Source organism: Leuconostoc sp. C5 (assembly GCF_056530425.1).
Window position 1 is genome coordinate 556,201 of the sequence record NZ_CP134351.1, and the last position, 57,671, is coordinate 613,871.

A 57,671-nucleotide genomic window follows, 5' to 3' on the forward strand; every position below is an offset into this window, starting at 1 on the left:
TCAGCTCTACATATTAGTTATTATATTTTTTGTTGTAGCTAATTTTGAAGTATGGTTTTTAAATTTTTGGCAAAACAAAGAAACAGCAGAATTAACAATTATGAAGAAAAGAATGATTGCTACTTCAGCTGGAGAAACACCACGGGGTGTTTTAGCAGAACCAACATCTCCATACTACGAATTATTAGAACAATTCAATGAATTACAAAGTTATGTTCGCCATTCGCAATATAGTGCCAATCGTGAAATAAATAATTATCAGACATTATTGGCCAGCTTACCAGTGGGTGTCATTAATGTTAGTCGTCATCATATGATAGATGTTTTCAATCAAACCGCTGCCGATATGCTTGGTGTAGAGATGCCAGAAGTACCAATTTTAGACAGTTTAGTGATTCGTCAGTTTACGTTGTCAGAAATCATTAATCATACCTTTAACACCAATCAAAGGCAGCACTCCATTTTGAACTTGATGATTGATGGCGAGGCACGACAATATGATGTTAGCACATTATTTCATCAATCTGGATCAAATGCAGAAGTGATGGTTATGTTGTATGATTTGACAGAGGTATTGAAATTAGAGCGCATGCAAGCCGATTTTTTGGCAAATGCTTCGCATGAGTTTAAAACACCGTTGACTGCAATTACAGGATTTGTTGAGACGTTACAGGGTGACGCAGGGGCGGACGAAGAAACGAGAACCCAATTTTTGCAAATTGTGGCGGATGAGGCAAAACGTTTGTCAGCACTGGTTAATGACATATTGTCTTTGTCACGTATGCAACACAAAGTGGATGAAAAAATATCTAATTTGGAAATTTCAGCCATTGTTGAACAACAATTAGAAAAAATTGATACTAAAACGGTTACGGTACACAATGATATTGCGCCGGACTTTAGTGTGTCAGGTATTGCTAGTGATGTGTCTACTATCGTCCAAAATTTATTAACTAATTCGGTTAAGTATAATAAAATAGACGGTGAAGTTTGGATATCAGCATATAAAGACACGCAACAATGGCAAATAAAAGTCAGTGATTCGGGTATTGGTATTCCGTTAAATCAGCAGTCTCGTATATTTGAGCGTTTCTATCGTGGTGACGAATCAAGACAACGTAAAATAGCAAGTGGTACTGGATTGGGGCTCGCTATTGTCAATGAGATTGTGAACCAACATAATGGGGAAATCAATATTAAATCACAGGTAGGTGTCGGTACAACAATCAGTGTTATTCTACCCTTGTAGAAACGCGTCAAAACATTAAAATTGATGTTTTTTGTATGAAAACATCATGCTCTTTACACAATCTTTACATAAAAGCGTTTTGACATTTACATAAGTTTAAGATAATAAATATGTAGTAGTAAATCTTGGGAGGCATTAACATGTCGAAATCATATCGCGGTTCAATCGTATTCACGATTGTAGCCGTGGCAGTTGCTGCAGCGCTTGGAACAGCGTATGCAATGCGCGATAAAAGTGCGTCAAATACGTCGATCACTGCAGTTGGGTCAACGGCTTTACAACCGCTGGTTGAAGCTGCTGGCGAGGAATACGCTAAAGACAATCTTGGTACCTTCATCAACGTTCAAGGCGGTGGAACAGGTACAGGGTTAAGTCAGGTGTCGCAAGGCGCTGTTGACATTGGTAATTCTGATGTATTTGCTGAAGAAAAAGACGGTATTGATGCCAAAGAGTTGGTAGATCATCAAGTCGCAGTTGTCGGCATTGCGCCACTATTGAACAAACACAATGGTGTCAAAAATTTGACAACTAAACAACTCATTGCTGTTTTTACTGGAAAGGTAACGAATTGGAAAGAGGTTGGTGGTAATGATCAAAAAATTGTCATCATTAACCGTGCGGCCGGATCAGGGACACGAGCCACTTTTGAACAGTGGGGATTGAATAGCGCACAAAGTACTGAGGCACAGGAACAGGATTCTTCAGGAATGGTTCGTTCAATTGTCAGCACGACACCGGGGGCTATCTCATATGCAGCCTTTGGTTATATTGATGACAGTGTGGTAGCGGCTAAAGTTAATGGTGTAAAACCTACTAAACAGAATGTCGTTTCTGGAAAATATGCTATTTGGTCATATGAACATGTTTACACCAAAGGAAAACCATCCGAACCCGTAGCTAAGTTTTTAAAGTATTTAACTTCCAAAAAGGTTCAATCAACACTTGTATCGAAACTAGGATACATATCAATTCATGACATGAAGATTAGTCGTGACGTAAATGGTCAAGTGACTAGAAAATAAACATATTTCTTGTTCGAAAATATCATATTTCGACATGCACCTTGGAGAAAAAATGGATAACATTACAAAAAAACTTATGCAGAGATCTGAATCCACGCATAAGGACACGTTTGGCCGTGCTGTTAGTTTAACGGCATTAGCCTTGATTGGTATTGTGGTCGTGGCAATTTTCGCCTTTGTTCTGAGTCGCGGACTTTCAACATTCTTTAGAGATGGCGTTAATGTTAAAGACTTTCTATTTGGAACAACTTGGAATCCGTCTGTAACCAACCCGGCAACAAAGCAGCCTTATATTGGTGCATTACCAATGATCATTGGTTCATTTTTAGTAACCTTTTTAGCTGCGGTAGTTGCTACGCCATTTGCGATTGGAACATCTTTGTTTATGACTGAAATAGCGCAAAAACGCGGGGCAAAAATTATGCAACCAATTATTGAATTGCTGGTTGGTATTCCCTCAGTTGTCTATGGGTTCATTGGTTTAACTGTCGTCGTTCCTTTTATACGAAATATAACTGGTGGCTCTGGTTTTGGTATTTTATCTGGAACAATAGTTTTGTTTGTTATGATATTACCAACTATCACCTCGATGACCGTGGACACATTAAAATCAGTTCCGCGTTATTACCGAGAATCTGCTTTAGCAATTGGTGCTACACGTTGGCAAATGATTTATAAAGTTGTTTTGCGTTCAGCAACACCTGGTATTATGACAGCGATTGTGTTTGGCATGGCACGTGCATTTGGTGAAGCGCTAGCTGTTCAAATGGTTATTGGTAATGCTGCATTAATGCCTACAGGCTTAACTACTCCAGCATCTACCTTAACGTCTGTTTTGACCATGGGTATCGGAAACACGGTTATGGGCTCACTACAAAATGATGTCTTGTGGACTCTGGCAATGATTCTGTTACTGATGTCATTGGTATTTAATTTGATTGTTCGTGCAATTGGACGTAGAGGAGCGATGAAATAATGAATGCAAAAACTGCTGATAAAATTGCAACAGGCGTTATTTACGCTATTTCTGGCATTGTCGCTTTAATTTTGTTTGCGATGCTAGCTTTTATTCTTGTACAAGGCGTACCACATTTATCATGGCACTTCTTAACTTCTCCAGCACGTGCATTTGAAGCAGGCGGTGGTATTGGAATACAACTTTTTAATTCTTTCTACTTGTTAATTTTAGCCATGTTGATTAGCTTTCCCATTGCGTTGGGTGCAGCAATTTATCTTAATGAATATGCGCAAAAAAATCATTTTACAGCAATTATACGTACAGCTATCGAAATATTAAGTTCTTTGCCTTCTGTTGTTGTTGGTTTGTTTGGATTCTTACTTTTTGTTGTACAATTTAAATTAGGTTTTTCTATTTTGTCTGGTGCAATTGCATTAACATTGTTTAATCTACCTCTTTTGACACGTTCAATCGAAACGAGTTTAGCACAAATTCCTGATTTACAGCGTGAAGCAGGTGCGGCACTTGGCTTGTCACGATGGGAAACGGTTTTGCATGTTATTTTGCCTGCAGCCGTTCCATCAATTGTGACGGGTGTTGTTCTATCGGCTGGACGAGTATTTGGTGAAGCTGCAGCCTTAATTTATACTGCAGGACAATCTGCTCCAGCTTTGAATTTTGCCGACTGGAATCCATTTAACATTTCGAGCCCTTTGAATCCAATGCGACCAGCAGAGACACTAGCTGTACATATTTGGAAAATTAATTCTGAAGGTATTATGCCTGATGTTAGTGCCGTGTCAGCAGGAGCTTCTGCTGTTTTGATTATTGTTGTGTTGCTATTCAACTTTAGCGCACGAAAATTAGGTATGAAGCTTTACAAGAAGTTAACGAGTGCGTGAGGCCATTATGATAAATTCAAATACAGATCTTAAACCAGCTAGTGAGTTCATTAGAGAAAATGCACCAGAGCGGTTTATTTATAAAATGGATACCGAAAAACATGAAATTGCTCTGTCCACACATGACTTGCAAGTGTTTTATGGTGATAATCTTGCCTTGAGCGAAGGCGACCTGCAGTTTGAGCGTTATAAAATTACGAGCTTGGTTGGCGCTTCAGGATCCGGGAAATCAACATTTTTACGTTCACTAAACCGTATGAATGATGGTGTTGCTACCGTTAATGGGAACATTATGTATCGCGGTTTGGACATTAATACCAAGAAAATTGATGTTTATGAAATGCGTCGACATATCGGCATGGTATTTCAACGTCCCAATCCTTTTGCTAAGTCAATTTATGACAATATAACTTTTGCACTAACTAGCCGAGGTAATTACACTAAGCAGCAACTAGATGAAGTAGTTGAAACCAGCTTGAAACAAGCTGCTTTATGGGATCAAGTTAAGGATGAACTAAATAAATCCGCATTAGCATTATCCGGTGGTCAAGCACAGCGATTGGTGATCGCTCGTGCGTTGGCATTGAAGCCTGATATTTTGTTGTTAGATGAGCCTTCGAGTGCGCTAGATCCTATATCATCCGCTCAGGTTGAAGACACGCTACTTAAATTAAAAGATCAATATACAATTATTATTGTTACTCACAACATGCAACAGGCAGCCCGAATTAGTGACTATACAGCATTCTTTCATATGGGCAAGGTCATTGAATACGATCTAACACGAAAAATATTTACGCGACCAAAAGTAGCACTTACAAACGATTACATATCAGGTAACTTTGGATGACAGATAATAAAGAAAAAACAATTTTATCAACCCGCGATGTACATCTTTGGTACGGTAAAAAAGAGGCGTTGCATGGTATTGACTTAGATTTTCCAGAGAAGGGCATTACTGCGTTAATCGGCCCTTCGGGATCAGGAAAGTCAACATACTTACGTGCAATTAATCGTATGCATGATTTAGAAGATAATGTGACGGTGACAGGGTCTTTCAAATTCAAAGATACGGATATTTATGCACCCACAACCGATACGGTTGACCTACGCAAACGTATTGGGATGGTCTTTCAACAGCCTAATCCATTTCCGTTTTCAACTTATGAAAATGTGGCATTTGGCTTGCGACTTGCTGGGGTCAAAGATAAAGCTGTTTTGGATGAAGCGGTAGAAAAAGCTTTGAAGCAATCTTCTGTTTGGGATGAAGTGAAAGATAATTTGCACAAGTCAGCTCTTGGATTATCCGGTGGTCAACAGCAACGTGTCTCCATTGCACGTGTTTTGGCTACATCCCCAGAACTTTTATTGTTAGACGAACCTACATCTGCGTTAGATCCAGTGTCTAGTCACAACATTGAAGAAACTTTGTTAAAATTGCGCGACGATTATGCAATGATTATTGTGACACATTCGATGTCACAAGCATCACGAATTTCTGATCGTACTGCATTTTTCTTGAGTGGTGACTTAATTGAAGTTGATGAGACAAAGCATATCTTCTTGGATCCAGCAAAAAAAGAAACACAAGATTACGTTTCAGGTCGTTTTGGCTAATTTACACAATTTGGATACAGAACAGTTATAATATAATAAAGTTAAAGGAGGTTTCACTATGCGTCGATTATTTGATGAAGAATTAGCAGATTTAGATAGCTCATTTACAGAAATGGGTATGCTGGTTTCACAAACTATTCAAAAAGCTGTGCAATCATTCGTGGACCACGATCGTGAAGGGGCTCGTAAGATCCTAGAAAACGACCACCAAATTAATGAGCGCGAGGCAGCTATTGAAAAGAAAACTTTCGAAATGATAGCTTTGTATCAGCCAGTAACCACTGATTTACGTGAAATTGTTACTATCTTAAAGGCTGTATCAGTGCTTGAACGTATGGGAGACCAAGCACGTAATATTGCAAATTCAACAATACGTGTTAAAGGCACGAAGCACATTGCTAGTGTTGAACAAGAACTGGGCGAAATGGGCGAGATGGTTGCTACTATGGTTTCAGAGGTCATGGATTACTATGTGAAAAATGATGCTCTTGGTGCTGAAGCGATTGCTGATAAAAACAGTGTGCTTACGCAAAGTGCTGCTAAAGTTCGAACAGATTCTGTTAATGGTATGAAAGAGGACGCCGAATTGGTAGACTCAGCAGCAGATTACTTAGTAATTGCAGGATACTTGAAGCGAATTGGTGATTACACGACAGATATTGCTGAGTGGATCGTGTACAAGAGAACAGGAAAAATTATTGAATTAAATCCTGGCTATAATTTCTTTATATAAAATTTGTTTAGTTAAAAGGCACGACAACTATGTCATGCCTTTTAATTTGCTATTAATTTGAGAAAAAAATAAAGTTTTGAATCATAGTTATAGCAAAACGATTCCCACCACAATGAATAGGACTAGAAAAATCATATTGAGTAGGGTAAAGGTTTTGAAGAATTGAAAGTTTGAACGATTTTGCGAATAGCCAGCGTATTGCCTTAAGGCCAGTAAGTTAGCTAAGGAGGCAATAATAGTGCCTAGACCACCAACGCTGACACCTAAAAATAATGCATAGACATGGTTTGTGAATTTGGATAATAATACAGCAGCAGGGACATTACTAATCAATTGACTTGTGACGATAGCCGATATAAAAGTTGATAAAGCATTATTTGTATGGTTAGTGATCAGCCCGCTAACAAAGTTAATACGACTAATCGCGCCAACAATTATGAAAAAATTAATGAACGTCAGTATGACTGCATAATCAACGCGTTTAAATATTTTTTTACTAAGCGTCAACCCACTTAGGAGGCTAATAAGCAGAGATATGATTACAGGAATGACTGATAGTATACCCAATAACACCACTATACTTGCTAGTAGTAGCCACACTGTTTTTGTTCGGTTTATGGATATTATATTTGAACTTTGTTTTTCAATCTGTTTATTTTTAATAAACAAAACAGAGAAAAGCAAAGTGATCAGTGAGATTAAACCAAAAGGAATGCTCATTCCTAAAAAATCAATGACACTTAACTTATAAAAAGAAACAATATATATGTTTTGTGGATTACCAAAAGGTGTGAATGAACTGCCAAGGTTAGCGTAGATGGTTAACAAGCTAATAGCGAATATTTTAGGAAATGGGATGCGTTTACTAATATTAAAGAAAATTGGGATAAGCGTCAGGATAGCTACATCGTTTGTAAATAACATCGAACCAAAGAACGAACAGAGTAAAAGTACTAGAAAAACTAAGCGTGTAGAATGGCACTTTGAAACGATGTAATTGGCAATAAATTTTAAAATTCCTAAATCTTGATAGATGGCAATAATAATTAACAAGGATGATAAGGAAATAATGGTTTTAAAGTCGATGTCTGTTGATTTCACCTGACCAAAGCATAAAGATAAGATGGACAATATGAGCGTTATGAAAAATGTTTTATCAGTTAAAATGCGTTTCAATGTGTTAATCATAGATTATTGTGCCCCGATGTAACAAGGGAATAAGTTAGTCGTTTCATAAGGAGTTCTCCGTATGCTTTCAAATGATGTCGTTATTTCATGCCACTGCTAGTTTTACGTCATCACAATATGATAGTCAAAAAGTGGATTGATAGCACGACTAATTACAATAGTACCAAATCTGCAAGAGCATAAACACAGTTAGGCTAAATTTAATTAAATACTAAGTATCACAGATGATTATTAGACAACAAAGTAAGTAAGTATTTTGGATAGTTACTTTCAAGTACATTTGACAAACTATCTAGGATATTTGTTATAATGGAATTATTGAAAGCTTACCATATCAATATGGTAAACGTTTTCAAAAATTATAAGTAATGGAGAATTTAATGCGATTTATTGTTCGTTTAGCGATAAACATGCTGACCTTTCTACTTTTATCAATGATTTTTCCATCAGGATTTAGAGTAGATAGCTGGGGTGCAGCTTTGTTGGCAGCATTTGTATTATCGATATTGAATGCTATCATTAAACCAATTTTAACAATTTTAACGTTACCATTAACGATTTTGACATTTGGCTTTTTTGCTATTGTTGTTAATGCAATGTTATTGGAAGTGACTGCTGATCTTGTTGGCGGATTTGAATTTTCAAGTTTTGGCTGGGCAATGATTATTGCACTTATTGTTTCCATTATTAACACGTTTTTGACAAAAGATTTGCATGTGCAAGTAGAAAGACATTAAAATGGCACAAAATTCAGTAACAGTAAAACAATTAGTAGAAAATACCCGACTAAAGATTGTTGCCGGTGAACAGTATCTAGACCGAGAAATTACTACTGCAGATATTTCTCGCCCTGGATTAGAAATGACAGGTTATTTCAATTACTATGCGCCAGAAAGAATTCAGTTGCTTGGTATTACTGAAACATCGTTTTCTGAGCGTATGAGTCATGATGAATTACTATTAGTATTTCGTCGCATGGCGGATGAAAAAACGCCGGCATTCGTTATTTCAACTGGATTACCAATAAGTGATGAATTAAATCAAGCAGCTGATGAAGCACATATTCCGATTTTGTCATCAACCTTAACATCCTCACGAATTTTATCCAACATGACATATTATTTGGGTGGTGAACTCGCGCCACGTAAAAATGTGCACGGTGTTTTGATTGATGTTCATGGATTAGGCGTTTTAATTACTGGCGACGCGGGAATTGGTAAGACAGAATCAGCCTTGGAATTAATTCAACAAGGGAAAGCACGTTTGGTCGCTGATGATCGTGTCGATATTTATCAAGAAGATGAAGAGAGGCTGATTGGAGAGCCAAACGGTGTATTACGTAATATGATGGAAGTGCGTGGTGTCGGAATAATTGATGTTCAGCAAGTTTATGGTGCTGTATCTGTTCGATCACATGCTACAATTGCGTTAAACATCCATTTATCTAATGGTAAAATTGGTGAAGCTAATTTTGACCGCTTAGGTGACGATAATGACTCCTTAGAAATTTTGGGTGTTAAGATTAAGCGAATGGTTGTGCCGGTGACGCCTGGTAGAAATACTGCAAGTGTGATTGATGCAGCCTCGGTCAAGTTCCGTACGGCGAATATGGGCATTGATGCGCTGAAAACATTGGAAGAGCGTATGACTGCTGAAATGGAAAAGAATGAAAAAATTGATGCAGGGGACGAAAAAAATGACTAAAATAGCCGTATTGGGCGGTGGCTCTTGGGGCACTGCGTTGGCAAACGTTGCTGCAGAAAATAATAATGATGTGCGTCTGTGGACACGTACTGCGACACAAGCGGATGAAATAAACAGTCAACATACCAATCAAAAGTATTTGCCAGACGCAAAGTTATCATCTGAGTTAATGGCAACCAGTAACATGGCCTTGGCAGTGATGGATGCTGAAATTGTTTTGACAGTTGTTCCTACTAAAGTTGTACGAGAAGTTGCACGTCAGCTAGCTGACGTTTTAAATAAGCAAGATCATCAGGTGATTTTGGCGCATGCTACTAAAGGACTAGAGCAAGTAACCTATAAGCGTGTGTCGGAAATGCTTGCCGAAGAAGTACCTGCAAAGTACCGTTCCACGTTGGCAATGATTTCTGGCCCATCGCATGCAGAAGATGTTATCAAGCATGACTTGACATCTGTATCGATTGCTTCTGAAAATGAAGAGGCTGCCAAATTACTACAGCAGGTATTTGCCAATAGTTCATTTAGACCTTATACGAATCATGATTTGTTAGGATCAGAACTGGCAGCGGCTTTAAAGAATATTATCGCCATCGGATCAGGTGCGTTAATAGGATTAGGTTATGGCGCTAATGCACAGGCTGCTTTGCTGACACGTGGTTTATCGGAAATGCGCGCCCTAGGTCAAGCAATGGGCGCCCAACCAGAAACGTTTTTAGGACTTGCAGGCATTGGTGATTTGATTGTTACTGGCATGTCACCAAACTCCAGAAATTACCGTGCTGGGAAACAGTTAGGTGAAGGAAAGAGTTTGCAAGAGATTCAAGATGACATGGGCATGGTTATTGAGGGTGTTAGCACTACAAAAGCAGTATATGAATTTTCGCAACATCATCATGTGGAAATGCCTATAACAGCCGGTATTTATCGCATATTATATGAAAATGAGCCATTACGCGATGTAATTAGCGACCTAATGAGTCGTCCGTTGCGCAGTGAAGATTAGAAAAAATAAAGAGGAAAAAATCATGAAACCAGTACGTAAAGCTATTATTCCAGCAGCAGGATTGGGCACACGTTTTTTGCCAGCAACTAAGGCATTAGCTAAAGAAATGTTGCCAATCGTTGACACACCAACGATTGAATACATCGTGCGTGAAGCGATTGAATCTGGCATTGAAGATATCGTTATTGTTGATGGTAAATCAAAGCGTTCCATCGAGGATCATTTTGATTCTAACCCAGAATTAGAGAATAATTTACGTGAAAAAGGAAAGGATGAATTATTAAAGCTTGTCGAGGAAACAACAGATATTAATATGTATTTCATCCGTCAATCACATCCCAAGGGTCTCGGTGATGCTGTACTGACTGCTAAAGCGTTTATCGGTGACGAACCGTTTGTTGTTTTGCTGGGTGATGACTTGATGCAAGATGAAGTACCGTTGACAAAACAATTGATCCAACGTTATGAGGAAACTGGTGAATCAACGTTAGCTGTTATGAAAGTACCTCACGATCAAGTATCAGAATACGGTGTAATAGATCCAGCCGCGCAAGTTGATAAAGGTGGACTATATCGTGTAAAGAGCTTCGTTGAAAAGCCAAAGCCTGAAGATGCACCTTCAGACCTAGCGATTATTGGCCGGTACCTTTTGACACCTGAAATTTTCGAGGAACTAGAAAATACAAAACCTGGTAAAGGAAATGAAATTCAATTGACTGATGCTATTGATTCATTGAACAACCGTCAACACGTATATGCTCATGAATTTAAGGGTAGCCGTTATGATATTGGTTCAAAAATTGGCTTCTTGGAAACAAACATTGAATTTGGTTTAAAGCATCCGCAAACAAAAGATGCATTACGTGCTTATATTAAAGAATTGGCATCAAAGTTGTAATTTAAAAACAGGAGAAATACTTCCTGTTTTTTAAATAAGATGGTTATGCTCGACAAGGGGTACATAATCGAGTACAATTAGTGTTAACAAAAAGTAAGTAAAGGGGTAAAATATGTCAGAAGAACTCAAGGAATATGATGTGGTCGTTATTGGGGCTGGACCAGCGGGAATGACTGCAGCCACATATGCTTCAAGAGCTAATTTATCAGTATTAATGTTGGATCGTGGTATTTATGGCGGCCAAATGAATAATACAGCTGAGGTGGAAAATTACCCTGGGTTTGATTCGATTTTGGGACCAGATTTAGCTGAAAAGATGTATTCTTCGTCAACACAATTTGGTGCTGAATATGGTTTTGGATCAGTAGAAAGTATTGAAGTTGAAGATTATAGAAAAATAATTCACACAGACATGGGGACTTATGCTGCTAAAGCGATAATTATCGCAACTGGGTCAGAGCATATCCACTTAGATGTAACGGGTGAAGATAAGTATCAGGGTCGTGGTGTAAGTTATTGTGCGGTGTGTGATGGTGCATTTTTCCGAGACGAGGATGTTCTGGTTATTGGTGGTGGTGATTCGGCTATTGAAGAAGGTTTATACCTAACTAATTTAGCAAAATCAGTGACAGTACTTCATCGTCGTGACAAATTGCGTGCACAACAAATTATCCAAAATCGTGCATTTGATAACTCTAAAATGAAATTTGAGTGGCATACCGAAGTGGTGGCGATTACTGGTGACGATGACAAAGTTACAGGTGTTGACGTTATCAATAACCAGACAAATGAAAAGCGTCATATTGATGCTTCAGGTGTGTTCATTTACGTAGGATTAAAGGCAAATACGCAAGGCTTTGAAAATCTCAATATTACTGATCCAGAAGGATGGATTGTAACAGACGATAAGATGCAAACGAGTATTCCCGGTGTTTTTGCTGTCGGCGATGTTCGTGTAAAAGATTTGAGGCAAATAACTACTGCTGTCGGTGATGGTAGTTTGGCTGGTCAGGGTGTATACGATTATATAAGCAGTTTGCCCGCTACTGAAAAGATTGCAGAATAAGCTAAAAAAAACGATGACTCTTGGTCATCGTTTTTTTTATTTTAATTATTTAACGATTTCACAGAATTCTACGATAACGCCATCAGGTCCTTGAAGATTAAAGAACTTGATTCCTTTATCCCAAAATGGTAAATGTTGTACTTCTGAATCAATCAGAGTGAAGCCTTCAGCCTTAGCGGCATCAAAAGCGGCATCAGCATCAGTAGTGTCCATTGAAATATGGTTAATAGCTCCTGGCTTACCAGCAACTTCGTCACCGCTCCATGTTTCGATCACTAGATTTTCACGTTGCATAAAGATGACATTTCCGGCAGGAAAATCACCAGTCTTTTTAAAACCTAATTTGGTCCAAAATGCTTCAGATTGTTCTAGTGAAGATGATGGAATACCAACGTGTTGTAAACCTGAGTAATAATCAGCAAAAGCCATAATTTTTTCCTCCAAAATTAATATTTTTCATACCAAACAATGAGTTTATCTTATTCACCAACATCAACAGCTTGGTGATCTAAATTACGAAATACTAGTTTGTCAGCAATTCCAGTTATTCCGCCTTGGAAAAGAAAGGCGAAGAGCGTTCCTAAGCCAAAATTATACAGATTTGGGAAAGTAATAATAAACGCAATAATGGCAAAAATTGTTGGTGGAATGTATGAGGCCCACATTGCTTTGAAAGCAGAACCCTTAAAATACTTAAAACGCAAAATTTGCATCAAATCATCTGCTGGATGCAAAACCAAATTCACACGTTGATATATTGAAATAGCAGTACCAATAAGGGCAACTCCTACGAAGTTAATCACGATGTACAAAATGACCATTGGCAATGACTTTGCATCAGGCATAATTTGATTAAAAATGTTTGAAAACCATTGAATGAAAATTGAAAAAGGTAGCATGAATATAAAGTTACCTAAAATTCTTTTCCAATCAAGCTTCTTCATCAAAAATGCATTTAAGAAGGAGATTAACATACCAAGAACTAGAAAAGCCCAGAATAATGCTAGAGAATTATTTCCTAGAATCGCGTGACCTAAGTTAGCTTCTGCTGCTGTCCAGTATGCAGAACCAAGAAAGGCAGGGTGAATATGATCAGAGGTAACTAATGTTAAGACATTACCCATGGCATTGATAACTAGCGAAATAGTAAAGTAGGTAATCGACAAACTCATTGAAATAGTTCTAGAGCTTTTCGTCTTTGTCTCGTTTTGAGTCATAATTATGCCTCTTCGCCGCCAACCTTCACAACAGCCTTAGATACGACACCTAACTTACCGTTAACAAAGTCGTCAACAGTCTTATAGTCTAATTCGTGTGACATCAATGCTTCAACATTCAACTTACCAGATGATAGCAGAGCCAGTGAATCTTCAAAGGCGTTAGGGTTGATAAATGAACCTTGAATAGTTAACTGCTTTTGGAATACTTCATAAGTGTTCATTTGGAACTTGGCGTCAGGACCACCAACACCAAACATCAATACTTGAGCGCCACGAGCTGATGCTTCAATAGCAGCTTCTTGTGTTTGTGGTAGACCAACGGCTTCAATAATGACATCATATTCACCTTCAGGGATCTTGTCACCCTTCATTGTGTTGTACGTGTTCTTTACGCCAAACTTTTCTTTGTTCATTGCCAACTTTTCGTCAACAATACCAGCTAAGTCAACTTGGTGAATACCATATGCTTGCAAGATTTGAACGAATAATTCGCCCATGAATCCATCACCAATTACCAAAGCCTTTTGGTAAGGGGTAACCTTCAACAATTGAATACCGTGAACGGCACATGAAATTGGTTCAACAACAGCAGCTGACTTTAATGAAACGTTATCAGGAATTGGATAAACAACAGATGCAGGTGCAGTGAAGAATTCTTCAAAGCCACCATCACGTGTCACACCAACAGCTGACAAGTTTTCGCATAATTCAGGGCGTGCAGTACGGCAGTACTTGCATTGTCCACAATAAATGTTAGGGTCAACAGTTACGCGGTCACCAACTTTAACGTTAGTAACAGCAGAACCGATTTCTGCAACAACACCTGAGTTCTCATGACCAAGAACGATTGGAGGAACAGCATCAGCTGAACCTGGCAAACCAGCGTATAGTGCGTGATCAGTTCCACAAATACCAGCAAACGCTGTGTGAATCAAAACTTCATTTGGCAAAACCTTTGGACGGTCAATGTCCTTTACTTCTAATTTCTTAGTTCCGGTTAGAACAAGTGCTTCCATGATTAATTCTCCTTTTTTGTGACAAAAGTAACTTACGGTGACTATGCTAAACCTTTGGCATTATAAAGTCAAGTCTCAGGCCAAATTAATTTTCGATTATAAGGCTGTTGGTGTGATAAAATAATATAAGACTATGGAGGTATGTAATGGTTGCAAAATTAAGTGATGTCGCAGCGCTAGCTGGTGTTTCTGTGACAACAGTATCACGTGTTATTAACAGCTATGGTTCTTTGAGCCAAAAAACAATTGATAAGGTCCATGCTGCAATGCGTGAACTACATTATCAACCAAATGCAATGGCACGTTCATTACAAGGTAAATCATCACAATTTATAGGTTTGATTCTACCTAATATGGAAAACCCATTTTTTACTGCACTAGCCAATGAAATCGAACAGTTATTGTTCTTAAAAGGTTATAAAGTTATTATTGCAGCATCAGCAAATAATGTTGAAAAAGAGCAGCAATACTTGCAAATGCTCGCTGCTAATCAAGTTGAAGGTATAATAACTTCTTCACACAATCTAGATATTGAAGAGTACCAGAATACTTATTTACCGATTGTCTCTTATGATCGATATCTATCAGATGATATTCCTATCGTTTCTGAAGACAATGAGGAAGGAGGCTATCTTGCTGGTAAGTACTTGCTTTCAACAGGTGCTCGACGCCTATTAATACTGAGCGATGATGATGGCTCGAAATCACCTACACATATTCGCTATGATGGTTTTTTGAGAGCGACAAAAGACTCTTCAGCCAAGGTGTTCCAAGAAAACTTTAACTTGGAAGGGTTTGCTTCCAAAGAAGATCTCGATAAAATGATTAACTACGTTATAAAAGACGATATTGATGGTGTTTTTGCTTACAATGATGTTGGTGCAATTCAATTACAAAACGCACTTAGAAAAATCGGCAAACGTGTTCCAGAAGATGTAAAAATTATAGGTTACGATGGTACACCAATCGTTCGTCAGCTACACCCTGATTTGCCAACAGTCGTACAACCAGTGAAGCAGGCGGCGAAAGTTTTGATTGACGTATTGTTTGCGGTGATAGAAAATCCTGGAGAAAAGCCACAAAATAATGAATTACTTGGTGTTGAGTTATTTCAACCCGAGTAATAAGTGATCTTGTCGCGCTTTTTTCAAAATAATATGACATTTTGGAGGGGAAATGTTTATAAATATATTAGCAACGATGCCAGAGTGGATTACCCATTTAATTGGAAGCGACACTGAATTTTCTATATCAACTTTCATTGTGATGTTTTTACTAATCTTTGTTGAAACGGCAGGTATTCTAACAGGATTTATTCCTGGAGATGCTATTTTGATTACAGTCGGAGGCTTGGCAGGGACACATCACAATATTTTTGAATTGGGGCTAGTTATTTTAGTTTTTGCCGTTGCGTCCTTTTTGGGGGATGGTGTTAATTACTGGTTTGGCGCCTATATTACAAAGCAATTTGGTAAAATTCCAATTATTAAAAAACATGTACATGGTGAGTTAGTTGAACAAATCGCAGGCAATTTTCATCCAAAACGCTGGTTGTTATTTATTGTCTTGGGACGTTTTTTACCTTTTATTCGTGTTGCGGTACCACTATTAGCTCACCGTTTAGGGTTAGCATTTTTAAATTACTTACGGATGTCAGCCTTTGCTAGTTTTCTGTGGTCACTAGTCATGGTTTCAATAGGTTATTTTATTGGTCATCTTGAAATTCCAAGACGAATTTCAATTGCCTTAATCATTATAATGGCTGTAGTATTTATAGTGATTTTACGCAGTCCTAAATGTCGGCAACGCATTATTCAATTGTTTATTCGAAAATAAATTTGTTATAATTTAAGAAATTACGAAAGAAGAAGGTAAATCATGAGTTATAAAGAAGCACTTACAAAATGGCAAGAAGCGACTTTACCAGATTATTTGGCTGCTGATTTAGAAAAATACACACCAGACCAGCAGGAAGACGCTTTTTATCAAAATCTAAGTTTTGGTACAGCTGGAATGCGCGGTGTATTGGGTGCAGGGACAAACCGCATGAATGTTTTCACAGTTCGTCAAGTAACTGAAGCTTTGGCGCGTTACATTGATGAGCAAGGATCAGATGCAAAAAAGCGTGGCGTAGCAATCAGTTTTGATTCGCGTCATTTTTCGCCTGAATTTGCTTCAAATGCGGCACAAGTATTGTCGGCACACGGAATTAAGAGTTTCCTTTTTAGTTCGTTGCGTCCAACACCAGAATTGTCATTTACTGTACGTGAATTACACGCTTTCGCCGGCATTATGATCACTGCATCACATAATCCTAAAGAATATAACGGTTACAAGGTTTATGGAGAAGATGGCGGTCAAATGGTTCCAGAAGCAGTTGATGCTGTGGTTAATGAACTGTCGAACATTACTGATATTTTTAATATCGCATTAGACGAAGACAACAAAAATGTACAAATTATTGATGATGAAATTGATAATAAATATTTGAAGAAGATGGAAACAGTGACGGTTAACGCTGACCTTGTTGCCAAAGAGGGTGCTTCGCTAAAGTTTGTTTATTCACCGCTACACGGAACAGGGCAATACATTGGTGAAAAAGCATTGCAGCAGGCAGGTTTCACAAATTACACAATTGTAAAAGAACAAGCTGTTATTGATGGTGATTTTCCAACGGTTAAAAAACCTAATCCGGAAGATGCTGCCGCGTTATCATTAGCTATTGAATATGCTAAGCGTGATGGGGCAGATGCTGTTGTAGCAACAGATCCTGACGCTGATCGTATGGGGGCTGCTGTTAAACTAGCGGATGGTACATTCCAAATTTTGACAGGAAATCAAATTGCCGCTGTGTTGGTTAACTACTTATTAACAGCTAAAAAAGACACAAACACTTTGCCAACTAATGGGTCGATTGTGACATCAATTGTATCGTCACGCTTTGCGTCAAAGGTTGCTGAAAGCTTTGGTGTTGAAACAGCTGATGTGTTAACTGGGTTTAAATATATTGCAGCTACGATTGATCAATTTGAGGAAACAAAATCCAATACATTTTTGTTTGGTTTTGAAGAAAGTTTTGGCTACTTGGTCAAGCCATTCTCTCATGATAAAGATGCCATTCAAGCATTGGTATTATTTGCAGAGGTAGCTGCATACTACAAGTCACAAGGGAAGACTTTCGCAGATGGATTGTATGAATTATTTGAGAAATTTGGATACTTTGAAGAGAAAACAATTAGCTTAGATTTCCCAGGAATTCATGGCAATGATGAAATGGCGGCAATTATAGCTGGCTTTCGTGATAACCAACCCGCTGAAATTGGCGGAGTAAAAGTTGCACGCGTGCAAGACTTTTCAACCTCAGTCGAAATAAACAAAGATGGATCAACGGCTAAGTTATCTCAACCAAAAGCAAATGTGTTAAAGTATTGGTTGGATGATGGTTCTTGGGTGGCCTTACGACCATCAGGCACAGAACCTAAGCTAAAGTTCTACATTGGGGTTGAATCTGAGTCACAACAAGAATCACAAGCTAAAATTGATATTATTTCCGCCGATTTAATGAAGTGCGCAAAATAATACTAGACATAAAAATTATAATTTGCTATAATTACTGTTGGCTATCAAAGCCCACATTAACGATAATCCGCTGTGCGTTTAGCCTAAGGGCAAGTGTATGATTGTCGATCAGGAGAATGACCAATGCGTCAAAATACTATTTTAGAAAACGTTACATCAGCACAATTACGTACTGACATTCCTGCTTTCCGTGCAGGAGACACTGTTAAGGTGTATGCCAAGATCGTTGAAGGTTCACGTGAACGTGTTCAGTTGTTTGAAGGTGTTGTTATTAAGCGCAAGGGCGCTGGCATCCAAGCAACTTATACAGTTCGTAAGATTTCTTCAGGTGTTGGTGTGGAACGTACATTCCCATTACACTCACCACGTGTTGAAAAGATTGAAGTTACTCGCTTTGGTCAAGTACGCCGTGCAAAGTTGTACTACTTGCGTGCTTTGCAAGGTAAGGCAGCTCGTATTAAAGAACGTCGCCGCGACGTTTAAGGTATGTAAAAGGTATTTCTTCGGAGATGCCTTTTTTTGTTAATTATTCCTTAAAAAGTTATTTACTTCACTAAATATTATGTCATTGTCGCGTAATACTTTTGTCAAAATCCAGACACATTATTACGAATGAATTAGTCTATAATAGACATATACTCAAATAACATTTGAGTTTCATTACTTCCCCCAGTAATGCATCAATCAGCTCCCCCAATTGTTGATTGATACACCGATAACTTATGTTATCAACCCCCTGACCAACCCCCCTCTTCGGTCAGGGGTTTTTTGTTTGCAAAAAAGTATCGAAATGTAATAAAAAACCGCTAACGCTGTCGTTAACGGTTTTTTATTATTTAAAAGGGGACTGTGAGTTTTCTGTAGATGTTGGCACATTAAATGGATCAATTTCTTCACCAGATAAAGCACTTAACCCAGAACTTTCTTCTGTAGGCATGACGGTTTCATCAAACTTAAAAGCTAACAAGGAGTCTGTGATAGACTGTTCACGTGAAATATCGTCGTTATCGCGTACTTCCACAACGGTAGCTTTTTCTGTTGTAGCATGTGTTCGATCTAAGAAAGAATCTCGTGCAGCTGCACGTTGCCTAAGATCATCAACATTAACTGTTTCAGATAGGTCAGTGATTACTTCAAAAGAAACGCCTTCGTTTTTCTTCAAATACTTGAAATTGGCTTCTGCAATGGCACCAGTTTGTACTTCAAGCTGTTGTGCTAAAAAGCCGGCCTCTAAACTAAAATCAGCATTTTTATTTAACGCAAGACGTTGTCGCACTAAATCGCCAGTTAATTCCCAACGTTGGTTCTTGCTATTTTGTGATTTAATTTCTAAATCACCAAAGGCAGCGTTGGCAAAAAACTCTTTTACTGTCGACAGTGTGTCAGTTGGAAACTGACGTGCAATTTCTTTACCGGCCCAGTATAAAATATGCGGATAGTCTTCTTGAAGTAAATTCTTTAAGAGACCGTCCCGTAGCAAACTGAGTGCAAAACTGTTTACTTGAAAGTTTGTTTGTAAAATTTTATCGTAATCGTTGATATCCATGGTTGACGAAAATCCTTTCATTTCATTATACACAAAATTAGTGCTCAAATGCTTGCATTTTTTATTATCCTCGTCATAATTAATTATATGATAAAAAATAATCCTATTGGGCTAGTTGACTCTGGTATTGGTGGCCTAACTGTTGTCAAAGAATCCCAGAAGCAATTACCGAACGAACAATTAATTTATATTGGTGATACGGCACGTATGCCATATGGACCGCGCTCCGAAAAAGAAGTTATTGACTATACTTTTCAAATGGCTCATTATCTGGTAAATGAACAAAATATCAAAATGTTGGTCATTGCTTGTAATACTGCCACTGCTAGAGCTTTATCACAATTACGAGAACAATTATGTATTCCAGTCATTGGTGTCATTCAACCAGGCGCAGAAGCGGCCGTTTCAATTAGTCAAAATAAAAAAATTGGATTGATTGCAACTCAAGGCACTGTCGAATCGCAAGTCTACAATGAAAAAATGTTAGCAATTGACAATAATGTTCAGATTACTTCGCAAGCTGAGCCTGAATTTGTTACTTTAGTGGAAAATAATCTCTATCAGAGCGATGAAGCCCGCGAGGTAATTGCCCATCATTTGAGTGCCTTCAAAGAGGCAAATATTGACACGCTAATCTTGGGGTGTACTCATTTTCCATTACTGACGCCTTTTATTCAAGAAGCAGTCGGATCGGATGTTACACTAGTTGATTCTGGCGCCAAGACGGTTGCGGTGATGAAACAATATTTGGATGAACTCGACATTCATTCAGAAGTGAAACACAATCATAGCGATGATATTTATAACACGACAGGTGATAAACTAAAATTCAAAACGATTGCTAGTAGTTGGTTAGCACGAAATCATGAGTTAGATGTGCGCCACCTTAATATTGTTGGGGACCATTTGGAGGAAGAAAAGTGAAGCTAATTATAGCGAGCAATAATGCTCATAAAATAACTGAAATTGAAGCCTTACTGGCGTCAATAAGTATTGACTTACCTGTCGTTTCACTTCAAGAAATAGGGTATGTTCCCGAAATTGTTGAAGATGGGACAACATTTGAAGAAAACGCTGTGAAGAAAGTTGAAACGATTGCTAAAGTTGCCCCTAATGATTACATTTTGGCTGATGACTCTGGTATGTCAGTGGATGCTTTAAATGGTGAACCTGGAGTTTATTCAGCACGCTATGCTGGCGATCACGATGATCAAGCAAATATTGATAAAGTTTTGCAAAAGTTAGCTAAGGTTCCTAACGAGCAGCGAACAGCACACTTCAATAGCGTTATCGCTTTACATAGTCCTAAGGGATCAAACCTAATAGTTAACGGACAAGTAGATGGCTATATAACAGAAAGTGAACGCGGACAAGATGGATTTGGATATGATCCAATATTTTTTGTACCCAGCATGAACAAAACCTTTGCAGAAATGTCTGCAAGTGAAAAAAATACAATTAGTCATCGTGGTTTAGCACTGCAAGAACTCGGTAAAAAATTACCAGTTTGGTTGAAAGGAGAATAATGGTTAAATTTTTAATTGTTTCAGATATACACAGTGATCGAAAAATTTTAGTAGATATTTTGGCTCAGTGGCGAGATAAAGTTGATGGCATTTTTTACAATGGTGATTCTGAATTGAACGCTGATGATGACATTTTTGAGGGTGTTTCTACGGTAATCGGTAACATGGACGATGATCCTGATTTTGCTGAAGCACGTTCAACGGTTATTGATGGTATAACTTTTTTTCAAACCCACGGTCACCTTTACAATGCGACGGCAATATTAAAATGGGCTAATTTGGATTCGATGAACGAAGCTGCAAATGATGCCCATGCACAAGTTGTTTTGTTTGGTCATACACACAAAGAAGGGGCTGTTTCATATGATCATAAGTTATTTATCAATCCAGGTTCAACAACCCTGCCAAAGGGGTCACGTGCGGACCTTGGTGGAACTTATGCGGTTCTAGAAGTAACAGATGATAAGTATATCGTAACGTTTTACACACGTCAGCATCAGGCCGTTCCTGATTTAACTGTGACAGTAAATCGATAAAATTTTTTAAAACATAAAAACTCCTTTTGTTATAATTTACTTATAAGCTTAAGGAGTTTTTATTACGTCATATTAAACAGTATGATGTTCAAAAACATAACCACATCATCGAACGTGTATAATATAGGACTAGCTATGACAGAAGATAACCCACAATTTAATCAATGGTATGAACAAGACACCGAAGTAGATCATTTATTACGTGACGCAGCTGCCAATGATGAAGAACAGCGTAGTGAATTATCATTGCGTCCGCAATTTTTGCGTGAGTATATTGGGCAAGAGGCGTTAAAAGAAGAGTTAAATGTTTATATTTCGGCAGCAAAGCAACGTGAAGAAGCATTGGATCATGTATTGCTTTTTGGACCACCAGGATTAGGTAAAACAACGCTAGCGATGATTATTGCTAATGAGATGAATGTTAATATTAAAACAACATCGGGTCCTGCTATTGAAAAGCCAGGTGATTTGGTAGCATTACTGAATGAACTGGAGCCGGGGGATATCTTGTTTATTGATGAAATACATCGAATTCCTACTAATATTGAGGAAATAATGTATTCAGCAATGGAAGATTATTTTGTTGATATTATGGTTGGTCAGGGGCCAACGGCGCGTCCAGTTCATTTTCCGTTGCCGCCATTTACTTTAATCGGGGCAACCACGCGTCCTGGTATGTTATCCAAGCCACTTCGTGATCGATTTGGCATTATTAACTCGCTACAATACTATACTCCAGAAGAATTACAGCAAATAGTCGTTCGCACGGCAGACATCTTTAATGCACCAATTAAATCGGAAGGTGCATATGAAATATCGCTGCGCTCTCGTGGCACACCTCGTATCGCCAATCGTTTGTTGAAACGCGTCCGTGATTTTGCTCAGGTCGAGGGAAAAGATGCAATTGACAAGAATATTGTGACTATTGGTTTGGATAAATTGCGCGTTGACAATAGAGGTCTTGACGAAACCGATCATAAGCTTTTAGAAACAATGATCGAATATTATAAAGGTGGGCCGGTTGGGTTAAATACAATAGCTGCTAATATTGGTGAAGAGTCAGAAACATTAGAGGCAATGGTTGAACCATATTTATTGCAGATTGGTTTTTTGCAGCGCACACCGCGTGGACGTGTTGTCACTGAAGCGGGGTACACTCATTTAGGGCACGCCTATCAAAGGAAATTATGACAAATTTTATTATTTCAGACACACATTTCAATCATGAAAAAATTCTATATTTTGATAAATCACGGGCAGTATCACTGCAAGCATTAAATATAGAGCCAACGATTGAAAATATGGATCGATATCTGGAGGATACTTGGAACGAAACTGTAACGGATGAGGACACAGTTTATTTTCTTGGCGATTTGGGCATGTTTCGCAAGAAACAGGATTTTGTAGAACAACTCAGTCGTCTAAAAGGTAAAAAAGTGTTCTTTAAAGGGAATCACGATCATTCAGATCAAATTAAAGCAGCAATAAAGACACCTGAAACAAACATTATTGAATATATTGAAACTGCTAAAGCTATAAAAATCAATGGTATTAATGTATGGATGAGCCATTATGCAATTGATTTGCCATACCCCGTTTTATCTGTTCACGGACATATTCATGAAGCAGAATACAAACAAGCTAGTATGGTGAATTTATCGCTTGATTCCTCGTTTATGCAAAAAAGACGTTTCGGCCAACCGCTTACTTTTGATGAACTAACCGAAGAATTGACGGACAGATTGGACAAAATTCAAAATGAATATGCAATTGAGTCCGATAACAAGCGTTATGATCGGTCTGTTGAGCGAGCTTTCGATGAAACGATAACAATTAATAAACCGACCGCTACACAGCGTCATGAATTAGCTTTATTAGTTGATCATTTGAATCAACATGATTTGACATATGCTGATGTCTTGGAGCAACTTGAAATTCCAAATGTAAATAAAGTGTTGACTGCCGATGAACTTGAAAAAGTAGCGCAAACTGGCTTTGAATTCGAAAAGAAAACAGGTCTCAGTGGTAACACCGGCAGTGTATAAAGTGTTTTCTATTTTTTTCATTTGTTAAGCCAGTGCAATGGCTTTTTTCTTTGCAAACAAGTATGTTACAATGGAAATTAGATTATTTTTAAAGGGATTCGATATCATTATGGCAGAAGAAAAAAAATATACATTATCAGATTTTGATTATGATTTACCAGAGGCGTTAATTGCACAAACACCGTTGAAGCAACGTGATGCTTCGAGATTATTAGCATTGAACGCTAAAACTGGTGGCTATGAGGATAAACATTTCTATGACATATTAGATTACTTGAATCCTGGGGATGCTATTGTCATGAATAATTCACGTGTTTTACCAGCACGTTTACATGGCGCACGTCCGGAAACTGGTGGACATGCTGAAGTCTTACTACTTCGTCAAGATCATGGTGATGTATGGGAGACGTTAGTTAAACCAGCGAAAAAATCACCCGTTGGGTCAACCATTGTTTTTGGTGATGATATTGAAAATCCGATTATGACCGCAACAGTTGTTGGTGAATTAGAACATGGTGGTCGATATATTGAATTTCATTATGATGGCATCTTCATGGAGCTACTTGATCAGTTGGGCGAAATGCCATTACCACCTTATATTAAAGAAAAGCTTGACGATCAAGAACGTTATCAAACGGTATATTCAAAGGTTGATGGTTCAGCAGCAGCACCAACAGCAGGGCTACATTGGACACCTGAGTTGTTAGATAGGGTTCGTGCCAAAGGTGTTAAAACGGTCGAATTAACGCTTCATGTAGGTCTTGGAACGTTCCGGCCTGTCGATGAAGAAAATATTGAAGATCATAAAATGCATTCGGAATTTTACCAACTCAGCCAAGAAGCTGCGGATGAATTGAATTCGGTTAGAAAACACGGTGGGCGTATCATTGCTACCGGTACGACGTCAATACGCACCCTTGAAACTATTGGTACTAAGTTTAATGGTGACCTGACCGCTGATTCAGGTTGGACGGATATTTTTATTAAACCAGGATACAACTGGACAGTTGTAGATGCCTTTATAACTAACTTCCATTTGCCTAAATCAACATTGGTCATGTTAGTCGCTGCTTTTACTGGGCGTGATAATATTTTGAATGCTTATAAACATGCGGTTGATGATCAGTATCGTTTCTTCAGTTTTGGAGACGCGATGTTTATTCATAAATAATAAAGACGAACAAAACGAAAAAAAAATACATCTGGCTCTCAGACGTATTTTTTATTTGTGTATCTGTTTATCAAAGTAGAATGCTATAAAGAGTAACAACGGGGGTAACATGAGATTTATTTTAGGTTTGTGTGCATTGATATCGGGCATGCTTTTTACCAAAATTGTGAATTCGGAAGCGGGCTCTGTGGAGCCACCTTCAATGTTAGAAAAAGTAGTGCTAACACAAATTGAAAATGGTTCGGTAGGCCAAACGCCGCACTCTGGCTATGTGAATGGCAGTTATTATAAGACGGCTGAACCGGCTAACGGTTATTTAGATGATGGAACTGGAAAGTATTTTTTTAAAGATGGCAAACGTCAAAGTGGTTTACAAACGATTGGATCAAAAACTTATTATTTTGATTCAGTAACAAACCTTGCTGTTAAAAATCAATTGAAGTCAGTTGATAAGCATACGTATTACCTTGCTTCTGATGGGAGCGTTCAATACCGTGTTAATGGTAATCTTCAAACAAAGCTAATTGCTCACCGTGGGGCGTCAAATTTAGCACCTGAGAATTCAATACCAGCGTTTCAATTAGCTAAAGGTAGTTATGGTGCGGAGACAGATATTTGGCTTACAAAAGACAAGCAGTGGGTTGTGAGCCATGATGGTACTATTGATCGTATGACTAACGGTCATGGTGCTATTAAAGACTTAACCTTAGCTCAGATTAAACAATATCATATTGATTCTGGTGTTAATGTTGGAAAATATCAATCACTAACTTTGCCAACCTTAAAAGAGTATTTAACTGAGATGTCTAATAATAATTTACGGCCAATTATTGAAATTAAACAGCCGGCTAGTCAAATGAGCGATGGTGATGTTCAAAATTTAATTGCTGCAGTTAAAAATGCAGGATTGTATAACAACAGTACGATAATTAGCCTGCAGTGTGAAGCCTTAAAACACGTATATGCACTAGACAAAAAGATTTCGCTCGAACTTTTATGGGATTCGGCTAGTGATCCAGTGCAGTTGTCTGAAAAATTAAACGAATTAGGGCCCAAAGCAGGGCTGGATATTAACGGGAAAAAATTAACGAGTCAAACAATTCAAGCGCTCAGACAGCAAGGGCGACGACTAAATGTTTGGACAATATCACCGTCAGAGTTCCCTTATTATATTGGACTAGGTGTTGATGAAATTACGACGGATGCTAACAGTTTTAGTTTAAACTGATTTATTTTAGGGTGAGTGCTATGTGCGTTTTATGCTAAACTAAAAGAAACCATTTGAAAGAGAGTTATTGCGTAAATGTATGAGTATATTAATGGGCTAATCACAAATATCACACCATCGTATATTGTGATTGCATCCCGAAGTGGCGTGGGATATCGCCTGTACAGTGCTAATCCTTATCGTTTTGAGGAGAATGTGGAATCGCATGTCTATGTACAGCAAATTGTTCGTGAAAATGACATCAGCTTATATGGATTTATTGATGCTGATGAGAAAGCCTTGTTTAATAAACTATTAAATGTGTCAGGGATTGGGCCTAAAAGTGCCTTAGCCATTTTGGCAAACGGGGACGCCGAGGGTCTTATTAGTGCAGTTGAAAATGATAATGTGGCTTATTTGACACAATTCCCTGGTGTCGGAAAGAAAACGGCGCAGCAAATTGTTTTGGATTTGAAAGGGAAGTTAGATGAGTTAGCATCTAAAACAGGTATGGTTGATTCTTCAAGCAATCCAGAACAATCGCAAGCCTTGGATGATGCGCTTGAAGCACTATTAGCACTTGGCTACACAGCTAAAGATGTGAAAGCGGTCGCTCAGATTATTGGTCGTAATAGCGATACTACAGATGGATATATTCGCTCAGCTTTAAAGCTGTTGGTTAAATAAAAACATCCGTGAGGATGTTTTTTTGTAGAATAAATTGATAGGCATTTGAAGTAGTCTGCATTTATTTTGAAGGATGTATTTGATATAATAAACATTGTCTGAAATACTGAAAATACCTCTGAATATTTTGCGAGGATTAATCAGATATGACAAAAGTCGCTCACCAGCGATTACTTGAAAATGGCTGATTTAAACTAATTTTCAAGTCAAAATAATGAAAACATCAGGAAGAAGGTTGTCATGGTGATTATTACTGCGGGTATGATCGGTGTTGGTAAAACAACACTCACAAGTTTGATTGCAAAGCATATGAATACGAAAGCATTTTATGAACCGGTAGGCGATAATCCCGTTTTACCGCTTTATTACTCTGATCCAAAGCAATATGGTTTCTTGTTGCAAATATACTTTTTAAATCGTCGTTTCGACATGATTAAGCAAGCGTTGGCGGATGATAATAATGTGCTTGATCGTTCAATTTATGAAGATGCTTTGTTTACAGAAGAAAACCACAAAGATGGTAATATCTCTGACTCTGAGATGGACGTTTATACCAGCCTATTAGATAATATGATGGTTGAACTACAAAAAATGCCTAAAAAAGCTCCTGATTTGATGGTATACGCTGAAACTGATTTTGAAACCATTTTATACCGTATTAAAAAGCGTGGTCGTGATTATGAACAATTTGATAATAATGAAGGTTTAAGAGCCTATTATTATAAAATGTGGTCAGCCTATCGTGATTGGTTCGATGCTTATGATGCATCTCCAAAAATTAAAATCGATTTGCAGACTTATGATCTTGAGCAAGCAGATAACCAAAAGATTATTTTGGAACAAATTGATGATGCACTAAAGGCTATTCGATAAATAAAAAAAGAAGTTCAAATTTGAACTTCTTTTTTATTGAGCCTTTTTCTCAGCATCTAACAAGTCACGGATTTCTGTTAAAATCTCTAATTCAGGATTAGCTTTTGCTTCTTCTTGTTTGTTAGCTTTAAACAAGCGGTTAATAAACTTAACAATCAGGAATACAACGAAAGCAGTAATCAAAAAATTAATTACGTCATTTAAGAAAGCACCATATTTAAATGTTAACGTTTTTGTAATGACAAGCTGCAATTGGTCTAAGTCTGTTGTTCCGCCAGTTGCAAATGCAATGATTGGACCGATTAAGTTAGTTGTTAATGATTTAACTAATCCAGTAAAGGCGCCACCAATAATGACACCAACTGCCAAGTCAAGTACATTTCCTCGCATAATAAAAGCTTTGAATTCCGATAACATTAAGTTTGCTCCTCTATTCTCTTTAAAATTATTCTTGATTAAATTATACAATAAATGCAGATTTTTGCCAAAAAAACGAATACTATGATACTTTAATTTTCGTTTAATTGATTTGAATTTAATTTAGAAGTGCTAAATTACCAATATTAAGAAATGTTAAGGAGCATTATTATGGATTTTATCAAACGGGCTGGGCTCTATTTACGGCAAAAAATAGGGCGTACAGCGTTGATTACACTGGTAATGAGTGCCATTATGATATTTGTATTGGCAGGTATCATCATACAAAGCGCTGCTATTCAAGCAACGAATAGCGCTAAAAATTCGGCAGGTACGACGGTTACTTTAAGTGCAGACCGTGAAAAAGCTTTTGCCTCAATGCGCAAAAGTCAAAGCAGTTCGTCTTCATCAAGTAGCTCATCGTCTAATGCAGCACCGGCTGCCATTACAATGCCAAGTGTAAAAATTAAAACGGCTGAAAAAATTTCTGCTTTGAGTAATGTGGCTGGTTATCAATATAGTAATAGTGCTTCAGTAAACGCTAGTGGCTTTTCAGCGGTTACAACATCCTCATCAAGTGGCGGCGGTGGTCAAGGTGGATTCGGTGGTTCATCAAACAGCGGTGATATAACAATTAGTGGTGTGTCAACAACAGCTGCCGAAACTAACTTCAAATCAAAAAGTTATAAAATCACATCAGGTCGCGGTATTACCGCCGCCGATAAAAATACTAATAATGTTGTGATCGAAAGTGAATTGGCAACAAGCAACAGCTTAAAAGTTGGTAGCACCATTAAGGTTAAAACAACAGACGATGATGCAAAAACTTATACATTAAATGTTGTGGGTATTTACAAAGCAAAGACATCATCATCAAGTCAAGGTGGACCAAATATGAGTGATCCATCAAATACAATCTATACAAGTTATACATTTGCAGGAACAGTTAATGGTGACACAACATCTGTAACAAGTGTTGTTTACACATTAACAGATTCATCTAAAGAAAAGGCATTTACAAAGCAAGCTAAAAAGCTAATTTCAAGCAGTTTCAGTTTGACATCTAGCTCGGAAACTTATGCTTTGTTGATGAAGCCTATGAAGAATGTTCAAAGTTTTGCCAATAAGATTGTTTGGATTGTTGGTATTGCTGGTACGATTATTTTGGCATTAATTACCGTTTTGATGATTCGTGAACGTCGTCATGAGATTGGTGTCTTGATGGCATTAGGAGAAAGTAAATTTAAAATTGTGCTTCAACTTTTCTCAGAATTATTTGCGGTATTAGTATTGTCTCTAGTGATTGCAGGAGTTGCTGGAAACTTTGTAGGAAGTGCGGTAGGGAAGCAACTTGTTTCACAACAAACTACTGCTACGCAATCAACTAGCACCGGCGCTGGGTTTGGTGGCGGTGGTGGACAACAATCAGGTGGCGGCGGTGGATCAGCACCTTCTGGCGCTGGTAGAAGTGGTCAAACTAGTATGACAGCTAGTGGCAGTCAAGTAAGCAACCTAAAAACAAAGATTAGCGCAAAGTCAATGGCTGAACTTGGTGGCTTAGGTTTGGGAATCATTGCGATTGCTGTCGTCGCTGGATCAACACCAATTTTCCGCTTAAAGCCAAAAAAGATTTTGTCAAATGAATAAAGTAAAACTATTGCAAAATTATTCATGCGCCTTAATGGCTAATCAGAAGGAGAATTATTAATGACATTGGCAATAAAAGATTTAACACATCAATATAATGCACAGGAAAAGCCACTATATGAACATATTAATATGTCATTTGAACCGAAAACATTGTATAGTATAGTCGGACAATCTGGTTCTGGTAAAACAACACTGCTTAGTTTTTTAGCAGGTTTAGACACACCATCAGAAGGGACGATTACGCTAGATGGTGAGAACATTAGTAAGTATGGATTAACCAAATACCGGAATCAAAAGGTTGCAATCATTTTCCAATCATATAATCTCTTAAATTATATGACGGCCGCACAAAATGTATCATCAGCGTTGTCGATGACCAAATCAAAGCATACTGGCGACAAGGATTATATTTATGCAACCTTAGAGAAGCTTGGTATTAACCGTACGTTGGCAGATAAAAATGTTCAGCAGTTGTCAGGTGGTCAGCAACAACGAGTGGCCATTGCACGAGCTTTGGCTGTGGATGCTAAAATAGTTATTGCTGATGAGCCAACAGGTAATCTGGATGAGGAAAATACACAAGAAGTTATCAAAATTTTCCAAGAACTGGCACATGAAGTTGGTAAAACAGTTATTTTGGTTACACACGAACCCAATGTGGCTCAAGCAGCCGATGTGCAAATTAGTTTGAAAAATCGTCAGTTCACAATTGTAGAATAACAATCAACAAAGAGCGCTATCATCAAAAGTTAGTGCTTTTTTTATTGACAAATTAATGATGTATCTATATAGTTTAGGGCATATGCAATTATTGGGGAGTCTATAATGATCAATCAAAAAACACGTTATTTCGTAATAACGACACTTTTTATCGCAATTGTATTTTTACAAATTTTTGTTCCTTGGCTTGGGTTATTACCCCTTGGGGCATTTATTGTTGGCGCTTCAGTGACGATTATTCAATTTACCGTTGCCATTGCTAGCATTATTTTAGGTCCAAAATATGGCGCAATTGTTGGCTGCTGGTGGGGATTATTATCATTTGCAAATGCCATCACTCATCCAGGAACGATAGGTTCTTTAATGTTTCAAAATCCTTTGACTGCCATTATTCCACGTGTTTTAGTTGGTTTGATTATTGGCTATCTCTTTAATAAGCTACTACGAAACCAGTCTACAGCGATTCGGACGGTTGGGTTAGGGGTATTAGGTACAACCGCAGCTTTAATCAACACAGTAGGGGTTGTTTTGCTAACCACGTTAGGTTTTACCATTATGCATACTAACTTCACGGGTGTACCAACGCACAATATCTTAGCTTGGCTGATTAGCATTGTATCATTTAATGCCTTGTTTGAAATGATTGTAGGATTTATTCTAGTCAGTATAATTGGTAGTGTATTATTACCAATAGCCGAACGAGCGAATATAATAGGATAGAAAAAGGGTGCCAAATCGGCACCCTTTTCTGATGCGTCCACCCAGACTCGAACTGGGAGCTAAAACTTAGGAGGTTCTTGTTCTATCCCGTTGAACTATAGACGCAGTACTCATAAATTATACCGATATTTGGTGACAAAAACAAATGTTAAATGAATAATGTTGCTCTATGATATGATATAGGCGTGGAATACACATAGGAGTAAATATAATGAGCAACAATAAGACGAAATATTTGGTGATTACAACCTTCTTTATGGCAATTATCTTATTACAAGTACTGATTCCTTGGCTTGGATATATACCGCTCGGTGCTGTTATTGTGGGCGCACAACCAACAATCATACAGTTTACCGTAGCTATCGCTGCAATTCTTCTAGGAGCACGTCGGGGTGCCTTTATTGGTGGCTTTTGGGGATTGTTAACTTTATGGCAAGCTTGGTCGACACCGGGTTCTATCGGTTCATTAATGTTTCAAAATCCTTTTACGGCGTTTATACCTCGTATTTTGGTAGGTCTAATAATTGGTATGGCGTTTAATAAGTGGTTGCGCAACAAAAATTTTGGTTTCCGTACGCTTGGATTGGGATTCTTGGGCGGACTAGCCGCTTTGACTAATACAGTTGGAGTGGTCTTGCTTACTGTCATCGGTTTTACGGTGATGCGCACGAATTTTACCGGCATACCTAATCATAATTTACTAGGCTGGCTCATAGGCATCGTGTCGTTTAACAGTATTTTTGAAATTATTACTGGAATCATTTTAGTAGCTGCCATTGGTAATGTTTTGGTTCCCATTGCTGAAAGAGCTGGGATAAAAGGGTAGCAGCATAATAAAAAAGACATCAGTTAAGATGTCTTTTTTATTGTAAACCTGATTGGGTTTTGTTACTTGCAATGAGTTGAACATTATTGCTGTCACCGCTAGGTGTAAAGACGATAGAGACTTTTGTACCACTTTGGCTTTGCCAAGTAGCATAAGCATATTTTTGATCTGCGGTTAAGTAAGTAGGGTTACCGTAAGTAGCACGAATTTGATCATAGGTGGCTGAACCAAGGGCAACTTCATTATAAGTTGCTAAAGACCAGTTTCCAAATGTAGTTGTACTTGAAGAAGCGGCACTTGATGAGGAAGAACTATCGCTAACACTAGATGTATTGCTGTTATCTTGTACTGGTGTCTGCGTCGCATCTTGGGTAGCACTGCTTAAGACTTGGGAAACTTCGCTACTAGCAACAGATGGAGCTGCAGCCACGCTTGTGGAAGAACTTATAACTGAAGTGGATTCTTCTGCTGAAGTACTGTTTGATGTATCTGAAGAGGTACTTGCTTTTTTTGCCTTCTTTTTGCTTGAAGATGTCGATGAGCTATGAGAAACTTTGCTTGAAGAAGTTGCTTTTTTGTTGTCAGATTGGTGACCAACAATTACAAATCCCATCACCACTACTGCAACAAAAATAATAATTATTATAATGGCATTGCGAACTTTGTGTGATGGTTTGAATGGATGACGTTGCATGAGGTATCTTGTTCCTTTCATCTATAGACATGCTGTTTATTAATTTTTATCTGTCATCTTAACAGATACTATTCTATTATTAACACGCTGTTTCAATAATACCAGAAAAGAGTTGAAAAGTATGCTAAAATAGAAACATTACGTATCGAGACAAGCAACAAGGAAGACCTCAGTGTTTTAGACCAGCAGGCTCCTGTTATTCATAAATATACGAATAAAAAAAGTGTGTAGACTATGGTGATACCTAAAACATCTAGTTAATCGCACGTTTATAAAGGAAAGATTAATGACAGATTTAAGTATTATTCCCTTTGGCGGAGTCCGCGAAAATGGGAAAAACATGTATGCCGTCACAGTTAATGACGAGATTTTTATATTGGACGCAGGATTAAAGTATCCAGAAACAGACCAGCTTGGTGTAGATGTAGTGGTGCCGGATTTTGAATATTTGATTAAGAATACTGAAAAAATTGCGGGCGTTTTCTTGTCACACGGACACGCGGATGCAATTGGTGCTTTGCCGTATTTTTTGCAGCAAGTCAATGTACCGATTTTTGGATCCGAACTAACAATTGAATTAGCTAAGCTAGCAATAAAAGATCAGCCGGCACTAAAAGATTATAATGATTACCACATTATTAATGAAAAAAGTGAAATTGACTTTGGTAATGTTAAAGTATCCTTCTTTAATACCACACATTCAATTCCAGAATCACTAGGTATTGTAATTGCTACTGAATATGGCCAAGTTGTGTATACTGGCGATTTTAAGTTTGATCAAACAGCAGAAAGTTACTATCGTACTGATATTCCTCGTTTAGTAGAAGTTGGTCAGAGGAAAGTATTGGCTTTATTGGCTGATGCTGCTGGTACAGAGGGTGGAGCTGATTCAGTTAATGAATCAAAGATTGGCGATTATATATTAGAAACGTTCCGTGACAACAAAAAAAAGCGCATTATTGTAGCGGCCGTTGCTTCGAATATTCAAAGAATTCAGCAAATTATTGATGCCACTGCTGCGACAAAACGTAAGCTTGTCTTATCAGGAAATGATATCGAAAATGTTGTACGGACAGCTATCAAATTAAAAAAGTTGCAGTTACCTTTGCCAGAAAGTCAACTATTCGTCAGTTTAAAAAATATGAAGAGTTTAGTTGCCCATGAAACGGTTATTTTAGAAACAGGCCGCATGGGGGAACCAATTAAGCATTTGAACCGCATGGCAAATGGCGAAGACGCTCACATTAAGATTGGCTCAGATGATCTTGTGTTTATTACCACAACACCTTCTACAGCCATGGAAAGTGTTGTAGCAAAAACACGCGATATGATTTTCAAGCAAGGTGCTGATGTGAAGCAGATTAGCACTGATATGCGTTCTAGTGGTCATGCATCACGAAATGATTTACAAATGATGCTTAACATCATGCAACCAGCGTACTTTATGCCTATTCAAGGAGAGTATCGTGTGATGTCAGCAGCTAAAGATGCTGCTGAAGAGGTTAATTTACCTGAAGATCATATTTTGATGGCAATGAAGGGGGATCAATTTAAGTTAATTGACGGCCAATTTGAGTTAAAAGATTCTTTTGCTATTGGTGAAACGTTGATTGATGGATCCGGTATTGGCGATATTGGTAACGTGGTCTTGCGTGATCGTCGTATTTTGTCTGAAGATGGTGTTTTTGTTTCTGTTGTGACAATTGATCGTAAAAAACGTCAAGTTGTATCAAAACCAAAGTTAACATCACGTGGATTTGTTTATGTTAAAGCAAATCGTGATTTAATGAAAGAAGCTTCTGATTTAACCGTTAAACAGATTGAAGATTATTTAACTAACAATAAAAGTTTTGATTGGAATGAGCTAAAAGCCGGTGTTCGCGATGTATTGTCACGTTTCTTATTTGAGCAAACAAGACGCCGACCTATGGTTATGCCTGTAGTTATGGAAGTTAACCAAAATCGCAGACCAAATAACCATAAAACAACGCCGACACAATCTGGTGCTCAAGCAAGCAAAAAACCAGCACAAAAGAAACTGGCAACACCTAATAGCAATAAAAAAAAGGTTCGCCGTCCAGCAAAAAAGAACGTACAAAGTAAAACTACTGAATAATAAAAGTCCCAACTCGATTGAGTTGGGCTTTTGAATATTTGAAAGGAGGGCATGTGTTTTAATGATATACTGCATGATTTGGGTATTGTTTGAACACAATAAATTATGGATGAAAATATAACACCAGAAAATCAAGAATTAATTGATCGAGCCAATATTGAGACAAAACAAAAAAATTGGCATGATGCTGCTGAAACGTTAGCCACACTCTACGAAAAGATGCAAACATTCAAAGTTAATTATCGTCTAGTAACGGCGTTATTTATGGATGAGCAATATCAACTTGCTTCATCTTATGCGGATGACTTTCTATTAGAATATTTAGATGATGAATCTAATTTTCGAATGATTGTAGCGCTTGCAGTTCAAAATCAAAATTTTGTTTATGCACAACAATTGGCTGTACTTTGGGATGATTTAGACGTCGTTGATGAAGTTCTAAAGGAAATTAGACAGGCTGAGGAACGGGCGCAAGAGAATATGAAAGCAACACTTGATACTGTTGCGCGTCAGTTTTATCATATGAGTGATTATGATTTACTAGCACAACGTGATCGCTACGAATCTGCGCGACATTTACCAGTAGCACAGTTTGTTGTTGGTGCTAAATTTCTCCTTGTGGATCCGTACGCATTACCCATTATCCGCGCAACTTTATTAGAAGATCTGCAAAAACTACAGATTGATGGGGTAGTTAAGTACCGCTGGCTTGATGATGAAATTTATACGATACAGTTCAGTGATGTAATGCCATTAACTAGTTCAGCAGTTTTTGAAGCTGCAGCAGCAACACTTGAAAGCAGATTAGGGCAAGAAGACCCCATTGCCTTAGAAATGTTGGCTCATCAAATGCGCATTGAGCTAACATTGCTATACCCACGAGTTGATATCGCAATAACTGATATTGAAAAATGGGTTGATAACAGTATCGCACATTATTATGGTCGCTCTAAACCAGATGAGCCAGAAAATCAACGACAATGGCATGAAAAAATAAATGCGTTGACTGAAAGCTTTTTTGAAAATTAAGTTCAAAACGGTTTACATTTTCTTAATAAGTCGGTATAATAATTTCTGGCTTCAAAAGCCGGAAAAATGCAAGTTATTTGTTGTCTTTTGACGGCTTGCGTTGTAAAATATATTTATAAACATTTTTCATAATATTGAAAAATGAATTTTGGAGGAAACTACATTGGCTAAGGAAACTTACGTTCGCACTAAGCCCCACGTTAACATTGGTACTATTGGACACGTCGATCACGGAAAGACGACTTTGACTGCCGCTATCTCAAAGGTATTGGCTGAAAAGCAAGGTGTTGATGCTACTGATTTTGCTGAAATCGATAACGCGCCTGAAGAAAAAGAACGTGGTATCACAATTAACACTTCTCATATCGAATATGAAACAGAGAAGCGTCACTATGCCCACATCGATGCCCCAGGTCACGCGGATTACGTTAAAAACATGATCACTGGTGCTGCCCAAATGGATGGTGCTATCTTGGTTGTTGCTGCAACTGATGGTCCTATGCCACAAACACGTGAACACATCTTGTTGGCACGTCAAGTTGGTGTTGACTACTTGGTTGTCTTCTTGAACAAGACTGATTTGGTTGATGATGAAGAATTAGTTGAATTGGTTGAAATGGAAGTTCGTGAATTGTTGTCAGAATATGACTTCCCTGGTGACGATATTCCTGTACTTAAGGGTTCAGCTTTGAAGGCTTTGGAAGGTGATCCTGAACAAGTTAAGGTTATCGAAGAATTGATGGATACTGTTGATTCATACATTCCAGAACCAGCACGTGAAACAGACAAGCCATTCTTGATGCCTGTCGAAGATGTCTTCACAATCACTGGTCGTGGTACAGTTGCTTCTGGTCGTGTTGACCGAGGTGTATTGACTACAGGAACTGAAATTGAAATCGTTGGTTTGAAGGACGAAGTTCAAAAGACTACTGTTACAGGTATCGAAATGTTCCGTAAGACTTTGGAAGAAGCTCAAGCGGGTGATAACATTGGTGCATTGTTGCGTGGTGTTGATCGTAGCAACATTGAACGTGGTCAAGTTTTGGCAAAGCCAGGTTCAATTAAGACACACAAGAAGTTCAAGGCTGAAGTTTATGTCTTGACAAAGGAAGAAGGTGGTCGTCATACACCATTCTTCACTAACTACCGTCCACAATTCTACTTCCACACAACTGATGTTACAGGTGTTGTTGAATTGCCAGCCGGTGTTGAAATGGTTATGCCTGGTGACCAAGTGACATTCGAAATCGAATTGATCTCACCAGTTGCCATCGAACAAGGGTTGAAGTTTACTGTTCGTGAAGGTGGCCACACTGTTGGTGCCGGAACAGTTACTGATATCGAAGACTAATAATTTTATTAGTATTCAAAAAAACACGCGTAAGCGTGTTTTTTTATTTCTTCTTTTCGTCTTTATCATGACCTAGTGCTGCTTTTCGAGTTTCGTCATTACTTTCACTAGTTGGTAATGAAATGAGATCTTCGAATGAATTTGATACTTTTTCTTCACGATTTACAATTTTAGCCATTAGTAGTCTCCATATATAGTTTATTAAAGTTAGTTTTATGCAATATTATACAATGTATTCAGTTTAATACGAATAACAGATGCATATAAATTATAACACTGTATAATAGTAATTAACATTAGAAATGGAGATTAATAATGACTGAGTTATTGAATATAAAAAACTTGAAAAAACAATTTGGTGAAAAAATAATTTTTGATAATGTAAATGTCGCTGTGCAAAAAGGAGAGGTTATCTCTGTTATTGGTCCTTCTGGCGCAGGCAAATCTACTTTTTTGCGCGCCATTAATATGTTAGATGCACCAACTAGTGGTAAGGTGAATTTTGAGGATCAGGATTTAACAAATCTGTCTGAAAAAGAGTTGGATCAGTTACGTGAAAAAATGGGTATGGTGTTTCAAAGCTTTAATTTGTTTCCAAATTTGTCTGTGATTGAGAACATTAAATTAGCACCGGTAAAAGTTAAAAATATTAGCGACAAGGAAGCAACAGAAACTGCTGAAAAGCTACTTGCTCAAGTTGGCCTAGCCGATAAAGGAACTGTTTATCCAGACAGTCTCTCAGGAGGGCAGAAACAACGTGTAGCGATTGCACGTGCTCTGGCAATGTCTCCTGATGTATTGCTCTTTGATGAGCCGACAAGTGCCTTAGATCCAGAAATGGTAGGTGAGGTATTAGGCGTGATGAAGCAGTTGGCAGAAGATGGAATGACCATGATTGTTGTAACGCATGAGATGGGGTTTGCACGTGAAGTAGCGGATACTGTATGGTTTATGGCTGACGGTGGCATACAAGAGATTGCTACACCACAATCATTCTTTGATAAGCCAAAGACAAAGCGGGCACAAGAATTCTTAGAAAAAGTGTTGTAAAACAAAAAGATGAACAAGCAAAAGAAACATGCCGGTGAATTTGCCGCCACACTAATAGAAGATGGAATGGTTGTTGGTCTTGGAACAGGTTCTACGATAGCATACTTTTTAGAGGCATTAGCTAAACGTATTCAAGATGAAAAAATGACTATTATTGGCGTGACCACCTCAACAAAGACTGCCAGACGTGCGGAAGAACTTGGTATTCCGATTCGTGATATTGACTTAGTACCAATGATAGATTTAACAATTGATGGTGCGGATGAGGTTGATCAGCATTTAAATGGCATCAAAGGTGGTGGAGCAGCTTTCTTAATGGAGAAAATTGTGGCGAGATATTCTAGACGTGTGATTTGGATTATTGACGAACAGAAGCTGCATAGTAAACTGGGACAATTTCCTTTGCCAGTAGAAGTAGTAGCATTTGGCAGTGGTAAACTAATAGCTGAACTAAAAGAGCGTCATTTGCACCCCAAATTACGTCTAGACAACCATCAGCAACCGCTAGTAACGGACTTAGGACACTATATTGTTGATCTAGATTTAGAACAAATTGATCAGCCGTTTGAACTAGGGCATTATTTAGATGGACAGATTGGTATCGTTGAGCATGGGTTATTTCTAAATGTTGCGGATCAAGTTATTATTGGACAGGACGAAGGCTATCGGATCATGAATAACTTACAGAAAGAAATGTAATCTATTAAAAGCGCTTACATTATTTTTTTAATAGCGTTATAATGTAGTTATTAAGAAATAAGAGGGATAGGCGTATGGCATATAATAACATTTTGGTTGCAATTGATGGTTCAGAAGTTTCAAACACATTGATAAAAAAAGTTGTTGCGTTTGCTCCTGATTCACACATTGATATTTTGACAGTAGTGGATACCACAGGTGGTGGTTATTTTGGTTCGATCGCAATGAATGAAGACGTGGTTTACCAAATGGAACAAACTGCAGAAAAGGCTATTAATGAATCTTTTGATTATGCTAAGTCATTGGGGCATAATGATGTCGATATTCATGTACGTTTTGGTTCACCAAAGCGCGTGATTGCGCGTGATTTCCCGAAGGACCACCATAATGATTTAATTGTGATTGGTGAAACCGGGCTGAGCCGTTTACAAAGAGCGATGGCAGGTACGGTACCATCCTTCGTAACACAGGTTTCTAAAGTAGATGTTTTGATTATGCGGACGTTTGAAAAATGAAGCTCAAAAAAACAGGTAGCATACGCTACCTGTTTTTTTATTGTGCTTCTTTTATAATTTCAATATTTGTAATCTTTACGGGATTAGCCGGCTTTGATTTTTCACCACTTGAAGTTGCGCTAACTTTAGCGTTGGCTATTTTATCTACTACCGCCATGCCATCAATGACTTGGCCAAATACAGTGTAATTACCATCCAAACTAGGATAGCCGCCTTTTTTATAAGCATTGACAATTTTTGTCGGGTAAATATTGGGGTTGACGCCACTTGAAACATCTTCTGGGTTTTGGACAATGAAGAACTGACTAGCATTAGTGTCTGTACCTGCATTTGCCATTGAAACAGCGCCACGAATATTGTACAGTGAGGTACTAATTTCATTTTTAAATCCGTTACCACTATCGATATTCTTGTCTTTACCTTTCCAAATTGATTGCCCACCACTACCTGTACCTGTTGGATCACCACCTTGAATCATAAAATTATTAATAACACGATGAAATGATGTGTTGTTATAGTAACCATCTTTGGCGTGAGTAATGAAATTTTCAACAGCTAGTGGTGTGTATTTATTGAAGAGTTTTATGGTGATGTCACCATAAGTTGTCTTCATGATGAGTTTACTCTCGTTTTTAGCAATTTTAGTTGTTAGTTGAGGGAGTGCAACTTTATCTAGTTTAGGATCTTTTTTTGTACTAGCTGTTTTTTGCTGTGTCATCAGTAAAATGCCAACAATGCTAATGATTAATATGATTCCCATAATAATATGCGGCAAAAATTTTTTCATTATTAAATCCTTTCAATAACATCCGTTTGGACGAACCTTGTAATATAACTGGCTTGTGAATAGTCGGCCTCAAGTAGATTATTTTTATATTCATGCCATGCTTCAGGTACTTGCTCAAATTTAACAATGAGTAAACCCCCGTGGGTTAGCCGCGGTAAGACGTATGAAATTTGTTGTAGGTAATTAGCTGGTCGATCGTTAACATTTTTAGCGTCATCAGAATAATCGAAAATGGCGACACTAATTTGGTTTTGTGAACCAAGTTCATTGATGAATTGGTCATCCAATGTTTTCCCCAGCAAGGTTACACGATCTGACAAGCCACTCATGAAAAGTGAAGCAGCGGCAGCATTGGCATTGTCCTTGGTTGTCGCATAGCTAAGCACTTTTCCAGCATTCCCAACTCTCGTAGCTAAAAATCTGGTATTGATACCATTTGCCGTCGTGCCATCGAGAACGATATCGTTAATTTTGACTGTTTGTTCAATTAATTGATGTGTGAAAGTATTACTTGTGAGAATCATGAAGAACTCCTGTAGGTGATTTAAGATCAAAAATAAAATACTTCGAAATAAAAAGTAACACGTAACCAAGTGATAAACCAGCAAGAATATCACTTGGATAATGCACGTTAACATACACTCTGCTGATTGGAATAATGATAATTAAACTAGTTAGAACAATTACACTGGCAGTTTTGAATAAACTTGGCTTTAGGTGATAATTGATCAAAATAATTAATGAACCATATAATAAAATTGCGGCCATAGAATGACCAGAGGGAAAGCTGTAGCCACTCTCTTGAATAAGTTGTGGTTGTGGCCTGACACGAGTAATCATGTGTTTGAGCACTTGTGTAATGATTCCAGCTGAGAATATGATATTAACGGACAAAAATAAAAGTTCGCGATAACAATGTTTATAGGCCAGAAAAATACTAACAATTACTGATACTACAATAATTGCAGTCATATTGCCAGCCTGTGTAATATAAGTAAAAAATAAAGTAGTAAAGGTACCACGATGTTGGATCAACTGTTGGAAAAATATATCAAATTGGCGAAACCAGTTGGGACTCATCAGAACGCCAAACGTCATTATACCAAAGAGTATAGTCGCCAATACTGTACTTAATCTTTGTTTCTTTTGTTGAATAGTCATGCATTCAATTATACCTGATTATAGTAATTTGTGTTATAATAATAGCATTATTGTTCAACACTATTACGTATGGCGGGGTATCAGAGAGTAAGTGGCGCTGGAAACTTACCAAACAAAGTTCGGAACTCAGTTGATTAAATTGCTAGTGAAACTAAGTAGCTGGCAACGTTTTGTCGCGTTAAGATAAATGAGACGTAGCAATACGTGAACATGGGTGGTACCGCGAAAATTAAGTTTCGCCCCGTGTCATGCCTTTTTGGTGTGATATGGGGCTTTTTTGTTTCAACGGAGCGTCCATGCATCACTAAAGAGAATAAATAAATGATAAAAGGAAAAATTTATGGCATACGATCACAAATCTATTGAAGCCAAGTGGCAAAAATATTGGGATGAACACGAGACGTTTAGGGCTCCTGATAAATCAGAAAAAGAAAAGTACTACGTTATGGATATGTTCCCCTATCCTTCTGGACAAGGATTACATGTTGGGCATCCCGAGGGTTATACAGCGACTGATATTATGAGTCGTTATAAGCGTGCTAAAGGTTTCAATGTTTTGCATCCAATGGGATGGGACGCATTTGGATTACCTGCGGAACAATACGCAATTAAAACAGGTAATAATCCAGCAGGCTTCACCAACAAAAATGTCCAAGTGTTTAAAAATCAAATTAAGTCACTTGGCTTTTCAATTGATTGGTCGCGTGAAATCAATACAACTGATCCTGAATATTATAAGTGGTCACAATGGATTTTTGAAAAGTTATACGAAAAAGGCTTAGCCTACGAAGATGAAATCATGGTTAACTGGGCTCCAGATTTTCCAGGTGGGGGTATTGTTGTTGCCAACGAAGAAGTCATTGATGGTAAGACAGAACGTGGTGGTTATCCAGTTTACCGCAAGCCAATGAAACAATGGGTTTTGCGCATTACAGCTTATGCCGATCGTTTACTTGAAGATTTGGAAGATTTAGATTGGCCAGAAGCTATTAAGGAACAACAACGTCACTGGATTGGGAAGTCAATTGGTGCTTCTGTATTCTTCAATATTGCAGATTCAGACAAACAAATTGAAGTTTATACCACACGACCAGATACGTTGTTTGGTGCCCAGTATATGGTTCTATCACCAGAACATGAACTGGTAGATGAAATCACTACGCTAGAGCAAAAAGAAGCCATTGCCAACTATAAAAAAGAGGTAGAAACTAAATCTGATTTGGAACGAACAGATTTGAACAAAGATAAGACCGGAGCCTTTACAGGTGCTTATGCTACTAATCCAATCAATGGTGAGAAGTTACCTATTTGGATTGCTGACTATGTTTTGTCTTCTTACGGTACTGGTGCTATTATGGCTGTTCCAGCACACGATGATCGTGATTGGGAATTTGCTAAAAAGTTCAATTTACCAATTAAAGCTGTTATTGAAGGTGGCAATGTTGAAGAAGCTGCTTACACTGACGATGGTACGCATATTAATTCTGGCTTCTTAGATGGGTTAAATAAGCAAGAAGCCATCGATAAAGCTATTAGTTGGTTGGAAGAACATAATGCTGGTCATCAACAAATTAACTATCGCTTGCGTGATTGGATCTTTTCACGTCAACGTTATTGGGGTGAACCTATTCCAGTTATTCATTGGGAAGATGGTACACAAACCCTCGTTCCTGAATCAGAATTGCCATTGCGTCTACCAGAAATGACACAAGAACAATTAAAACCTTCTGGAACGGGAGAATCACCATTAGCTAATGCTACTGATTGGCTAAATGTTACTCGTGAAGATGGTGTTAAGGGGCGTCGTGAGACCAATACCATGCCGCAGTGGGCTGGTTCATCATGGTATTTCCTACGTTATGTTGATCCGCATAATTCAGAGGCATTGGCTGATCCTGAAAAGTTAAAGTACTGGATGAATGTTGATTTGTACGTAGGTGGTGCAGAACACGCTGTTTTGCATTTATTGTATGCACGTTTTTGGCACAAGTTCTTATATGACTTAGGTGTTGTACCAACTAAAGAGCCATTCCAAAAATTAGTTAACCAAGGCATGATCTTAGGTGAAAACCACGAGAAAATGTCTAAATCTAAGGGGAATGTTGTTAATCCTGATGAAATTGTTAACAATTATGGCGCAGATACATTACGTGTATATGAAATGTTCATGGGGCCATTGACACAAAGCAAGCCTTGGTCTGAAGATGGCGTTTCCGGATCGCGTCGTTGGTTGGATCGTGTATGGCGTCTGCTAGTTGATGAGGAAGATAAGTTACGTGACCATGTAACAACGGTCAACAAAGGGGACTTAGATAAAATCTATCATCAAACAGTTAAAAAAGTTTCGGAAGATTTGGAGAATATGCGATTTAACACAGCTATTTCTCAATTAATGGTTTTTGTTAATGAAGCATATAAATCAGAAGCCTTACCTGTCCAGTATATGGATGGTTTTGTTCAAATGTTGGCGCCGATTGCACCACACTTAGCTGAAGAACTATGGTCAAAACTTGGACATGAAGAGGATATTAGTTACGTTTCATGGCCAACTTATGACGAAAGTCAGCTTGTTGAAGATAGTGTGGAAATTATTTTCCAAGTGAATGGTAAAGTGCGAGGTAAAGCCACTGTTGCTCGTAACATTGATAAAGATGCTATGCTCGACTATGCTAAGGCTGATGAAAATGTCCAGAACTTTATTTCTGGTAAGGAAATTCGCAAAATAATTGCTATTCCTGGTAAGTTTGTTAATATTGTGGTAGGTTAAGATATCGAATTAACAAATTTATACTTTATTGCTAGTTGAAGAAAAGCAATAATCCCGCTTTTGCGGGGTACATAATTAAAAATGAGGTCTCAAACATGACGAATGATCAACGTCCAGAAAAATTCAACGGTAATAGTCGCGTTGATAAAACAGATGTTGACGGTAAAACGTTAACGGCTGATGAAATTCTAGCATTGGCAGGACGGCACTTACAAGAAAAACGTAATCTGGGACCAAAAACGACACGGAAGTCACGTAGCCATGCTACTATACCTCAGCCAACAGAACAAGAAATTTTGGCTATTAAAGAGAAAAATATTCGTGCACGGCAAAAAATTATAAAAAAGAAACCTAATTTGCAGGTTCCAGAACAAATATCTACTGCTGATAGCTCTCTAGAGAAACAACCAACGACAAAAGAAAGCAATCAAGCAACATTAATTAAAGGTTCAGCGTGGTTGTCCGTTGGAAACATGGTTTCACGCGTATTAGGCGTTGTATACTTAATTCCGTGGATGGCCATGCTTGGTAGCTACGGTACAAGAGCGAACGGCTTATTTAACCAAGGATATACCATCTATGCAATCTTTTTAGCGATAGCTACATTTGGTATTCCTGCAGCCATTTCAAAAGTAGTCGCGGAATTGGCAGCTAAAAACGATGTCTACCGATCAAGGCAGTTAACAAGGCAATCTATGGCCTTGGGTATTGTACTAGGCATAGTGTTTGGTTTGATTTTGTACTTTGCTGCTCCCGCCTTATCCAATGACAATGCTGATGTTATTCCAGTACTTCATTCCTTAGCACCGGCGGTAGCTATTTTTCCTTTAATGTCAATGATCCGTGGCTTATTTCAAGGGCATCAATTAATGAGTATATCAGCCATGTCACAGGTTGTAGAACAAATTGCTCGGGTTATTTACATGCTAGTAATGGCAGTTATTGTGTTAAAAGCTGACCCAGATAATTGGACTGGTGTAGTTGTGCAATCAACTTTTGCAGCATTTATTGGTGCCATTTTTAGTATGTTGGTATTAATGTGGGGATGGGTGAAGTATCGTCATATATTGTCCCGACCAGTGCTTCACTCTGTAAAACACGAAAAGGCTAGAACACTCAGTTTAGTGCTAAATATTTTGAAAGAATCATGGCCATTTATCATTATTGGCTCTGCTATAACACTGTTTCAAGCTGTTGATCAGTATTCATTCTTTAGCATAATGAATCACTTTTTTTCCGTTTCTAAATCGGATTTGTTGGAAAAATTTTCACTCTTTAGTGCAAATCCCAATAAGCTCATAATGATTATTGTGCCATTTTCAACTAGTATAGCGGCGACAGCGTTACCAATGTTATCAGGTAGTAAAGCTGCGTTAACTTATGAAACGATTCAAGATCAATTAAAGCAGGTATTGAAGTTGTTCTCTTTGATTATGTTGCCTAGTGTTTTGGGAATGTATGCAATTGCAGAACCTTTGTATAAAATGTTCTATCCAATTGAGGCCTCAAACCAAGAAGGTATTTACATGCTACAATACTCAACAATCTTGGCATTGGTATTTAGTTTGTTCATGTTGCTTGCATTTGTATTACAAGCTCTTTCAGAAGTTAAAATTGTTATGAAAGCATTCTTTGTTGGCATTATCATTAAAATCGTTTTGCAGATTCCATTGATACGCTATTTTGAAGGTATGGGTGCTTTGATGACGAGCGTGATTGGCATGTTCATTTCAATTCTCTATATGTTGGACTTTTTGCAAAAGGTTTATGGTGTTTCATTTAGTATGATTGGTAAAGAACTATGGCAAATGTTTATGGCTTCAGCCCTAATGGCTATTGTTGCCTATATTATCGTCTTTGCTATGGACAACTTTATTTTCCCAATGGATACAAAGTTCTCGGTTACTGTGACAACTTTTAGTGCGGTCTTGATTGGTGGCGCTTTGTTAATCATAACTTATTTGCGAATGGGCTTGGGAGATGAGTTATTAGGCCGAAGAATGCGTTATATTCCTAAAATACTGCAACCAAAACGATGATTTTTCATCGTTTTTTTTATGATAAATAACACCTATAAAGACAATAAAAAATTCTTAAGATAGTACTTTTTGAGGATTATATACGGTATGCTAAAATTAGGTTTTAAATTAAGCTTTTAGCGGAGGCAAAACAATGACAGATTCTCAAACTGTGTTGCAGCCAGAATTAATCAATCGGCTCGATAGTAAAATTATGTACCTCGGACAATTACAGTCTGCTGTAATGAACCAACAGGTGCCCCAAGTATATGAATTACTTGACTCCAAAAAATTTAACGAGCAAATTCGCCAACGTCCTCATGCAGATTCTAATGCTCTACTCGCCCAAATGGTTACTGACATTCATGATAATCTGGCAATTTTCTTAGCACCTGAATTATTGAAATATTTAAAACAACAGTTTAGTTTTTTTGATTTTGTGGCTACCAGCGATGAACCATCAATTTATCAAGTGTATATTGGCACTTGGTGGGATCACCGCCAATTTGCAATCTTAGACGTGTTGTCGCTCACGTTAACAATTAATAAAAAAATAGTCAGTGAATGGCAAGAAACAATTAAATTGCCAACTGGTGCAAATATCAATGATATTCAAATTCGTGAAATAAAACAAATTACGAATGGCTTACAAACTTTTTTGGACGATGAAACTAAACGGAATTTAGAAGTGCAAGTTTTAAATGATCAGTTAGCTCAACTAAAAGAAAATAAATCTGGACTGCTAGGGCGTACTGATAAAAAGGCCCGGGAAGAATTAGAAAATAAACGTGATTTGTTGTTGGCCTCGCAGCAAAGAGTTCCTGAAGTAAAAGCTAAGTTAGCTGAACACGAATCCGAAATGCTTCAATTGGAAAAAGATGACGCTTTACGTCACCTAGAAATCGAAGAAATATTGTCACATTTTGATGACATTGACGCTTTCATTCAAAAAGTAGATCACCTTTATGTTGACTACTTGAAAACACTATTGCAGAAGAAATGATATGAATTTTGATACTTATAACTATTCACAACAATTGAAGAAAGACTTAGAAGTGTTTCAACGGTGGCAAGTGTTAATTGAAGCACTTTCTGAAGCCAATCAGACTGCTGAAATATTGGATATTACCAAAAAAATATTGGCTTTTGACGTTCATAAATCAGAAATTATGCGTGTAGCGAGTGAACACTGGTACCCCAATACACATTGGATTGCTGTGGCTTTCTCAAACTTAGCTAAAATGACCTCGCTATCGCATACGCAAGTCATTTTACCAAAGATGCAAAAAGTGGCTGAACTCCATTTTGAAGAATTTCCAAACGCGGCTTTCCAATTTACCAAGGCACCTTTAGCTGCAGGAGGTTATTATTTAGAAGAAATATCTCAAAATTTACGCGTTGCATACTGGGATATTGTAAATAAACGTTTTTACTTAGACACTGTGCATTTCATGAAGTTAGTGCAAACAGAAGCCATTCAAATCGCTGGTGTTGAGGCATTAACTATTTTTCAAAAGCGCTTGACAGCAATTAGCTATCTTCTAAAAGATAACGAGTATTCTATTGATATTGTCGGACTTGATATGACAGATACTCAAAATTTGATGATGCAGCAAAAGGATTTGTCAGCTGAAATACTTGATAGTTTGTTTGTTGAGGCGGCAAAGCAAAACTTTGTCTTAACGTTATTACAAAATGATAAAGACGGAGCGGTATTAAAAATAGGATCTGTATCATTAGAGATTATTCAGCACCGTGACCAACAAGAGCACGCGGTCTGGCAATATGATATCATTGATAATAATAAACGTGTTACAATTTATACACTGTTTCAACAATTACCTTTTTTTGCCAACTGGTATGAAAAATGGTTTAATGAAGTTGGTCTGAAGGACAAACGTGCAGTTTTTGTGGATTAAAGCCAAAACTGGCGTCGATTAGAAAGAGGAAACATTATGACAATATTGATTATAATTGCGATCGTTGTAATTATCGCTGTTGCTTGGGTTAGCATTTACAACTCGCTTGTAAAAACACGCATGCAAACAAAAGAATCTTGGAGCCAGATTGACGTTCAATTAAAGCGTCGTAATGATTTGATTCCAAATTTAGTGGAAACTGTTAAGGGGTACGCTAAGCATGAAAGCGGTACGTTAGAAGAAGTAACGAAACTTCGTCAAGAGGTGGAACGGGCCGCAACGCCGGCTGATAAGATGGTTGCCTCAAACCAATTGACTGGTGTTTTATCTGGATTCTTTGCCCGTGCTGAAGCATATCCTGATTTGAAAGCTAATACAAACTTTACAAAGTTGCAAGAAGAACTAACAAACACGGAAAACAAGATTGCCTATTCACGTCAGTTGTTTAATTCAACAACAGCACTTTACAATACGAAGTTACAACAATTTCCAAGTAATATTGTTGCGGGAATTCATCATTTTGAACCTAGTGAATTTTTGCAAGTCCCAGAAGCTGAGAAAGAAGTCCCTACGGTTAAGTTCTAATGTTGTACCAACAAATACAATCAAATAAACGGCGCACCATTGTATTATTATTTGTATTTTTTATTTTGGTAGCCTTAGTCGGAGCTGCAGTAGGTTACCTATTGCTTAATTCCTTAGAAACTGGCGTAGTTGCGGCCATAGTTATTGGTGCTATTTACACAATTATTATGGTTAGTAATTCAACTAATGTAGTCATGGCGATGAACCATGGTCACGAAATCAAAAATGCTGACCAAGCTCCAGAACTGTGGCACACAGTCGAGGACATGGCGATGGTTGCTCAAGTACCGATGCCACGGGTATTTATTATTGATGACGATAGTCCTAATGCTTTTGCTACCGGAAATAATCCTGAGCATTCGGCAGTTGCCGCCACTACTGGGCTACTGAAGATTATGAACCGAAGCGAGTTAGAGGGTGTTATAGCTCACGAAATGAGCCATGTGCGCAACTACGACATACGAATTTCAACTATTGCTTTAGCCTTAGCCGCTGCTATCACACTATTAACTAATATTGGTGGTAATTGGTGGTTTTGGGGCAGTGGTGATAGGCGACGGAATGATGATCGTAATGGTGGTGGTGGTTTACAAATACTGTTGTTAGTATTTTCGATTTTAATGATGGTTTTAGCACCGTTGGCTGCTGCAGCAATTCAAATGGCGATTTCACGTAACCGTGAATATCTTGCTGATGCTGGTAGTGCGGAGCTAACGAGAAACCCACAAGGATTGATTTCAGCATTACGAAAATTAGGTAACGCACAGCCGATGAAGGATGTGGATTCTTCATCAGCTGCATTGTATATTAGTAATCCTTTGAAGAACAAGGAGCGTTTGTTTGATACGCATCCACCAATTGAAGAACGTATTGATCGTTTAGAAAAAATGTAAAATGCGTAAAGGTTAATATAATTGAGCAAAACAAAAAGTCACGAACATATTCGTGACTTTTTTTGTTATGATAAAGAATGATGTAATTTGAATTTTGTGGAGTGTTGGGCGATGAAAAATATTAAAATTAACTGGCGAAAAGTACTACTTACGATACTCATCTTTTTTGCTAGTTCAGTTGTACAAGTAGTTGGATTAAACGCTTTTTTAATTCCTAATAATGTTTTCTCAGGTGGATTTAACGGTATTGCGCAGCTATTATCTTTGTTCTCCCAAAACTTTTTCCACGTTAGCATGCCTACTGGAACATTTATTATGATATTCAACATTCCAGTTGGAATTGTTGGTTGGAAAATGATTGGTGGCAAATTTACAATATTGAGCTTTGCTAATTCACTATTCGTATCTGCTGTTCAAATTATTGCGCCAACACAAGCCTTAACTACGAATCCGCTGTTAGCAGCCTTATTTGGTGGTTTATTAATTGGTGCTTCGATCGGATTAGCCATGAGATATGGTTTTTCAACAGGTGGCATGGATATTGTCGCGATGGTTGTTCAAAAGCGGACCGGAAAATCGATTGGTGCGCTGATGAACGTGATTAATTTCGGCGTTGTTGTTATTGCTGGTTCATTTATAGGCTGGCAAAATGCCTTATTCACAATCATTGGCATTTATGCAACCGGTCGTGTTGTTGATACGCTATATACTGGTTATCAGAAGTTGACGGCAATGATTGTGACCTCCAAAGGTGATGAAGTCGTTGCAGAGTTGCACAAAGACCTAATCCGAGGAATTACCATTTTACCATCGAAAGGCGCCTATACCAAACGTGATTCGACAACATTAATGATGGTTCTTTCCCGTTACGAATTATTTGAAATGCAAGAGGTCGTCCATCGTGCTGATCCAAAAGCGTTTATCAATTTAATGAACACAGTTAGTGTTTCAGGGGAGTTTCTTGATGCTGACCGTCAGCTGCAGATGAAGCGGGCGGTCGCTGTTCCAAAAGTTGAAACCGTCGAGGCGCAGATTGAAGCTGAACAACGGCTAGAAGAGCAACTTGAAAATTTAGACGATAAAAAGTAAAATATAGGAAATAGAAGGAGAATACTTATGCCAATAGTACAAGTCGAATTGCTTGAAGGTCGTACTCACGAACAACTTGCCAAAATGGTGAAAGACATTACCAATGTTATTGTTGAGGACGCAGGCGCATCACGAGAAGCCGTTCACGTTATTTTACGCGAAATGCCAAAAGACCATTATGCGGTTGGTGGTGTCTTAAAAAGTGATTAATAGTTTTATTACAAACGATTAAAAACGGGGTATTTTATTCACCCTGTTTTTTTGTAGAAATAAAATTTCAAGTTAGTAACAATAGTGCATTCCTTATGTTTTTTTAACAATTTCATGATAGAATTAAAATGTTAAGAAAAATTTAAACATTGAGAGTAAAAAATAACACTGATTGTGGTGTTTAGAGTGGAAAGGTAGGGAAATATGGAACGACTGGATAAAAAAGTAGTAGCTTCAGGACTGAGTTTATTAGGTCTAGTAGGCGTTGGCTCGGGTATCGCCCATGCTGATGATGTTAAAAGCACTGTCAACAAGGCTGTTAATTCTGTTGCCGAAGCTGCTGGACTAATTGATAACAAAACGGTTAATCTCACTCAAAAGAGTTTAACAATACCAAAAGATAAAGTAGCTCATATTGAGACACCAGCTGAGAAAAAAGTTTCCCAAAAAGCCACTACTAAATTAACATCATATAAAGTAAAGGCTGGAGATTCTCTTTGGTCGATTGCTCATAATCATAATTTGAATGTAGATGATCTCGTGAGTGAGAATAATAATTCTGATTTGATATCAGTAGGGCAAACATTAAACTTGCCAACTAGTGTTGGCGCCGATACACAAACAACAGTGGCTGATCAATCACCAACAGACATTAATAAAAGTACTGATTCCTACGCTGACTCGTTGCAAACTGCCGCTAGCGCACCTGTTTCAGAGGTGTCAGCAGCTGGTAACGTAGAATCAACGGAATCTTCAGTCACTTCTAGTACTTCCAGTCAAGATTCGTTGGCCTCGAGCTCAGCAGCTGAAAGCTCAGTATCTTCGACTCCATCAAGTGAAGAATCAACGTTGGCAAGCACCGCAGATTCTAGTGTGTCAAGTGGAGAATCAGCGCCATCAAGTTCAGTGACAGAGAGTTCGGCAGTCTCGAGCGGATCAGATGAAGAAACAAGTTCAGCGACGGAGGCCACCTCTTCAACAACGTCTAGCACGGCAGATGTAGCGTCAGAAACGCAAAACACATCAGGCAATACTAGTAGTTTGCAAAGTAGTGAGACAAGTGCTACAAGTGCTGCAAGTGACGCTACAGCTTATACGAGTTCTGCAGATTCAACTGCAACAGATGCTTCAGCCAACATCAATAGTTCTTACGGTGCAGCTGCTGTTTCAAGTTCCGAGTCGAGTGCTGGACAACAGTATAATCAGCTATCTTCAACTACGAACAGCAACGGTAATTTAGTCAATCTTTCTACTGGGGCTGTCAGTCAAATAGTAAATTCTAATACAACACAATCTACGTCTGGAAATTCTGCCGCAATTATTGCGCTAGCGCAACAATTGGTAGCACAAAATATTCCTTATGTTTGGGGTGGAGGAACGCCTTCAACTGGGTTTGATTGCTCTGGATTAGTGAGTTATGTTTTCAAAAATGCTGCCGGCATCTCATTACCACACTCGTCCGTTGAACAAGAAATGTACACTCAAAAGAAGTCGGTTTCTCAAGCTCAGCCAGGTGACTTACTATTTTGGGGTACGCCAGGCGCTTCATACCATGTAGCTATTTATATTGGCAATAATCAGTATATTGCCGCACCAAAGCCTGGATTGAATGTACGCGTTGAAACGATTTCACCGAACTTTTTGCCATCTTTCGCCGGTTCAATTAAGTGATTTGGTGCATCAAAGCAAGAGACTAATTGTAGTATGAGCACTAATCCATCAAGAGGGATAAGTGCTTTTTATTTTATTTTTAAATAAATAGTAACCATTACTTTTATGTGGTATAATTAATTCATGAGTTACTTTAAGTAAGCTCATTTTACTATTGTAATTACTGACAGTTACTACACATTTCTTCCATGATTAGATAATTGTAACTTACAATTTCATTTATCTGTTTGTCAGCATTGCATTATTTAAGCGCCGTAGCAGGTGCTTTTTCTTTTGAACAATCCTTGTTTTATTGACTATCGTTTTGGCTTGTAACCTGCTTTTAGAGAACTTATAATTAATAATATAGTTTGGTTGATCTTCAATGAGAAAACTTGAACTTTTGCGAAAGCCACTCACCCCCGTGTGGCTTTTTGTTTTGCACTTTTTGAGGTAAATGGACCCATTATTAGAATCAAAATAATTTACAAACATTATGTACTACGATATGATTGATTTGTAACATTGAATAGACCTCAAGGAGAACATGTAAGATGACAGTTGAAGAAAAATTTGATAATGCCAAGGACAAGATTGCTGGAAAAGCAAAGGAAGTTGAGGGGAAAGTTACTGGTGACAAACAACGGGAATTACAAGGTAAAACCCAAAACATTTTCGGTAAGGCAAAAGACGCTGTAACTGATATCAAGGATGCAGCAGAGGAAGCCGTTAAAGATACAATTGATGACTACAAGCAAGATAGCAAAAAAAATATTGATAAATAAATATATGAAGAAAAGAGCAACTGATTGTAAATAAAAAAAAATCAGGTGCTTTTTTTATAAGTTATTGAGTGTTTAATTAGTTGTAAATGACATATTTCTAGGAAAATTTTAAGTCAAGTCAGATGGTTTTTTCCTGCCTAACTAACGGTTGCTTTTTCTCATAAAAGCGGGTAATATGATAACAACAACTAAAGAAGTTATTTGCAGATATATCGTTGGAAAACGGCCAACAGTTTCTACCACGCCCCAAAAGTCGTGACTATCCGCAAATGTTTTTGACGATTCAAAAGCATTTGTGGATCTCTGTGTCCCAGATGCTTTTTTTGTGTTTAAAGATGATGGCGGATCCGTTAACAATTGTGTTAACAAAAAGGCCTGATTAAATTATATAAACTACCGGTGAAGTTCGTGTTAAAAACAAATTGCAATACATACTGGGGATGGGTTCAATTGCTTATTTGTTTATACGACAAAGGTAGAATGCATGTTTATTTTGGAGGATCTTATGCAGAAGTTTAGTTCAACAAACAAGTTTGTCCCAATGGGATTAACATTTGAAGACGTCAAGTTAGTTGGCGACTTACAGTCAACTGTGACACCTGAATCTGTTTCGGTGACCACAAGCTTAACACCTACTTTGAAGCTTAATATTCCATTACTATCAGCTGCGATGGATACAGTGACAGAAGCACGCTTTGCCACAGCTTTAGCTAAGTTAGGTGGCCTTGGTGTCATTCATAAAAATATGACAATTAGTGCACAGGCTGATGAAGTTCGCAAGGTTAAAACGGCAACGTTTGACTCAGCAGACTTTCCTAATTCGGCTGTTGATGCTGAAGGACATCTGCTTGTTGCTGGTGCCGTTGGTGTAACGAATGACACTGTAGATCGTGTGCAAGCTATGGTTGAAGCAGGAGCTGATGCAATTGTGCTGGATTCCGCACATGGACATTCTGAGGGCGTTCTCCGCAAGGTATCTGAGGTGAGGTCGACTTTCCCTAATTTAAATATTATTGCTGGTAATATTGCAACTCGAGAAGGTGCAGCTGCATTATACGATGCGGGCGCTGATGTTGTTAAAATTGGAATTGGTCCTGGATCAATTTGTACCACACGTGTGGTTGCTGGTATTGGTGTACCACAAGTTTCTGCTATTCGTGATGCCGCCCTTGAAGCGGCTGCACGTGGCAAGAAAATCATTGCTGATGGCGGTGTTAAAACATCATTAGATATTGTTAAAGCAATATCAGCTGGTGGGAATGCGGTTATGCTTGGATCAATGTTTTCTGGGACGGAAGAAACACCTGGTGAAGTGTTTGAGGACAATGGTCAAAAGTACAAAACATATCGAGGTATGGGTTCAATTGCTGCGATGGAAAATGGATCAAAGGATCGTTACTTCCAAGGTGAAGTGAACGAAGCTAAAAAGATGGTACCAGAAGGTATTGAAGCTCGTGTTACATATAAAGGCGATTTGACAACCATTTTAAATGCTATGTTAGTAGATATTCATAAAAAAATGGCACAATTAGGAGAAACGACGATTGATGACTTAGTTAATCATGAGCATATCGCACGTGATAGCGAAGTATTTGATTTCGAAGCAGCAACAGATAAGCAAAAGCCTGTTGTTGCTGCCCAATTCTAATTATCATTGCAAATAATAGTTCAATCATCTTTGGAGAAAATCATGCCTGAAAATACAGAGTTCATAGGTCTTGGCTACGATCAAGTTTTGTTAGTACCAGGAGCCTCAAATGTTTTACCATATAGTGTTACCTTGCGTACACAATTGTCAGAAAATTTTGAATTAAATATTCCGCTTGTTTCAGAGGCTTTTGGTCCGGAAACAGATACACGTGTTGTGCCAACCGCTTTGAATGGTGGGTTAGGTGTTGTTGCTGAGCAAGAAGATTTGTCAAAACAAGTAACCAGTTTGCAACAAGTTAAGGAAACAGTCGTTGATACTGACAAATATCCTAATGCTTTAGTTGATTCACAGAATCGTTTACGTGTAGCAGCTGAAGTATGGTTAGTGGCTGATGCAGAAACTCGTGTTGCTGCATTGGTTAATGCAGGAGCGGATGCTATATTCTTTTATTTGCATGAAGCGTTAGCTAAGAATACGCGTGATCTTATTAAGCAAATACGACAAGCATATCCAGATTTGTTCATTGCTGTTGGTGTCGTTGAAGATCAAAGCATTGCTGCTGCTTTATATGAAGCAGGAGCAGATACAATACTTGCAGGACGTTCCGTTGAATCATCACTACCAAACGACATTACATACCCATTCTTAACAGTCACAATGAATATTGCAGATGTGGCAGCTGCATATGACAACAAATCAGTCATTGCTGTTGGTGGTATTCATTATTCGGGTGACATTGTTAAAGCGATTGCAGCAGGGGCAGATGCGACAATGGTATCAGATCTGTTAAAAGGATCAGTACTGGAATCTGACGGTTCGTTTAAAGAAGGAGATATGTCAATTGATGATGCAATCTTCCAAACTGATGGTGGATTACGTGCCGGAATGGGTTACACGGGGTCACAAACAATTGAAAGCCTAAAATTGAATGCTAAGATTGTTCAAATAACAGATAACGGTTTGCGTGAATCACATCCACATGATGTTGAAATTACTAAACAAGCGCCTAACTACGCGAAAGGATAAGCAATGGTTGACAAACTTGATAAAGTCTTAGTTTTAGACTATGGAAGCCAATATAATCAATTAATCACACGACGTATACGTGAAATGGGTGTGTTTTCAGAACTTAAGTCACGTAATATGACTGCCGAAGAAATCAAGTCCTATAATCCCAAGGCCATCATCTTGTCTGGTGGTCCTAAGTCGGTTTATGAGGAAAATGCGTTTACCATTGATAGCGAAATATTCAATTTAGATATTCCAGTTTTAGGTGTATGCTACGGTATGCAACTAATGGCACAAGAATTAGGCGGTAAAGTTGAAGCTAATCCAGGCAATGGCGAATTTGGACAAACTGTCCTACAACAAACTGAGTCTGCTGGGCGATTATTAGCTGATACACCAGTATCACAAACTGTTTTGATGAGCCATTCAGATAATGTCATTGAATTACCTGAAGGATTTAAAGTGATTGGTGGCTCAGATAAAACACCAATTGCTGCTATTGCTAACGAAGAGCGTCGCTTGTATGGGGTTCAGTTCCACGCAGAAACGACCTTGTCAGAAAATGGTAAGCAAATTTTAACGAATTTTGTTAAAAATATTGCTAAAGCAGAATCTAACTGGGACATGAGTGGATTTATTGATGAACAAATTCAAAAAATTCGCGAAATTGTAGGGGATAAAAAGGTATTGCTTGGACTATCAGGTGGTGTTGATTCATCAGTTGTTGGTGTTTTGTTGCACCGCGCGATTGGTGACCAATTGACATCTATATTTGTAGATCATGGTTTGCTTCGTAAAAACGAAGCAGATCAGGTGATGACAATGTTAGGTGGTAAGTTTGGATTAAACATCATTAAAGTTGATGCCCAAGAACGTTTTTTGGATAAATTGGCCGGTGTTTCAGATCCTGAACAAAAGCGAAAGATTATTGGAAATGAGTTTATCCAAGTTTTCAATGATGAGGCTAAAAAGTTAGATGGCATTGAATTCTTAGCACAGGGTACGCTATATACTGATGTGATTGAATCTGGTACCGATACGGCACAAACTATCAAGTCACATCATAACGTTGGTGGCTTACCAGAGGATATGCAATTCCAGCTAATTGAGCCACTTAACACATTATTTAAGGATGAGGTTCGTGAATTAGGTGAAAAGTTGAATATGCCACACGAAATGGTCTGGCGTCAACCATTCCCTGGACCCGGATTAGGGATTCGTATCCTAGGAGACATCACTGAAGATAAGTTAGAAATCGTACGTGACTCTGATTGGATTTTGCGTGATGAAATCGCCAAAGCTGGTCTAGAAGGAGACATATGGCAATACTTTACGGTATTGACTGGTGTCCGTTCAGTTGGTGTCATGGGTGATTACCGTACTTACGATTACACGATAGCAATCCGTGCCATTACTTCTGTCGATGGTATGACAGCTGATTTTGCACGTATGCCATGGGAATTATTGCAAAAAATATCAGCTCGTATTGTCAATGAAGTTGGTCATATTAACCGCGTGGTGTATGATATTACGGCTAAGCCACCTGCAACAGTTGAATGGGAATAGAAGGCCAACATAATATGGATTGGGAATGCCTATAAATCAATATCTTTCA

The 57,671-nt window shown here is 38.1% G+C and carries 59 protein-coding genes, 1 tRNA gene and 1 riboswitch (1 of these 61 running past the window's edge); of the genes, 48 read left to right on the forward strand and 12 right to left on the reverse strand.

Going from position 1 to position 57,671, the window contains the following annotated elements; all coding sequences use genetic code 11:
• The 7 genes from RHP56_RS02900 to phoU form a co-directional block, all read left to right on the forward strand.
• A protein-coding gene (locus RHP56_RS02900; RefSeq protein WP_102753138.1) for a sensor histidine kinase crosses the window boundary here: on the forward strand, positions 1–1,249 show its 3' portion. It extends 92 nt beyond the left edge of the window; 1,249 of the gene's 1,341 nt are visible here — the last part of the coding sequence; its start codon lies beyond the left edge, outside the window; its stop codon occupies positions 1,247–1,249.
• A gap of 140 nt (positions 1,250–1,389) precedes the next feature.
• On the forward strand, positions 1,390–2,271 hold the full coding sequence (locus RHP56_RS02905) for a phosphate ABC transporter substrate-binding protein PstS family protein (RefSeq protein ID WP_102753139.1): 882 nt from the start codon (positions 1,390–1,392) through the stop codon (positions 2,269–2,271).
• A gap of 52 nt (positions 2,272–2,323) precedes the next feature.
• Positions 2,324–3,247 (forward strand): phosphate ABC transporter permease subunit PstC, encoded by a 924-nt coding sequence (pstC, locus tag RHP56_RS02910; protein WP_011679411.1) that lies wholly within the window; start codon positions 2,324–2,326, stop codon positions 3,245–3,247.
• Positions 3,247–4,131 (forward strand): phosphate ABC transporter permease PstA, encoded by an 885-nt coding sequence (pstA, locus tag RHP56_RS02915; protein WP_010291776.1) that lies wholly within the window; start codon positions 3,247–3,249, stop codon positions 4,129–4,131. The genes pstC and pstA overlap by 1 nt, the downstream gene beginning before the upstream one ends.
• 7 nt (positions 4,132–4,138) lie before the next feature.
• Positions 4,139–4,981, forward strand: a complete 843-nt coding sequence (gene pstB / locus RHP56_RS02920; protein WP_011679412.1) for a phosphate ABC transporter ATP-binding protein PstB — start codon at positions 4,139–4,141, stop codon at positions 4,979–4,981.
• Positions 4,978–5,748 (forward strand): phosphate ABC transporter ATP-binding protein PstB, encoded by a 771-nt coding sequence (pstB, locus tag RHP56_RS02925; RefSeq protein ID WP_011679413.1) that lies wholly within the window; start codon positions 4,978–4,980, stop codon positions 5,746–5,748. The genes pstB (RHP56_RS02920) and pstB (RHP56_RS02925) overlap by 4 nt, the downstream gene beginning before the upstream one ends.
• 58 nt (positions 5,749–5,806) lie before the next feature.
• Positions 5,807–6,481, forward strand: a complete 675-nt coding sequence (gene phoU / locus RHP56_RS02930; protein WP_004164468.1) for a phosphate signaling complex protein PhoU — start codon at positions 5,807–5,809, stop codon at positions 6,479–6,481.
• Between the two features lie 87 nt (positions 6,482–6,568).
• Here phoU and RHP56_RS02935 read toward each other — a convergent pair whose 3' ends face one another.
• On the reverse strand, positions 6,569–7,669 hold the full coding sequence (locus RHP56_RS02935) for an SLC13 family permease (protein ID WP_011679414.1): 1,101 nt from the start codon (positions 7,667–7,669) through the stop codon (positions 6,569–6,571).
• Positions 7,670–8,049: 380 nt separating this feature from the next.
• Between RHP56_RS02935 and RHP56_RS02940 the strand changes: the two genes are divergently transcribed.
• From RHP56_RS02940 to trxB, 5 genes are all read left to right on the forward strand, one after another.
• On the forward strand, positions 8,050–8,406 hold the full coding sequence (locus RHP56_RS02940; RefSeq protein ID WP_004164465.1) for a phage holin family protein: 357 nt from the start codon (positions 8,050–8,052) through the stop codon (positions 8,404–8,406).
• 1 nt (position 8,407) lies between these two features.
• Positions 8,408–9,373, forward strand: a complete 966-nt coding sequence (gene hprK / locus RHP56_RS02945) for an HPr(Ser) kinase/phosphatase (protein WP_004164464.1) — start codon at positions 8,408–8,410, stop codon at positions 9,371–9,373.
• A complete protein-coding gene (locus tag RHP56_RS02950) occupies positions 9,366–10,376 on the forward strand; it encodes an NAD(P)H-dependent glycerol-3-phosphate dehydrogenase (RefSeq protein WP_011679415.1) in 1,011 nt (336 codons plus the stop codon). Before hprK ends, RHP56_RS02950 begins: the two co-directional genes overlap by 8 nt.
• A 22-nt stretch (positions 10,377–10,398) precedes the next feature.
• A complete protein-coding gene (galU, locus tag RHP56_RS02955; RefSeq protein ID WP_010285820.1) occupies positions 10,399–11,274 on the forward strand; it encodes a UTP--glucose-1-phosphate uridylyltransferase GalU in 876 nt (291 codons plus the stop codon).
• A gap of 112 nt (positions 11,275–11,386) precedes the next feature.
• Positions 11,387–12,340, forward strand: coding sequence for a thioredoxin-disulfide reductase (gene trxB / locus RHP56_RS02960; RefSeq protein ID WP_011679416.1), 954 nt, complete (start codon positions 11,387–11,389; stop codon positions 12,338–12,340).
• A gap of 45 nt (positions 12,341–12,385) precedes the next feature.
• Here the strand turns inward: trxB and RHP56_RS02965 are convergent, their stop codons facing one another.
• From RHP56_RS02965 to RHP56_RS02975, 3 genes are read right to left on the reverse strand one after another with little or no spacing between them, the layout of a single operon-like run.
• Positions 12,386–12,769, reverse strand: a complete 384-nt coding sequence (locus RHP56_RS02965) for a VOC family protein (RefSeq protein WP_011679417.1) — start codon at positions 12,767–12,769, stop codon at positions 12,386–12,388.
• Positions 12,770–12,819: 50 nt separating this feature from the next.
• The gene (locus RHP56_RS02970) at positions 12,820–13,557 is read right to left on the reverse strand and encodes a DUF6198 family protein (protein WP_011679418.1); all 738 of its coding nucleotides are present in this window, start codon (positions 13,555–13,557) and stop codon (positions 12,820–12,822) included.
• Positions 13,558–13,559: 2 nt separating this feature from the next.
• Positions 13,560–14,576 (reverse strand): zinc-dependent alcohol dehydrogenase family protein, encoded by a 1,017-nt coding sequence (locus RHP56_RS02975; protein WP_011679419.1) that lies wholly within the window; start codon positions 14,574–14,576, stop codon positions 13,560–13,562.
• Positions 14,577–14,722: 146 nt separating this feature from the next.
• On the opposite strand from RHP56_RS02975, the gene RHP56_RS02980 reads away from it, so the two are divergent.
• From RHP56_RS02980 to rplS, 4 genes are all read left to right on the forward strand, one after another.
• Entirely contained in the window at positions 14,723–15,700 is a 978-nt protein-coding gene (locus tag RHP56_RS02980; protein ID WP_014324433.1) for a LacI family DNA-binding transcriptional regulator, read from the forward strand.
• Positions 15,701–15,752: 52 nt separating this feature from the next.
• On the forward strand, positions 15,753–16,412 hold the full coding sequence (locus RHP56_RS02985) for a DedA family protein (protein WP_011679421.1): 660 nt from the start codon (positions 15,753–15,755) through the stop codon (positions 16,410–16,412).
• Between the two features lie 42 nt (positions 16,413–16,454).
• Positions 16,455–18,155 carry a phospho-sugar mutase gene (locus tag RHP56_RS02990; protein ID WP_462794727.1) on the forward strand — a complete coding sequence of 567 codons (1,701 nt, stop codon included), beginning with the start codon at positions 16,455–16,457 and terminating at the stop codon, positions 18,153–18,155.
• Positions 18,156–18,278: 123 nt separating this feature from the next.
• Complete coding sequence (gene rplS, locus RHP56_RS02995; RefSeq protein ID WP_004164446.1) at positions 18,279–18,638, forward strand: 50S ribosomal protein L19; 360 nt, start codon at positions 18,279–18,281, stop codon at positions 18,636–18,638.
• Between the two features lie 349 nt (positions 18,639–18,987).
• On the opposite strand, the gene RHP56_RS03000 is transcribed toward rplS, so the two are convergent.
• A complete protein-coding gene (locus tag RHP56_RS03000; protein ID WP_011679423.1) occupies positions 18,988–19,701 on the reverse strand; it encodes a YslB family protein in 714 nt (237 codons plus the stop codon).
• A 48-nt stretch (positions 19,702–19,749) separates the two neighbouring features.
• Here RHP56_RS03000 and racE point away from each other — a divergent pair, with 48 nt between their 5' ends.
• From racE to RHP56_RS03045, 9 genes are all read left to right on the forward strand, one after another.
• The gene (gene racE / locus RHP56_RS03005; protein WP_011679424.1) at positions 19,750–20,625 is read left to right on the forward strand and encodes a glutamate racemase; all 876 of its coding nucleotides are present in this window, start codon (positions 19,750–19,752) and stop codon (positions 20,623–20,625) included.
• Complete coding sequence (locus RHP56_RS03010) at positions 20,622–21,227, forward strand: XTP/dITP diphosphatase (RefSeq protein WP_102753141.1); 606 nt, start codon at positions 20,622–20,624, stop codon at positions 21,225–21,227. Before racE ends, RHP56_RS03010 begins: the two co-directional genes overlap by 4 nt.
• Complete coding sequence (locus RHP56_RS03015) at positions 21,227–21,763, forward strand: YfcE family phosphodiesterase (RefSeq protein ID WP_050884007.1); 537 nt, start codon at positions 21,227–21,229, stop codon at positions 21,761–21,763. Before RHP56_RS03010 ends, RHP56_RS03015 begins: the two co-directional genes overlap by 1 nt.
• A gap of 135 nt (positions 21,764–21,898) precedes the next feature.
• The gene (gene ruvB / locus RHP56_RS03020) at positions 21,899–22,954 is read left to right on the forward strand and encodes a Holliday junction branch migration DNA helicase RuvB (RefSeq protein WP_011679427.1); all 1,056 of its coding nucleotides are present in this window, start codon (positions 21,899–21,901) and stop codon (positions 22,952–22,954) included.
• On the forward strand, positions 22,951–23,808 hold the full coding sequence (locus tag RHP56_RS03025) for a metallophosphoesterase family protein (protein WP_050884006.1): 858 nt from the start codon (positions 22,951–22,953) through the stop codon (positions 23,806–23,808). Before ruvB ends, RHP56_RS03025 begins: the two co-directional genes overlap by 4 nt.
• A gap of 109 nt (positions 23,809–23,917) precedes the next feature.
• Positions 23,918–24,979 carry a tRNA preQ1(34) S-adenosylmethionine ribosyltransferase-isomerase QueA gene (gene queA, locus RHP56_RS03030; RefSeq protein WP_025267876.1) on the forward strand — a complete coding sequence of 354 codons (1,062 nt, stop codon included), beginning with the start codon at positions 23,918–23,920 and terminating at the stop codon, positions 24,977–24,979.
• Positions 24,980–25,088: 109 nt separating this feature from the next.
• Positions 25,089–26,207 carry a glycerophosphodiester phosphodiesterase gene (locus RHP56_RS03035; RefSeq protein WP_257999841.1) on the forward strand — a complete coding sequence of 373 codons (1,119 nt, stop codon included), beginning with the start codon at positions 25,089–25,091 and terminating at the stop codon, positions 26,205–26,207.
• 75 nt (positions 26,208–26,282) lie between these two features.
• On the forward strand, positions 26,283–26,873 hold the full coding sequence (gene ruvA / locus RHP56_RS03040) for a Holliday junction branch migration protein RuvA (RefSeq protein ID WP_011679431.1): 591 nt from the start codon (positions 26,283–26,285) through the stop codon (positions 26,871–26,873).
• Positions 26,874–27,113: 240 nt separating this feature from the next.
• Positions 27,114–27,746: a deoxynucleoside kinase gene (locus RHP56_RS03045; protein WP_004164424.1), complete on the forward strand. Its 633-nt coding sequence runs from the start codon at positions 27,114–27,116 to the stop codon at positions 27,744–27,746.
• A gap of 33 nt (positions 27,747–27,779) precedes the next feature.
• On the opposite strand, the gene mscL is transcribed toward RHP56_RS03045, so the two are convergent.
• A complete protein-coding gene (mscL, locus tag RHP56_RS03050; RefSeq protein ID WP_011679432.1) occupies positions 27,780–28,163 on the reverse strand; it encodes a large-conductance mechanosensitive channel protein MscL in 384 nt (127 codons plus the stop codon).
• Positions 28,164–28,334: 171 nt separating this feature from the next.
• Here mscL and RHP56_RS03055 point away from each other — a divergent pair, with 171 nt between their 5' ends.
• The 3 genes from RHP56_RS03055 to RHP56_RS03065 all read left to right on the forward strand — a co-directional run bounded on the left by RHP56_RS03055 (position 28,335) and on the right by RHP56_RS03065 (position 31,253).
• Entirely contained in the window at positions 28,335–29,810 is a 1,476-nt protein-coding gene (locus tag RHP56_RS03055) for an ABC transporter permease (RefSeq protein ID WP_011679433.1), read from the forward strand.
• A 60-nt stretch (positions 29,811–29,870) separates the two neighbouring features.
• Positions 29,871–30,533, forward strand: coding sequence for an ABC transporter ATP-binding protein (locus RHP56_RS03060; RefSeq protein WP_011679434.1), 663 nt, complete (start codon positions 29,871–29,873; stop codon positions 30,531–30,533).
• Positions 30,534–30,638: 105 nt separating this feature from the next.
• Complete coding sequence (locus RHP56_RS03065; protein WP_011679435.1) at positions 30,639–31,253, forward strand: ECF transporter S component; 615 nt, start codon at positions 30,639–30,641, stop codon at positions 31,251–31,253.
• Between the two features lie 32 nt (positions 31,254–31,285).
• Here RHP56_RS03065 and RHP56_RS03070 read toward each other — a convergent pair.
• A tRNA-Arg gene (locus RHP56_RS03070) sits at positions 31,286–31,358 on the reverse strand.
• Positions 31,359–31,464: 106 nt separating this feature from the next.
• On the opposite strand from RHP56_RS03070, the gene RHP56_RS03075 reads away from it, so the two are divergent.
• Positions 31,465–32,079, forward strand: a complete 615-nt coding sequence (locus tag RHP56_RS03075) for an ECF transporter S component (RefSeq protein WP_059441972.1) — start codon at positions 31,465–31,467, stop codon at positions 32,077–32,079.
• A 37-nt stretch (positions 32,080–32,116) separates the two neighbouring features.
• Here RHP56_RS03075 and RHP56_RS03080 read toward each other — a convergent pair whose 3' ends face one another.
• Positions 32,117–32,773, reverse strand: a complete 657-nt coding sequence (locus tag RHP56_RS03080; RefSeq protein WP_011679436.1) for a hypothetical protein — start codon at positions 32,771–32,773, stop codon at positions 32,117–32,119.
• A 286-nt stretch (positions 32,774–33,059) separates the two neighbouring features.
• On the opposite strand from RHP56_RS03080, the gene RHP56_RS03085 reads away from it, so the two are divergent.
• The 3 genes from RHP56_RS03085 to tuf all read left to right on the forward strand — a co-directional run bounded on the left by RHP56_RS03085 (position 33,060) and on the right by tuf (position 37,269).
• Positions 33,060–34,889 carry a ribonuclease J gene (locus RHP56_RS03085; RefSeq protein WP_102753143.1) on the forward strand — a complete coding sequence of 610 codons (1,830 nt, stop codon included), beginning with the start codon at positions 33,060–33,062 and terminating at the stop codon, positions 34,887–34,889.
• A 105-nt stretch (positions 34,890–34,994) separates the two neighbouring features.
• The gene (locus RHP56_RS03090) at positions 34,995–35,918 is read left to right on the forward strand and encodes a type I restriction endonuclease subunit R (protein ID WP_102753144.1); all 924 of its coding nucleotides are present in this window, start codon (positions 34,995–34,997) and stop codon (positions 35,916–35,918) included.
• A 163-nt stretch (positions 35,919–36,081) separates the two neighbouring features.
• Entirely contained in the window at positions 36,082–37,269 is a 1,188-nt protein-coding gene (gene tuf, locus RHP56_RS03095) for an elongation factor Tu (RefSeq protein WP_011679439.1), read from the forward strand.
• A 43-nt stretch (positions 37,270–37,312) separates the two neighbouring features.
• Here tuf and RHP56_RS03100 read toward each other — a convergent pair whose 3' ends face one another.
• Complete coding sequence (locus RHP56_RS03100; RefSeq protein ID WP_010692185.1) at positions 37,313–37,447, reverse strand: hypothetical protein; 135 nt, start codon at positions 37,445–37,447, stop codon at positions 37,313–37,315.
• Positions 37,448–37,584: 137 nt separating this feature from the next.
• Here RHP56_RS03100 and RHP56_RS03105 point away from each other — a divergent pair, with 137 nt between their 5' ends.
• The 3 genes from RHP56_RS03105 (at position 37,585) to RHP56_RS03115 (ending at position 39,533) form a co-directional block, all read left to right on the forward strand.
• A complete protein-coding gene (locus tag RHP56_RS03105) occupies positions 37,585–38,319 on the forward strand; it encodes an amino acid ABC transporter ATP-binding protein (protein ID WP_014324448.1) in 735 nt (244 codons plus the stop codon).
• Positions 38,320–38,328: 9 nt separating this feature from the next.
• Positions 38,329–39,018, forward strand: coding sequence for a ribose-5-phosphate isomerase RpiA (rpiA, locus tag RHP56_RS03110; RefSeq protein WP_102753525.1), 690 nt, complete (start codon positions 38,329–38,331; stop codon positions 39,016–39,018).
• A 74-nt stretch (positions 39,019–39,092) separates the two neighbouring features.
• Entirely contained in the window at positions 39,093–39,533 is a 441-nt protein-coding gene (locus tag RHP56_RS03115; RefSeq protein ID WP_011679442.1) for a universal stress protein, read from the forward strand.
• Positions 39,534–39,570: 37 nt separating this feature from the next.
• Here the strand turns inward: RHP56_RS03115 and RHP56_RS03120 are convergent, their stop codons facing one another.
• The 3 genes from RHP56_RS03120 to RHP56_RS03130 are packed head-to-tail and all read right to left on the reverse strand — an operon-like array spanning position 39,571 to position 41,481.
• A complete protein-coding gene (locus RHP56_RS03120; protein WP_025267881.1) occupies positions 39,571–40,320 on the reverse strand; it encodes a peptidylprolyl isomerase in 750 nt (249 codons plus the stop codon).
• 2 nt (positions 40,321–40,322) lie between these two features.
• Positions 40,323–40,844, reverse strand: a complete 522-nt coding sequence (locus RHP56_RS03125; protein ID WP_011679444.1) for a hypothetical protein — start codon at positions 40,842–40,844, stop codon at positions 40,323–40,325.
• Positions 40,828–41,481 (reverse strand): phosphatase PAP2 family protein, encoded by a 654-nt coding sequence (locus tag RHP56_RS03130; protein WP_010290697.1) that lies wholly within the window; start codon positions 41,479–41,481, stop codon positions 40,828–40,830. The genes RHP56_RS03125 and RHP56_RS03130 overlap by 17 nt, the downstream gene beginning before the upstream one ends.
• 340 nt (positions 41,482–41,821) lie before the next feature.
• On the opposite strand from RHP56_RS03130, the gene leuS reads away from it, so the two are divergent.
• From leuS to guaA, 13 genes are all read left to right on the forward strand, one after another.
• Positions 41,822–44,248, forward strand: a complete 2,427-nt coding sequence (gene leuS, locus RHP56_RS03135; RefSeq protein ID WP_102753527.1) for a leucine--tRNA ligase — start codon at positions 41,822–41,824, stop codon at positions 44,246–44,248.
• Between the two features lie 95 nt (positions 44,249–44,343).
• Entirely contained in the window at positions 44,344–46,287 is a 1,944-nt protein-coding gene (locus RHP56_RS03140; RefSeq protein ID WP_102753528.1) for a putative polysaccharide biosynthesis protein, read from the forward strand.
• Between the two features lie 133 nt (positions 46,288–46,420).
• A complete protein-coding gene (locus tag RHP56_RS03145; RefSeq protein WP_011679447.1) occupies positions 46,421–47,269 on the forward strand; it encodes a hypothetical protein in 849 nt (282 codons plus the stop codon).
• A gap of 1 nt (position 47,270) precedes the next feature.
• Complete coding sequence (locus tag RHP56_RS03150; RefSeq protein WP_014324454.1) at positions 47,271–48,185, forward strand: hypothetical protein; 915 nt, start codon at positions 47,271–47,273, stop codon at positions 48,183–48,185.
• A 36-nt stretch (positions 48,186–48,221) separates the two neighbouring features.
• Positions 48,222–48,770, forward strand: a complete 549-nt coding sequence (locus RHP56_RS03155; RefSeq protein ID WP_011679449.1) for a LemA family protein — start codon at positions 48,222–48,224, stop codon at positions 48,768–48,770.
• Positions 48,770–49,663: a zinc metalloprotease HtpX gene (gene htpX, locus RHP56_RS03160; RefSeq protein WP_011679450.1), complete on the forward strand. Its 894-nt coding sequence runs from the start codon at positions 48,770–48,772 to the stop codon at positions 49,661–49,663. The genes RHP56_RS03155 and htpX overlap by 1 nt, the downstream gene beginning before the upstream one ends.
• A gap of 111 nt (positions 49,664–49,774) precedes the next feature.
• Complete coding sequence (locus tag RHP56_RS03165) at positions 49,775–50,752, forward strand: YitT family protein (RefSeq protein ID WP_011679451.1); 978 nt, start codon at positions 49,775–49,777, stop codon at positions 50,750–50,752.
• Positions 50,753–50,779: 27 nt separating this feature from the next.
• A complete protein-coding gene (locus tag RHP56_RS03170) occupies positions 50,780–50,962 on the forward strand; it encodes a 2-hydroxymuconate tautomerase (protein ID WP_102753530.1) in 183 nt (60 codons plus the stop codon).
• Positions 50,963–51,166: 204 nt separating this feature from the next.
• A complete protein-coding gene (locus RHP56_RS03175) occupies positions 51,167–52,633 on the forward strand; it encodes an NlpC/P60 family protein (RefSeq protein ID WP_102753531.1) in 1,467 nt (488 codons plus the stop codon).
• A 533-nt stretch (positions 52,634–53,166) separates the two neighbouring features.
• Complete coding sequence (locus RHP56_RS03180) at positions 53,167–53,397, forward strand: CsbD family protein (protein WP_011679453.1); 231 nt, start codon at positions 53,167–53,169, stop codon at positions 53,395–53,397.
• 185 nt (positions 53,398–53,582) lie between these two features.
• Positions 53,583–53,679: riboswitch (purine riboswitch) on the forward strand.
• 223 nt (positions 53,680–53,902) lie between these two features.
• On the forward strand, positions 53,903–55,045 hold the full coding sequence (gene guaB, locus RHP56_RS03185) for an IMP dehydrogenase (RefSeq protein ID WP_102753532.1): 1,143 nt from the start codon (positions 53,903–53,905) through the stop codon (positions 55,043–55,045).
• A gap of 42 nt (positions 55,046–55,087) precedes the next feature.
• Entirely contained in the window at positions 55,088–56,074 is a 987-nt protein-coding gene (locus tag RHP56_RS03190; RefSeq protein WP_102753533.1) for an IMP dehydrogenase, read from the forward strand.
• Between the two features lie 3 nt (positions 56,075–56,077).
• Positions 56,078–57,622, forward strand: coding sequence for a glutamine-hydrolyzing GMP synthase (gene guaA, locus RHP56_RS03195; protein ID WP_096639000.1), 1,545 nt, complete (start codon positions 56,078–56,080; stop codon positions 57,620–57,622).
• Positions 57,623–57,671: the final 49 nt, after the last annotated feature.

Coding starts and splice junctions, on each gene's coding strand:
- phoU (WP_004164468.1), top strand. CDS start 5,807: ATGCGTCGATTATTTGATGAAGAATTAGCAGATTTAGATAGCTCATTT.
- ruvB (WP_011679427.1), top strand. CDS start 21,899: ATGACAGAAGATAACCCACAATTTAATCAATGGTATGAACAAGACACC.
- ruvA (WP_011679431.1), top strand. CDS start 26,283: ATGTATGAGTATATTAATGGGCTAATCACAAATATCACACCATCGTAT.
- RHP56_RS02970 (WP_011679418.1), bottom strand. CDS start 13,557: ATGACTCAAAACGAGACAAAGACGAAAAGCTCTAGAACTATTTCAATG.
- RHP56_RS03100 (WP_010692185.1), bottom strand. CDS start 37,447: ATGGCTAAAATTGTAAATCGTGAAGAAAAAGTATCAAATTCATTCGAA.
- queA (WP_025267876.1), top strand. CDS start 23,918: ATGGCAGAAGAAAAAAAATATACATTATCAGATTTTGATTATGATTTA.
- leuS (WP_102753527.1), top strand. CDS start 41,822: ATGGCATACGATCACAAATCTATTGAAGCCAAGTGGCAAAAATATTGG.
- RHP56_RS03085 (WP_102753143.1), top strand. CDS start 33,060: ATGACAGATTTAAGTATTATTCCCTTTGGCGGAGTCCGCGAAAATGGG.
- hprK (WP_004164464.1), top strand. CDS start 8,408: ATGGCACAAAATTCAGTAACAGTAAAACAATTAGTAGAAAATACCCGA.
- htpX (WP_011679450.1), top strand. CDS start 48,770: ATGTTGTACCAACAAATACAATCAAATAAACGGCGCACCATTGTATTA.
- RHP56_RS03155 (WP_011679449.1), top strand. CDS start 48,222: ATGACAATATTGATTATAATTGCGATCGTTGTAATTATCGCTGTTGCT.
- guaB (WP_102753532.1), top strand. CDS start 53,903: ATGCAGAAGTTTAGTTCAACAAACAAGTTTGTCCCAATGGGATTAACA.
- RHP56_RS03080 (WP_011679436.1), bottom strand. CDS start 32,773: ATGCAACGTCATCCATTCAAACCATCACACAAAGTTCGCAATGCCATT.
- RHP56_RS02980 (WP_014324433.1), top strand. CDS start 14,723: ATGGTTGCAAAATTAAGTGATGTCGCAGCGCTAGCTGGTGTTTCTGTG.
- guaA (WP_096639000.1), top strand. CDS start 56,078: ATGGTTGACAAACTTGATAAAGTCTTAGTTTTAGACTATGGAAGCCAA.
- RHP56_RS03175 (WP_102753531.1), top strand. CDS start 51,167: ATGGAACGACTGGATAAAAAAGTAGTAGCTTCAGGACTGAGTTTATTA.
- RHP56_RS03015 (WP_050884007.1), top strand. CDS start 21,227: ATGGTTAAATTTTTAATTGTTTCAGATATACACAGTGATCGAAAAATT.
- rplS (WP_004164446.1), top strand. CDS start 18,279: ATGCGTCAAAATACTATTTTAGAAAACGTTACATCAGCACAATTACGT.
- RHP56_RS03035 (WP_257999841.1), top strand. CDS start 25,089: ATGAGATTTATTTTAGGTTTGTGTGCATTGATATCGGGCATGCTTTTT.
- RHP56_RS03130 (WP_010290697.1), bottom strand. CDS start 41,481: ATGACTATTCAACAAAAGAAACAAAGATTAAGTACAGTATTGGCGACT.
- rpiA (WP_102753525.1), top strand. CDS start 38,329: ATGAACAAGCAAAAGAAACATGCCGGTGAATTTGCCGCCACACTAATA.
- RHP56_RS03025 (WP_050884006.1), top strand. CDS start 22,951: ATGACAAATTTTATTATTTCAGACACACATTTCAATCATGAAAAAATT.
- RHP56_RS02975 (WP_011679419.1), bottom strand. CDS start 14,576: ATGGAAGCACTTGTTCTAACCGGAACTAAGAAATTAGAAGTAAAGGAC.
- pstB (WP_011679412.1), top strand. CDS start 4,139: ATGATAAATTCAAATACAGATCTTAAACCAGCTAGTGAGTTCATTAGA.
- mscL (WP_011679432.1), bottom strand. CDS start 28,163: ATGTTATCGGAATTCAAAGCTTTTATTATGCGAGGAAATGTACTTGAC.
- RHP56_RS02905 (WP_102753139.1), top strand. CDS start 1,390: ATGTCGAAATCATATCGCGGTTCAATCGTATTCACGATTGTAGCCGTG.
- RHP56_RS03140 (WP_102753528.1), top strand. CDS start 44,344: ATGACGAATGATCAACGTCCAGAAAAATTCAACGGTAATAGTCGCGTT.
- RHP56_RS03170 (WP_102753530.1), top strand. CDS start 50,780: ATGCCAATAGTACAAGTCGAATTGCTTGAAGGTCGTACTCACGAACAA.
- pstA (WP_010291776.1), top strand. CDS start 3,247: ATGAATGCAAAAACTGCTGATAAAATTGCAACAGGCGTTATTTACGCT.
- RHP56_RS03125 (WP_011679444.1), bottom strand. CDS start 40,844: ATGATTCTCACAAGTAATACTTTCACACATCAATTAATTGAACAAACA.
- RHP56_RS02990 (WP_462794727.1), top strand. CDS start 16,455: ATGAGTTATAAAGAAGCACTTACAAAATGGCAAGAAGCGACTTTACCA.
- galU (WP_010285820.1), top strand. CDS start 10,399: ATGAAACCAGTACGTAAAGCTATTATTCCAGCAGCAGGATTGGGCACA.
- RHP56_RS02985 (WP_011679421.1), top strand. CDS start 15,753: ATGTTTATAAATATATTAGCAACGATGCCAGAGTGGATTACCCATTTA.
- RHP56_RS03120 (WP_025267881.1), bottom strand. CDS start 40,320: ATGAAAAAATTTTTGCCGCATATTATTATGGGAATCATATTAATCATT.
- RHP56_RS03145 (WP_011679447.1), top strand. CDS start 46,421: ATGACAGATTCTCAAACTGTGTTGCAGCCAGAATTAATCAATCGGCTC.
- RHP56_RS03075 (WP_059441972.1), top strand. CDS start 31,465: ATGAGCAACAATAAGACGAAATATTTGGTGATTACAACCTTCTTTATG.
- RHP56_RS02965 (WP_011679417.1), bottom strand. CDS start 12,769: ATGGCTTTTGCTGATTATTACTCAGGTTTACAACACGTTGGTATTCCA.
- RHP56_RS03060 (WP_011679434.1), top strand. CDS start 29,871: ATGACATTGGCAATAAAAGATTTAACACATCAATATAATGCACAGGAA.
- RHP56_RS03045 (WP_004164424.1), top strand. CDS start 27,114: ATGGTGATTATTACTGCGGGTATGATCGGTGTTGGTAAAACAACACTC.
- RHP56_RS03180 (WP_011679453.1), top strand. CDS start 53,167: ATGACAGTTGAAGAAAAATTTGATAATGCCAAGGACAAGATTGCTGGA.
- RHP56_RS02940 (WP_004164465.1), top strand. CDS start 8,050: ATGCGATTTATTGTTCGTTTAGCGATAAACATGCTGACCTTTCTACTT.
- RHP56_RS03055 (WP_011679433.1), top strand. CDS start 28,335: ATGGATTTTATCAAACGGGCTGGGCTCTATTTACGGCAAAAAATAGGG.
- RHP56_RS02935 (WP_011679414.1), bottom strand. CDS start 7,669: ATGATTAACACATTGAAACGCATTTTAACTGATAAAACATTTTTCATA.
- RHP56_RS03150 (WP_014324454.1), top strand. CDS start 47,271: ATGAATTTTGATACTTATAACTATTCACAACAATTGAAGAAAGACTTA.
- trxB (WP_011679416.1), top strand. CDS start 11,387: ATGTCAGAAGAACTCAAGGAATATGATGTGGTCGTTATTGGGGCTGGA.
- racE (WP_011679424.1), top strand. CDS start 19,750: ATGCTTGCATTTTTTATTATCCTCGTCATAATTAATTATATGATAAAA.
- RHP56_RS03065 (WP_011679435.1), top strand. CDS start 30,639: ATGATCAATCAAAAAACACGTTATTTCGTAATAACGACACTTTTTATC.
- RHP56_RS03090 (WP_102753144.1), top strand. CDS start 34,995: ATGGATGAAAATATAACACCAGAAAATCAAGAATTAATTGATCGAGCC.
- RHP56_RS03190 (WP_102753533.1), top strand. CDS start 55,088: ATGCCTGAAAATACAGAGTTCATAGGTCTTGGCTACGATCAAGTTTTG.
- RHP56_RS03105 (WP_014324448.1), top strand. CDS start 37,585: ATGACTGAGTTATTGAATATAAAAAACTTGAAAAAACAATTTGGTGAA.
- RHP56_RS03000 (WP_011679423.1), bottom strand. CDS start 19,701: ATGGATATCAACGATTACGATAAAATTTTACAAACAAACTTTCAAGTA.
- RHP56_RS02950 (WP_011679415.1), top strand. CDS start 9,366: ATGACTAAAATAGCCGTATTGGGCGGTGGCTCTTGGGGCACTGCGTTG.
- RHP56_RS03165 (WP_011679451.1), top strand. CDS start 49,775: ATGAAAAATATTAAAATTAACTGGCGAAAAGTACTACTTACGATACTC.
- pstB (WP_011679413.1), top strand. CDS start 4,978: ATGACAGATAATAAAGAAAAAACAATTTTATCAACCCGCGATGTACAT.
- pstC (WP_011679411.1), top strand. CDS start 2,324: ATGGATAACATTACAAAAAAACTTATGCAGAGATCTGAATCCACGCAT.
- RHP56_RS03115 (WP_011679442.1), top strand. CDS start 39,093: ATGGCATATAATAACATTTTGGTTGCAATTGATGGTTCAGAAGTTTCA.